The 57,671-nt window shown below is 50.1% G+C and carries 54 protein-coding genes and 1 tRNA gene (1 of these 55 only partly in view); 13 read left to right on the top strand and 42 right to left on the bottom strand.

Annotated features, from left to right (window positions below):
* Positions 1 to 169 precede the first annotated feature (169 nt).
* From ugpB to ACSTTO_RS02780, 4 genes are all read left to right on the top strand, one after another.
* Positions 170 to 1,480 (top strand): sn-glycerol-3-phosphate ABC transporter substrate-binding protein UgpB, encoded by a 1,311-nt coding sequence (gene ugpB, locus ACSTTO_RS02795; RefSeq protein WP_439271611.1) that lies wholly within the window; start codon positions 170 to 172, stop codon positions 1,478 to 1,480.
* A gap of 290 nt (positions 1,481 to 1,770) precedes the next feature.
* The gene (gene ugpA / locus ACSTTO_RS02790; RefSeq protein WP_439271610.1) at positions 1,771 to 2,652 is read left to right on the top strand and encodes a sn-glycerol-3-phosphate ABC transporter permease UgpA; all 882 of its coding nucleotides are present in this window, start codon (positions 1,771 to 1,773) and stop codon (positions 2,650 to 2,652) included.
* A gap of 9 nt (positions 2,653 to 2,661) precedes the next feature.
* Positions 2,662 to 3,510 (top strand): sn-glycerol-3-phosphate ABC transporter permease UgpE, encoded by an 849-nt coding sequence (ugpE, locus tag ACSTTO_RS02785; protein ID WP_439271609.1) that lies wholly within the window; start codon positions 2,662 to 2,664, stop codon positions 3,508 to 3,510.
* The gene (locus ACSTTO_RS02780) at positions 3,510 to 4,571 is read left to right on the top strand and encodes a sn-glycerol-3-phosphate import ATP-binding protein UgpC (protein ID WP_439271608.1); all 1,062 of its coding nucleotides are present in this window, start codon (positions 3,510 to 3,512) and stop codon (positions 4,569 to 4,571) included. Before ugpE ends, ACSTTO_RS02780 begins: the two co-directional genes overlap by 1 nt.
* Positions 4,572 to 4,859: 288 nt before the next feature.
* On the opposite strand, the gene ACSTTO_RS02775 is transcribed toward ACSTTO_RS02780, so the two are convergent.
* The 6 genes from ACSTTO_RS02775 to ACSTTO_RS02750 all read right to left on the bottom strand — a co-directional run bounded on the left by ACSTTO_RS02775 (position 4,860) and on the right by ACSTTO_RS02750 (position 11,059).
* On the bottom strand, positions 4,860 to 5,918 hold the full coding sequence (locus tag ACSTTO_RS02775) for a polysaccharide deacetylase family protein (RefSeq protein ID WP_439271607.1): 1,059 nt from the start codon (positions 5,916 to 5,918) through the stop codon (positions 4,860 to 4,862).
* Positions 5,919 to 6,078: 160 nt separating this feature from the next.
* Positions 6,079 to 6,540: a hypothetical protein gene (locus ACSTTO_RS02770; protein WP_439271606.1), complete on the bottom strand. Its 462-nt coding sequence runs from the start codon at positions 6,538 to 6,540 to the stop codon at positions 6,079 to 6,081.
* Positions 6,541 to 6,660: 120 nt separating this feature from the next.
* Entirely contained in the window at positions 6,661 to 7,896 is a 1,236-nt protein-coding gene (locus tag ACSTTO_RS02765) for a saccharopine dehydrogenase family protein (protein WP_439271605.1), read from the bottom strand.
* Between the two features lie 254 nt (positions 7,897 to 8,150).
* Complete coding sequence (gene nspC / locus ACSTTO_RS02760; protein WP_439271642.1) at positions 8,151 to 9,245, bottom strand: carboxynorspermidine decarboxylase; 1,095 nt, start codon at positions 9,243 to 9,245, stop codon at positions 8,151 to 8,153.
* Positions 9,246 to 9,584: 339 nt separating this feature from the next.
* Positions 9,585 to 10,466 carry a carbon-nitrogen hydrolase family protein gene (locus ACSTTO_RS02755; protein WP_439271604.1) on the bottom strand — a complete coding sequence of 294 codons (882 nt, stop codon included), beginning with the start codon at positions 10,464 to 10,466 and terminating at the stop codon, positions 9,585 to 9,587.
* Positions 10,466 to 11,059 (bottom strand): GNAT family N-acetyltransferase, encoded by a 594-nt coding sequence (locus ACSTTO_RS02750; RefSeq protein ID WP_439271603.1) that lies wholly within the window; start codon positions 11,057 to 11,059, stop codon positions 10,466 to 10,468. The genes ACSTTO_RS02755 and ACSTTO_RS02750 overlap by 1 nt, the downstream gene beginning before the upstream one ends.
* 163 nt (positions 11,060 to 11,222) lie before the next feature.
* On the opposite strand from ACSTTO_RS02750, the gene ACSTTO_RS02745 reads away from it, so the two are divergent.
* Complete coding sequence (locus tag ACSTTO_RS02745; protein WP_439271602.1) at positions 11,223 to 11,624, top strand: ketosteroid isomerase-related protein; 402 nt, start codon at positions 11,223 to 11,225, stop codon at positions 11,622 to 11,624.
* 59 nt (positions 11,625 to 11,683) lie between these two features.
* On the opposite strand, the gene ACSTTO_RS02740 is transcribed toward ACSTTO_RS02745, so the two are convergent.
* The 7 genes from ACSTTO_RS02740 to ACSTTO_RS02710 all read right to left on the bottom strand — a co-directional run bounded on the left by ACSTTO_RS02740 (position 11,684) and on the right by ACSTTO_RS02710 (position 18,501).
* Positions 11,684 to 12,442 carry an iron ABC transporter ATP-binding protein gene (locus ACSTTO_RS02740; protein WP_439271601.1) on the bottom strand — a complete coding sequence of 253 codons (759 nt, stop codon included), beginning with the start codon at positions 12,440 to 12,442 and terminating at the stop codon, positions 11,684 to 11,686.
* Positions 12,439 to 13,335 (bottom strand): iron chelate uptake ABC transporter family permease subunit, encoded by an 897-nt coding sequence (locus ACSTTO_RS02735; protein ID WP_439271641.1) that lies wholly within the window; start codon positions 13,333 to 13,335, stop codon positions 12,439 to 12,441. Before ACSTTO_RS02735 ends, ACSTTO_RS02740 begins: the two co-directional genes overlap by 4 nt.
* A gap of 109 nt (positions 13,336 to 13,444) precedes the next feature.
* The gene (locus ACSTTO_RS02730; protein WP_439271640.1) at positions 13,445 to 14,419 is read right to left on the bottom strand and encodes an ABC transporter permease; all 975 of its coding nucleotides are present in this window, start codon (positions 14,417 to 14,419) and stop codon (positions 13,445 to 13,447) included.
* Positions 14,420 to 14,638: 219 nt separating this feature from the next.
* Positions 14,639 to 15,550: a siderophore ABC transporter substrate-binding protein gene (locus tag ACSTTO_RS02725; RefSeq protein WP_439271600.1), complete on the bottom strand. Its 912-nt coding sequence runs from the start codon at positions 15,548 to 15,550 to the stop codon at positions 14,639 to 14,641.
* 109 nt (positions 15,551 to 15,659) lie between these two features.
* Entirely contained in the window at positions 15,660 to 16,436 is a 777-nt protein-coding gene (locus tag ACSTTO_RS02720; protein ID WP_439271599.1) for a siderophore-interacting protein, read from the bottom strand.
* Positions 16,437 to 16,502: 66 nt separating this feature from the next.
* Entirely contained in the window at positions 16,503 to 17,630 is a 1,128-nt protein-coding gene (locus ACSTTO_RS02715) for an HPP family protein (protein ID WP_439271598.1), read from the bottom strand.
* 133 nt (positions 17,631 to 17,763) lie between these two features.
* Entirely contained in the window at positions 17,764 to 18,501 is a 738-nt protein-coding gene (locus ACSTTO_RS02710; RefSeq protein WP_439271597.1) for a DeoR/GlpR family DNA-binding transcription regulator, read from the bottom strand.
* A gap of 250 nt (positions 18,502 to 18,751) precedes the next feature.
* Here ACSTTO_RS02710 and deoC point away from each other — a divergent pair, with 250 nt between their 5' ends.
* Positions 18,752 to 19,711: a deoxyribose-phosphate aldolase gene (gene deoC, locus ACSTTO_RS02705; RefSeq protein ID WP_439271596.1), complete on the top strand. Its 960-nt coding sequence runs from the start codon at positions 18,752 to 18,754 to the stop codon at positions 19,709 to 19,711.
* Positions 19,712 to 19,724: 13 nt separating this feature from the next.
* On the top strand, positions 19,725 to 22,121 hold the full coding sequence (locus ACSTTO_RS02700) for an aldehyde dehydrogenase family protein (protein WP_439271595.1): 2,397 nt from the start codon (positions 19,725 to 19,727) through the stop codon (positions 22,119 to 22,121).
* A 127-nt stretch (positions 22,122 to 22,248) separates the two neighbouring features.
* Here the strand turns inward: ACSTTO_RS02700 and ACSTTO_RS02695 are convergent, their stop codons facing one another.
* Positions 22,249 to 23,373: a branched-chain amino acid ABC transporter substrate-binding protein gene (locus ACSTTO_RS02695; RefSeq protein ID WP_439271594.1), complete on the bottom strand. Its 1,125-nt coding sequence runs from the start codon at positions 23,371 to 23,373 to the stop codon at positions 22,249 to 22,251.
* A gap of 586 nt (positions 23,374 to 23,959) precedes the next feature.
* Between ACSTTO_RS02695 and trpS the strand changes: the two genes are divergently transcribed.
* Positions 23,960 to 24,976 (top strand): tryptophan--tRNA ligase, encoded by a 1,017-nt coding sequence (gene trpS, locus ACSTTO_RS02690; RefSeq protein WP_439271593.1) that lies wholly within the window; start codon positions 23,960 to 23,962, stop codon positions 24,974 to 24,976.
* A 193-nt stretch (positions 24,977 to 25,169) separates the two neighbouring features.
* Here the strand turns inward: trpS and ACSTTO_RS02685 are convergent, their stop codons facing one another.
* From ACSTTO_RS02685 to ACSTTO_RS02625, 13 genes are all read right to left on the bottom strand, one after another.
* The gene (locus tag ACSTTO_RS02685; RefSeq protein ID WP_439271592.1) at positions 25,170 to 25,982 is read right to left on the bottom strand and encodes a helix-turn-helix domain-containing protein; all 813 of its coding nucleotides are present in this window, start codon (positions 25,980 to 25,982) and stop codon (positions 25,170 to 25,172) included.
* Between the two features lie 470 nt (positions 25,983 to 26,452).
* Positions 26,453 to 26,584 (bottom strand): cytochrome bd-I oxidase subunit CydX, encoded by a 132-nt coding sequence (gene cydX / locus ACSTTO_RS02680; protein ID WP_439271591.1) that lies wholly within the window; start codon positions 26,582 to 26,584, stop codon positions 26,453 to 26,455.
* 55 nt (positions 26,585 to 26,639) lie between these two features.
* Positions 26,640 to 27,785, bottom strand: a complete 1,146-nt coding sequence (gene cydB, locus ACSTTO_RS02675) for a cytochrome d ubiquinol oxidase subunit II (protein WP_439271590.1) — start codon at positions 27,783 to 27,785, stop codon at positions 26,640 to 26,642.
* On the bottom strand, positions 27,785 to 29,383 hold the full coding sequence (locus ACSTTO_RS02670) for a cytochrome ubiquinol oxidase subunit I (protein ID WP_439271639.1): 1,599 nt from the start codon (positions 29,381 to 29,383) through the stop codon (positions 27,785 to 27,787). Before ACSTTO_RS02670 ends, cydB begins: the two co-directional genes overlap by 1 nt.
* 599 nt (positions 29,384 to 29,982) lie before the next feature.
* Positions 29,983 to 31,683, bottom strand: a complete 1,701-nt coding sequence (gene cydC, locus ACSTTO_RS02665) for a thiol reductant ABC exporter subunit CydC (RefSeq protein WP_439271589.1) — start codon at positions 31,681 to 31,683, stop codon at positions 29,983 to 29,985.
* The gene (gene cydD / locus ACSTTO_RS02660; RefSeq protein WP_439271638.1) at positions 31,680 to 33,401 is read right to left on the bottom strand and encodes a thiol reductant ABC exporter subunit CydD; all 1,722 of its coding nucleotides are present in this window, start codon (positions 33,399 to 33,401) and stop codon (positions 31,680 to 31,682) included. The genes cydC and cydD overlap by 4 nt, the downstream gene beginning before the upstream one ends.
* Before the next feature lie 140 nt (positions 33,402 to 33,541).
* Positions 33,542 to 34,120 (bottom strand): GbsR/MarR family transcriptional regulator, encoded by a 579-nt coding sequence (locus ACSTTO_RS02655; protein ID WP_439271588.1) that lies wholly within the window; start codon positions 34,118 to 34,120, stop codon positions 33,542 to 33,544.
* A gap of 150 nt (positions 34,121 to 34,270) precedes the next feature.
* Positions 34,271 to 34,627, bottom strand: a complete 357-nt coding sequence (gene mnhG, locus ACSTTO_RS02650) for a monovalent cation/H(+) antiporter subunit G (protein WP_439271587.1) — start codon at positions 34,625 to 34,627, stop codon at positions 34,271 to 34,273.
* On the bottom strand, positions 34,624 to 34,905 hold the full coding sequence (locus ACSTTO_RS02645) for a K+/H+ antiporter subunit F (RefSeq protein ID WP_439271586.1): 282 nt from the start codon (positions 34,903 to 34,905) through the stop codon (positions 34,624 to 34,626). The genes mnhG and ACSTTO_RS02645 overlap by 4 nt, the downstream gene beginning before the upstream one ends.
* Positions 34,902 to 35,384, bottom strand: a complete 483-nt coding sequence (locus ACSTTO_RS02640) for a Na+/H+ antiporter subunit E (RefSeq protein ID WP_439271585.1) — start codon at positions 35,382 to 35,384, stop codon at positions 34,902 to 34,904. The genes ACSTTO_RS02645 and ACSTTO_RS02640 overlap by 4 nt, the downstream gene beginning before the upstream one ends.
* On the bottom strand, positions 35,381 to 37,015 hold the full coding sequence (locus ACSTTO_RS02635; protein WP_439271637.1) for a monovalent cation/H+ antiporter subunit D: 1,635 nt from the start codon (positions 37,013 to 37,015) through the stop codon (positions 35,381 to 35,383). The genes ACSTTO_RS02640 and ACSTTO_RS02635 overlap by 4 nt, the downstream gene beginning before the upstream one ends.
* 2 nt (positions 37,016 to 37,017) lie before the next feature.
* On the bottom strand, positions 37,018 to 37,353 hold the full coding sequence (locus ACSTTO_RS02630; RefSeq protein ID WP_439271584.1) for a Na+/H+ antiporter subunit C: 336 nt from the start codon (positions 37,351 to 37,353) through the stop codon (positions 37,018 to 37,020).
* Positions 37,353 to 40,298: a monovalent cation/H+ antiporter subunit A gene (locus ACSTTO_RS02625; RefSeq protein WP_439271583.1), complete on the bottom strand. Its 2,946-nt coding sequence runs from the start codon at positions 40,296 to 40,298 to the stop codon at positions 37,353 to 37,355. Before ACSTTO_RS02625 ends, ACSTTO_RS02630 begins: the two co-directional genes overlap by 1 nt.
* Before the next feature lie 534 nt (positions 40,299 to 40,832).
* Here ACSTTO_RS02625 and ACSTTO_RS02620 point away from each other — a divergent pair.
* Positions 40,833 to 42,158 carry an NAD(P)/FAD-dependent oxidoreductase gene (locus tag ACSTTO_RS02620; protein ID WP_439271582.1) on the top strand — a complete coding sequence of 442 codons (1,326 nt, stop codon included), beginning with the start codon at positions 40,833 to 40,835 and terminating at the stop codon, positions 42,156 to 42,158.
* 2 nt (positions 42,159 to 42,160) lie between these two features.
* On the opposite strand, the gene crcB is transcribed toward ACSTTO_RS02620, so the two are convergent.
* The 10 genes from crcB to ACSTTO_RS02570 all read right to left on the bottom strand — a co-directional run bounded on the left by crcB (position 42,161) and on the right by ACSTTO_RS02570 (position 48,574).
* Positions 42,161 to 42,535, bottom strand: a complete 375-nt coding sequence (gene crcB, locus ACSTTO_RS02615; protein WP_439271581.1) for a fluoride efflux transporter CrcB — start codon at positions 42,533 to 42,535, stop codon at positions 42,161 to 42,163.
* 18 nt (positions 42,536 to 42,553) lie between these two features.
* Positions 42,554 to 42,766 carry a DNA gyrase inhibitor YacG gene (yacG, locus tag ACSTTO_RS02610; protein WP_439271580.1) on the bottom strand — a complete coding sequence of 71 codons (213 nt, stop codon included), beginning with the start codon at positions 42,764 to 42,766 and terminating at the stop codon, positions 42,554 to 42,556.
* Positions 42,767 to 42,834: 68 nt separating this feature from the next.
* Complete coding sequence (locus ACSTTO_RS02605) at positions 42,835 to 43,467, bottom strand: Maf-like protein (protein ID WP_439271636.1); 633 nt, start codon at positions 43,465 to 43,467, stop codon at positions 42,835 to 42,837.
* A gap of 37 nt (positions 43,468 to 43,504) precedes the next feature.
* Positions 43,505 to 43,723 carry a translation initiation factor IF-1 gene (gene infA / locus ACSTTO_RS02600; RefSeq protein WP_002965531.1) on the bottom strand — a complete coding sequence of 73 codons (219 nt, stop codon included), beginning with the start codon at positions 43,721 to 43,723 and terminating at the stop codon, positions 43,505 to 43,507.
* A 125-nt stretch (positions 43,724 to 43,848) separates the two neighbouring features.
* Complete coding sequence (locus tag ACSTTO_RS02595; RefSeq protein ID WP_439271579.1) at positions 43,849 to 44,319, bottom strand: arsenate-mycothiol transferase ArsC; 471 nt, start codon at positions 44,317 to 44,319, stop codon at positions 43,849 to 43,851.
* A 4-nt stretch (positions 44,320 to 44,323) separates the two neighbouring features.
* Positions 44,324 to 44,806, bottom strand: a complete 483-nt coding sequence (locus ACSTTO_RS02590; RefSeq protein ID WP_439271578.1) for a UPF0262 family protein — start codon at positions 44,804 to 44,806, stop codon at positions 44,324 to 44,326.
* 55 nt (positions 44,807 to 44,861) lie between these two features.
* Positions 44,862 to 46,154, bottom strand: a complete 1,293-nt coding sequence (gene hisD / locus ACSTTO_RS02585; RefSeq protein ID WP_439271577.1) for a histidinol dehydrogenase — start codon at positions 46,152 to 46,154, stop codon at positions 44,862 to 44,864.
* A gap of 25 nt (positions 46,155 to 46,179) precedes the next feature.
* Positions 46,180 to 46,626 carry a DUF2948 family protein gene (locus tag ACSTTO_RS02580; protein ID WP_439271576.1) on the bottom strand — a complete coding sequence of 149 codons (447 nt, stop codon included), beginning with the start codon at positions 46,624 to 46,626 and terminating at the stop codon, positions 46,180 to 46,182.
* A 258-nt stretch (positions 46,627 to 46,884) separates the two neighbouring features.
* On the bottom strand, positions 46,885 to 48,174 hold the full coding sequence (gene murA / locus ACSTTO_RS02575; protein WP_439271575.1) for a UDP-N-acetylglucosamine 1-carboxyvinyltransferase: 1,290 nt from the start codon (positions 48,172 to 48,174) through the stop codon (positions 46,885 to 46,887).
* Positions 48,175 to 48,388: 214 nt separating this feature from the next.
* Positions 48,389 to 48,574: a hypothetical protein gene (locus ACSTTO_RS02570; RefSeq protein WP_439271574.1), complete on the bottom strand. Its 186-nt coding sequence runs from the start codon at positions 48,572 to 48,574 to the stop codon at positions 48,389 to 48,391.
* A 150-nt stretch (positions 48,575 to 48,724) separates the two neighbouring features.
* On the opposite strand from ACSTTO_RS02570, the gene ACSTTO_RS02565 reads away from it, so the two are divergent.
* A tRNA-Thr gene (locus ACSTTO_RS02565) sits at positions 48,725 to 48,799 on the top strand.
* A 598-nt stretch (positions 48,800 to 49,397) separates the two neighbouring features.
* Here ACSTTO_RS02565 and ACSTTO_RS02560 read toward each other — a convergent pair.
* The 5 genes from ACSTTO_RS02560 to ACSTTO_RS02540 all read right to left on the bottom strand — a co-directional run bounded on the left by ACSTTO_RS02560 (position 49,398) and on the right by ACSTTO_RS02540 (position 54,655).
* Positions 49,398 to 50,093, bottom strand: coding sequence for an outer membrane protein (locus ACSTTO_RS02560; protein WP_439271573.1), 696 nt, complete (start codon positions 50,091 to 50,093; stop codon positions 49,398 to 49,400).
* A gap of 260 nt (positions 50,094 to 50,353) precedes the next feature.
* Positions 50,354 to 51,373, bottom strand: coding sequence for an ABC transporter substrate-binding protein (locus ACSTTO_RS02555; protein ID WP_439271572.1), 1,020 nt, complete (start codon positions 51,371 to 51,373; stop codon positions 50,354 to 50,356).
* Positions 51,374 to 51,381: 8 nt separating this feature from the next.
* A complete protein-coding gene (locus ACSTTO_RS02550; RefSeq protein ID WP_439271571.1) occupies positions 51,382 to 52,131 on the bottom strand; it encodes an ABC transporter ATP-binding protein in 750 nt (249 codons plus the stop codon).
* Positions 52,128 to 52,934 carry an ABC transporter permease gene (locus tag ACSTTO_RS02545; protein WP_439271635.1) on the bottom strand — a complete coding sequence of 269 codons (807 nt, stop codon included), beginning with the start codon at positions 52,932 to 52,934 and terminating at the stop codon, positions 52,128 to 52,130. The genes ACSTTO_RS02550 and ACSTTO_RS02545 overlap by 4 nt, the downstream gene beginning before the upstream one ends.
* 350 nt (positions 52,935 to 53,284) lie before the next feature.
* The gene (locus ACSTTO_RS02540; protein ID WP_439271570.1) at positions 53,285 to 54,655 is read right to left on the bottom strand and encodes an aspartate aminotransferase family protein; all 1,371 of its coding nucleotides are present in this window, start codon (positions 54,653 to 54,655) and stop codon (positions 53,285 to 53,287) included.
* Positions 54,656 to 54,989: 334 nt separating this feature from the next.
* Here ACSTTO_RS02540 and ACSTTO_RS02535 point away from each other — a divergent pair, with 334 nt between their 5' ends.
* From ACSTTO_RS02535 to ACSTTO_RS02525, 3 genes are all read left to right on the top strand, one after another.
* Positions 54,990 to 55,667, top strand: a complete 678-nt coding sequence (locus tag ACSTTO_RS02535) for a GntR family transcriptional regulator (protein WP_439271569.1) — start codon at positions 54,990 to 54,992, stop codon at positions 55,665 to 55,667.
* 306 nt (positions 55,668 to 55,973) lie between these two features.
* Positions 55,974 to 57,437, top strand: coding sequence for an efflux transporter outer membrane subunit (locus ACSTTO_RS02530; protein WP_439271568.1), 1,464 nt, complete (start codon positions 55,974 to 55,976; stop codon positions 57,435 to 57,437).
* A 69-nt stretch (positions 57,438 to 57,506) separates the two neighbouring features.
* Positions 57,507 to 57,671, top strand: partial view of an efflux RND transporter periplasmic adaptor subunit gene (locus ACSTTO_RS02525; RefSeq protein WP_439271567.1) — the start only. It continues 1,065 nt past the right edge of the window; 165 of the gene's 1,230 nt are visible here — the first part of the coding sequence; its start codon is at positions 57,507 to 57,509; its stop codon lies off the right edge, out of view.

The following is a 57,671-nucleotide window of genomic DNA, read 5'->3' as shown; positions in this document are numbered from 1 at the left end:
TGAATTAAGCGTGAATAGGTTTCGTAATATTGCTTTTCTGTTTCGCATTAAATGGTATATGCGCTAAAACGAAAGAGCCTATAACAACCCCGGGTACCCCCGGAGAGGCAGACCGGCCAGGCCGCAACTGTTTTTCCGTCGCCCGTTCATTGATTTTCAGGGAGAAATCATGTCCAAACGTCTGATGATTGTTTCCGCAACGGCATTATCAATGTCTGTTGCATTCGCATCCAGTGCTTTTGCGGTAACCGAACTGCAATGGTGGCATGGTATGGCCGGTTCCAACAACGAGGTTGTGGAGCAGCTCTCAAAAGAATTTAATGAAAGCCAGAGCGAATTCAAAATCGTTCCGGTCTATAAGGGCACATATCCGGAAACGCTCAATGCCGGTATTGCCGCTTTCCGCTCCAAACAGGCACCGGCCATTCTGCAGGTTTTTGATGCCGGCAGCGGCGTGATGATGGGCGCTGAAGGCGCGGTAATGCCGGTTGCCGATGTGCTGGAAAAAGGCGGCTTCAAATTTGACAAGTCGAAATATCTCTCCGGCATCACCGCCTATTATTCAAAGCCGGATGGCACCATGCTGTCCTTCCCGTATAATTCCTCTTCCCCGATCTTGTATTACAACAAGGATCTTTTCAAAAAAGCCGGTCTTGACCCTGAAAAAGCGCCAAAAACATGGCCTGAAGTGTTTGAAACAGCTCGCAAGATCAAGGCAAGCGGCGCTGCCTCATGCGGCTTTACATCCACATGGCTGACATGGATTCAGACCGAGAATTTTGCAGCATGGAATAATGTGCCCTACGGCACCAATGAAAACGGCCTTGCCGGCCTTGATGTAAAACTGGAGATTGATGCCCCGCTGTTTGAGCAGCATTTCCAGGGGCTGGCTGATCTGGCCAAGGACGGTGCCTTCCGCTATGGCGGACGTACTTCTGAAGCCAAGCAGCTCTTCACATCCGGTGAATGCGCCATGCTCACCGAATCTTCCGGCGGCCTTGGTGATGTTGTAAAATCCGGCATCAATTACGGCATTGGTCAATTGCCTTATTATGAGGGTGAAGGCCGTCCGCAAAACACCATTCCCGGCGGTGCCAGCCTTTGGGTTTTTGCCGGCAAGAGCGATGAAGAATATAAAGGCATTGCCCAGTTCTTCAATTTCCTGTCACAAACAGATATTCAGGCACGCCTGCATCAGGTATCCGGCTATCTTCCTGTGACGCTCGAAGCCTATGAAGCCACCAAGAAATCCGGTTTCTATGAGAAGAACCCAGGCCGTGAAACCCCGATCCTGCAGATGATGGGCAAAGAACCAACCGCCAATTCCAAAGGTGTGCGCCTTGTTAACCTGCCGCAGGTGCGTGATATTCTCAATGAAGAATATGAAGCGATGCTGGCTGGCAAGCAGGATGCAAAAACCACCCTTAAAAATGCTGTTGAACGTGGCAATGCTGCCATTGCTGAAGCGATAAACCGCTAAAAATCATTCCCCGCGCATTCTCCCCTTTGAGGATGCGCGGGCTTTCATCCATTAAGCGTCTAAACCTATCTCCAAAGGCTTTTATTTGCAGATAGGCTTGGGCGTCCCGATACAGGTGAATCCGCAAAGTCGCAGGGTCAATGCCTTGCAGGCTTTATTATTCTGAACTTAGGCAGATTTTGCCGCGCAAACCGGCGGTATGCCGCATTATTTTTAAAACCCTGCCGTCCATTTCAGGCGCGGTTGCGGTGGCCGGCCAAAATCTGGCAAGGCAGTTTAAGGAGATTTTTGTGCAGCGTGTTGTTTTTCCCAACAAGGTGCTCCCCTATTTTCTGGTTGCGCCGCAGCTCATACTCACCTTCATATTCTTTTTCTGGCCGGCAAGTCAGGCAATTTATCAGTCGATGATGCGTGAGGATCCGTTTGGCCTGCGCAGCACATTTGTCGGTTTCAAGAATTTTCGTGATCTGTTTGCCGATCCGAATTATCTGCATTCCTTTCAGATCACAATTTTCTTCAGCATTGCAACGGCAGTTCTGTCGATGGCGGTTGCGCTGTTTCTGGCAACGGCTGCGGAAAAAGTCGTGCGCAGCAAAAATATCTACCGCACATTGCTGATCTGGCCTTATGCGGTTGCGCCAGCCATTGCCGGTATTTTGTGGCTGTTCATGTTCTCTCCTGCCATGGGCACGCTGGCCTATCTGCTGCGCAATGCCGGTTTTGACTGGGATCCCTTGCTGAAAGGTGATCAGGCTATGGCATTGGTGATCTTTGCAGCCTCATGGAAACAGATCAGCTATAATTTCCTGTTTTTTGTAGCCGGCTTGCAGGCAATCCCCAAGTCCCTGCTGGAAGCAGCGGCCATAGACGGCGCGCGTGGCGTAAAGCGCTTTTGGTCAATCACCTTCCCGCTCCTTGCGCCAACAACTTTTTTCCTGCTGGTTGTTAACACGGTCTATGCCTTTTTCGACACATTCGGCATCATCCATGCAGTAACCGGCGGCGGTCCTGCCAAAGCCACGGAAACACTGGTTTACAAGGTGTATAATGACGGCTTCGTCAATCTCAATCTTGGTTCATCTGCCGCGCAATCCGTGGTTTTGATGGTTATTGTTATCGCCCTTACAGCATTTCAGTTCCGCTTTGTTGAAAAGCGCGTCCATTATTCCTGAGGTCAGCCAATGATTGAGCGCAATCCTGTCACTATCGCGATCAGCCACCTGGCGCTGATTATCGGCATCATCATTGTTGCCTTCCCGATCTATTATACATTTGTGGCATCAACCATGACATCGGCGGAAATTCTCCGCCCTCCGATCCCGCTTTTGCCCGGTGATCATTTTATTGAGAACTACCGTGATGCCTTAAGTGGCGGTGTGGAACGCACAGTTGGTGTGAGCCTTGAGCGTCTGTTGTTCAACTCCACCGTGGTGGCTCTGGCAATTGCTATTGGCAAAATCATCATCTCTTTCACCTCAGCTTTTGCGATTGTGTTTTTCAACTTCCGCTTTCGTATGGTGTTTTTCTGGATGATCTTCATCACCCTGATGCTGCCGGTGGAGGTGCGTATTCTGCCAACCTATAAGGTGATTGTTGATCTCGGCCTTATTGATACCTATGCCGGTTTAACCCTGCCGCTGATGGCTTCGGCAACAGCAACATTCCTGTTTCGTCAGTTTTTCCTGACTATTCCGGGGGAGCTTGTGGAAGCCGCACGTATTGATAATGCAGGGCCATGGCGCTTTATGAAAGATATTCTGCTGCCATTATCCAAAACCAATATTGCAGCACTTTTTGTTATTCTGTTCATCTTCGGATGGACACAATATCTCTGGCCTCTGCTGGTCACCAATGATGCAAAGATGAATACAATTATCATCGCCTTGCGCAAAATGGTGGACTTTGCCGATGCCGCAACACCATGGCACTTTGTCATGGTGACAACGATCCTTGCGATCATCCCTCCGATCATCGTCGTGGTTCTGATGCAGCGATGGTTCGTCAAAGGTCTTGTTGAAACGGAAAAATAATGGCCCGTATCTCTCTTGAAAATATCAAAAAAATCTATGGCGGCACTGTAGAGACCATCAAGGGTGTCTCGCTGGAAATCGCTGATGGTGAACTGGTTGTTCTGGTTGGGCCTTCCGGCTGCGGCAAATCCACATTGCTGCGCATGATTGCCGGGCTGGAAAGCATTACATCGGGTAATGTTTCCATCGGTGACCGCGTGGTTAATGATCTGGAACCGGCTGAGCGCGATATTGCCATGGTGTTCCAGAACTATGCGCTTTATCCGCATATGACCGTGCGCCAAAATCTGGCCTATGGCCTGAAAAACCGCAACACCCCGAAGGCTGAAATTGAGCAACGCATTGCCAAGGCGGCCAAAGCATTGGAGATTGAACAATTTCTGGAGCGCAAACCGCGCCAGCTTTCAGGCGGTCAGCGCCAGCGCGTTGCCATGGGGCGCGCCATTGTGCGTGAGCCGGCTGCCTTTTTGTTTGACGAGCCACTCTCTAATCTCGATGCCAAATTGCGCGTACATATGCGTGTTGAGATCAAACGCCTGCAGCGCACGCTCGGTGTTACCAGTGTTTATGTAACCCATGACCAGATGGAAGCCATGACACTGGCTGACCGTCTGGTGGTGTTAAATGGTGGCCGGATTGAGCAGGTCGGTACTCCGATTGAGCTTTATGAAAAGCCCGCAACCACCTTTGTGGCAACCTTTATCGGCTCACCTTCCATGAATTTGCTTGCCTGCAGGGATGCTGCGGGCAACATTGTTCCGTGGCTGAAAGGCGCAGAAAAGATTCTGCCTGCACAAACTGCCACAATCGGTATCCGTCCTGAAGGATTTGTATTGGGCGAAGGTGGCAAGGACAGCCTTTTTGCCGCAGATGCCACGGTTGATGCGGTTGAGCTTGTTGGTGCGGAAAGCTATGTACATGCCCGCCTTGCAGACAACACAGCAATCATTTTCAGTGTTGCAGGCCGCAGCCCCGTTACAGCAGGCGAAGTGCTCAAAATCAGTGCTGACAAAACGGCACTGCATTGCTTTGATAAAGACGGCAAGCGGATTGAATTGTAAACGGAAAAATAATAATCTCGGCAATGGCCGGGATTATTGTCGCCGATGCCGGTTATTGATCCGGCTATCGGCGACACCATGATTATCATGCCCCCGTATGAACTCTCATGGTAACCTGTCAGGCATATACCCTGTCTGACAAGACATATGCCTTATCAGGGATATTCCAAGAGCTTGCCATATTGTGGCAGCTCTTATGCCTTAAGCTTAACCTTTTAATTGAAAATAATTAAATTTATAATTTTGATGATATTCATCATTAATATTAATGATTAAGTCTAGGCTAAATTATTTAATGTTTATAAATGGGATGCCGGAAATAAGTGCGCGCACATAGCGCGATTTCTGAAAATATCCATTAAGCGAAACCCGTGGAAAAGCCTGCGGATGGTTCAGATTTGCCGGTTCTGTCATGCTGGCCTGCGTTGTTACCGCAATTTCAAACCCCGCCTTACGTGCCGCATGCCAGCATTTTTCATTCACGGCTGTTTTCCAGCCATAGGGGTAGGCGAAGGACAATGGCACCTGGTCAAGCTTCTCTTTAAGCCAGTTGGCTGATGTGATGATTTCATCATTGATGCGCTGTTCATCTGCATGTGCCAGATTGATATGGCTGACCGAATGGGCACCAAAATGCACAAGATCACCATCCTGTTCCTTTAATTGACGCAATTGTGCCGCATCCATTGTCAGGCTCTGCGTCATTTGCAGCGGATCAATACCATGTTCTTTTGCCAGACAGGTAATTTTCCTGACTGCTTCATCCTCATTAAGGCTGTCAACAAAACGGGCAAAACGCATGAAAGCAGACATTTTGCCGGCTGTGCTTGCTATATGCAGTGCCTCCTGCCCGCAACCAAAATCAAAAACAAGCTTATCTGTCCGGCGCAATAAATGTTCAATCACTTCCCACCATAAAATATGGCTGCGCTCGGCAAAACCGGATGTGATATAAATCGTATAAGGAATATTATAACGCCTGAAGACCGGTGCTGCATATTGCGCATTATTGCAATAACCATCATCCAGCGTAAAACAGACATAGCGTTTGTTCTGCGGATTATGCTGCAATAAGTGCGGCAGTTCATGCACATGAACCGGTATCATCCCTGCAGACAATACCTGCTGAACCACTTCTTCCAAAAATTCCGGTGTCACGGAAAGAATGGCATTAGGTGAAAACCTGTGCAGGCTTGCATCCGGCCGGACATGATGCAGGGTAAAAATCAGCCCGTTTTTTGCTGCAAACGGCAATAATTTGTTAAGGCGCAACAGTGAAATCGCCTCCAGCCCCATACGGATAGCCGAATATTTCAGCCGGCGCTTTATTTCGTGCAAACCCCTCATTTATTTATCCGCTGCAGTTTCCATAGTTTTTTAAACACTCCAGCGGTTTTAAGAACTGAAGTCCCTCATCTTTTGCACATTACCGGCATGCAAAACCGCTTCATCGATCTCGTCGGCAAATATGTGCAATCTCTATAGGATGGAAGCCGTAAGGACAGTGTTAACGGCAGGCACCGTTTTGCATTTTATAGAAGCCGGCATTACGTGCAACACAGGCATTAGGAAATGTCCGGCTGCGGCCATGGCTGGTTGCACATACCGGTGCATATTCACGCGTGCAGGCTGTTTGCGGGCGGTTATGCCCCTCACCGCCTAATGACGGGCGGTCAGGACGATGATGCCATTGTGGCTGATGCGGGCGCAGAGCGCCGCATTCACCTTTATGCATAACACGATACCCCGCTGCTCCGGCCTGGCAACCATTGCCAAATGTGCGGATATTGCCATTGCGCTCACCACAAACGGGCGCATATTCCATTGTGCACATTTGTTGTCTGTCGGGGCGCATCGGCGGGCGTTGCTGCGCTCCCTCCTCAATACCAGCCGTACAGCCTGAAACAAGCATCAGGCCTGCAAGCGGCACCATCACGCGGTATAATTGTGCAAGTCCGGAAAATATCATGGCCTGTCTTTCTCAGATTATTGCAAATATCGGGCGATATTAAACAATATATCATCCGGCACAATAAAAAAGCTCAGGGGCTGCAGCCCCTGAGCCTGACCGGATAATAAAGACCTGTTGTCAGAAAATCTGACGCTCGCCCTGTTCATCGCGAATCCAGGTGGTAAGACCAAGCCTGCTCATGGTAGTCAGGAAAGGACGCGGATCCAGCTCTTCAACATTAACCATAGTTTTCACATCCCATTCACCGGATGCAATCAACATGGCCGCAGCCACCGGCGGCACACCGGCAGTATAGGAAATGCCCTGTGAGCCAACTTCATTATAGGCATCTTTGTGATCTGCCACATTATAGATGAAGACTTCACGCGCCTTGCCGTCTTTGCTGCCCTTGACCAGATCACCAATACAGGTTTTGCCGGTATAATCAGGTGCAAGCGATGCCGGATCCGGCAAAACGGCCTTGACCACTTTCAGCGGCACAACTTCCAGACCTTCAGCGGTTTTAACGGGTTGTTCAGACAACAGACCAAGATTATTCAACACGGTGAACACATTGATATAATGGTCGCTGAAACCCATCCAGAAGCGCACATCCGCGCCTTCCATATTGCGCGCCAGAGAATGCACTTCATCATGGCCGGTCATATAGGCTTTCTGCTTGCCGACAACAGGCAGGTCATATTCCTTGCCGATCTCGAACATTTTATTAACCTGCCACGCACCCTTTTGCCATGAATAGACACGGCCGGTAAATTCGCGGAAGTTAATTTCCGGATCAAAATTGGTGGAGAACCAACGCCCATGGGAGCCGGCATTGATATCAATAATATCAATATCAGTAATCTTGTCGAAATAATCATCCTTGGCAAGACGCGCATAGGCATTGACAACGCCGGGATCAAAACCGATGCCAAGAATAGCGGTTACGCCTTTTTCTGCGCAAATCTCACGGCGCTTCCACTCATAATTTGCATACCATGGCGGGGTCTCGCAGATCTTGTTTGGTTCTTCATGGATAGCAGTATCCATATAGGCCGCGCCGGTTTCAATACAGGCCTGCAATACGGACATATTGATAAAAGGCGAACCGACATTGATCACGATTTGAGAATTTGTTCTGGTAATCAGTGCCTTCGTGGCTTCAATATCCAGAGCATCCAGTGCATGGGCTTCCAACACGCCCTCAACCTTCATACTCTTTTTTTCACGAACACTGGCGATCATATCATCGCATTTGGATTTTGTTCGCGAAGCAATGTGAATATCACCCAGTACATCATTGTTCTGCGCACATTTATGCGCCACAACCTGCGCCACGCCTCCGGCACCAATAATCAGAACATTTTTTTTCATTTCACGCGATACGCTCCATAATAGCCTTTTCGGCATAATCTCAAAATTACGCTGATGAGAATTATGCACCTGTCAATGATGCGCCTGATACAGGTTATTTTGCATCAAATGCATCGGTTGCGGTTGGATCGTCTTCACAAACGACCTGTGTTGTTAAGCAGCCCATATGGGTAAAACAAAAGCAAAAGCCAATCCGGTATTGTTACCGTGCAGGCAGTTTCCGCTTTGACCTCAGGGCTGCTGTGCCGGTTGCCTTAAGAGAGAGCAGCGGCAAAATCATCAAAGCTGAATTCCTTAACAAGCTCTTCCCTGCCATCAAGCTGGCGCACAACAATGGATGGCATTTTAACGCCGTTAAACCAGTTTTTCTTAACCATTGTATAGCCCGCGGCATCCTGAATCGACAGGCGGTCGCCAATCTGCAATGGTTTGTCAAAGCGGAATTCGCCAAAAATATCACCTGCAAGGCAGGATTTGCCACAAATCATAATTTCATGGTCGCCCGTATTGGGCTCTATTTTGGCGCTTTGGCGATAAATCAGCAAATCCAGCATATGCGCTTCAATTGAACTGTCGACAATGGCGAGGTTTTTGCCATTAAACAGCGTATCCAGCACAGTTACTTCCAGCGTTGCCGATTTGGTAATTGCAGCCTCTCCCGGCTCCAGATAGACCTGCACACCATATTTTGCGGAAAAAGCTTTAAGACGGGCGCAAAACCGGTCAAGCGGATAATTTTCACCGGTAAAATGAATGCCGCCGCCAAGGCTGACCCATTGGACACGGGCGATCAGATGGCCGAAGCGCTCTTCAATAATGCCCAGCATTTCATCAAACCGGTCAAAATTATCATTCTCACAATTATTGTGAAACATGAAGCCGGAGATTTTATCCATCACCGTTTCAATCTTTGCGGCATCCCATTCCCCAAGGCGGCTGAATGGCCGTGCCGGATCGGCCAGCGAAAAATCGGAGGTGGAAACCTGCGGATTCACACGCAAGCCGCGGATATGGTTTTTGGAAACGTCTTCAAAACGGTTCAGCTGACTAATGGAATTGAAAATGATCTTGTCGCTGTTTTTCAGCACATCTTCAATCTCATCATCCGCATAGGCCACACTATAGGCATGTGTTTCGCCGGCAAATTTTTCCCTGCCAAGGCGCACTTCATAAAGCGAAGATGATGTTGTGCCATCCATATACCGGCTCATCAGATCAAACACAGACCATGTGGCAAAGCATTTCAGCGCCAGCAACGATTTTGCACCCGATTGCTCGCGCACATATTTAATCTTTTCCAGATTGGGCAGAAGTTTGCTTTTATCGATGAGGTAATATGGTGTCTTGATCGTCAATTCACTTATGTCCGCTCTGTTATGGATCTCAGCTCATTTGCGGGTTTATAAACAATTGCCATGCCGTCATTTTCCGCAATATTCATCCGGATCTGCCATGCGCCTGTTTTCAGCGCGCTGCCCGGATTTTGAAGATAAATCCTGCCGCGCGATAAGCCGCTTGCCCGCTGTGGTTCTTCTTTACTGTATAATATGCAAAACCGAAACCGGTTTTATAAATATACAGCATTGTAAAACGAAAAATTTGCCGGTTTTGTTAAATTTCAGGCCGCTTTGCACCCTATATAAAAGCACATTATGAAAATTTTAATACAGCATATGGCAGATGCTGCCTTAAACAGGTGCGGCTGTTTTAAACTGTTCCGGCCAATCACGATGGGTAAACACCTGCCCCTCCTGCCGCAGACGGCGCACCTGCGCCAGATCAATACTGCAATGCATCCAGCGGCTTGCCGTTACAATATCCTGTGCACTCTCGGCATAAACACCACTTGGCGGCATGCCATAATCTGACGGCACATAAAGGGCAGCACGGCCACAATTTTCATCCAAAGCCGGCGACCACGGCGCCTCACCCGCGGTTGGGGAAACCAGAACCGCAAACTGGTTTTCCAGAGCACGTGCCTGCGCACCGATGCGCACACGATAATAGCCTGCCAGCGTATCGGTGCAGCTTGGCGCCAATATCAGTTCCGCACCCTGATCGCCAAGACGGCGCGCCAGCATCGGAAATTCATTATCATAGCATATCAAAATACCAAAATGGCCAAACGGGGTGGCAAAACTGCGTATATCCTCCACCCCCCCGCTGATGCCCCATTGCTCGCGCTCAAAGCGGGTCATGATGATTTTATCCTGATGGCCAATCAGCCCGTCCGGCCCGAAAAGCCAGGCACGGTTGCGGTATTTCCCATCCCTGTCCAGCACCGGCGCACTGCCGGGCTGCAGCACAATTTGATGTTCACGGGCAATCGCCTCGCAAAGTGCCAGCCAGCGCGGCAAAAGCGGCTGAATAGCGGCAATTGACCCATGCAGGTCACTGCGCACCTCCTCCGGCAGCTGCCCTGATAAAACCAGCCCCGCATATTCCGGCAATAGCAGTACCTTTGCGCCCTGCCTGACGGCGGCTGAACAAAGATCGCGCAAATGCTGCTCATAATCATCCCATGTTCTGATCAGTTCAATCACATATTGGCAAGAGGCAAGATGCAGCATCAGTTCAGTTCCTTTATCCAGAAAGACATCGGCTTTGCGGTTTCCGCACTGTTACCCACATCCCGCCAGCTGTAAAAAGTGCGCAATTCAGGCTTATGAAAAAAGCCGCGCTTGTTCCAGAACTGATCAAGCGGCTGATAATTATGCGGCCGCGCCGGATGATCTTGCGGGCGCTCCACAGCACAAAAGCAACACATTTCAAATTGCCCGCTTTGGCGCGCATGGGCCTCGCGCTCCTCAAAAAAACGCACACCAATGCCAGCCCCGCGATAAGCCGGCAGCAGCACGGATTCCCCGAAATAAAAGATTTTATCCGGCTTATAGCCATGTTCAGCAAAAGGCGCCTTAAACGCCTCTGTTTCATCTTGCATCGGAATGCCGGTGGAAGCACCTATCACCTTATCGCCATCCAATGCCAGCACAAAAAAACTGCCGGGGGAATTGGCATAGGTTGCGATATAATTAGTTTCATAAGCCATATCCCCGTCATAGAGATAGGGAAAATCGCGAAAAACACGGATACGCAACCGCGCCAGATCATCAATAAAAGGCGCAATCCTGCTGCCTGAACAGGTTTCAATCCGAACACACATGCTGCATCCTCCATCTGTTATTTTTTAAACCATCAGCTGATAAAATACAGTACGGCAAACGGCAGAGATTTACGCAAAAGTGCCATTTTACTGCGCATTTTCGCCTTTTCTTTGCCTGCCTGAGCTCTATGAAAGGGTCATGCCAAATTCAGGAGTGATTATCATGGATGCTGCACAGATTATCCGTGCCTATTATGATGCTTTTAATGCGCAGGATATGGAGACTTTTATTGACCTTCTGCATGATGAGGTTGTGCATGATATTAATCAGGGCGCGCGGCATCAGGGCAAGGAGCACTTTCGTTCATTTATGGCGCATATGAACCGCTCTTATAAGGAAAATCTCACCGATATGGTGATTATGACCAATGCGGAAGGCACACGCGGCGCAGCCGAATTTGTGGTGCATGGGGAATATCTGGCAACCGATGAGGGCCTGCCGGAAGCCAGAGGGCAGAAATATGTGCTGCCTGCAGGCGCATTTTTTGAGCTGCGCGACGGCAAGGTTGCCCGTATCAGCAATTATTATAACCTTAATGACTGGATTGCCCAGGTCAGCAAATAAAAAAACGCGCCGCCTTTATAATCTCAAAAGGCGGCGCAGCTTTTACATAAAAGCGGCCTTTACATAAAATAAGTGGCAATGCGCTTGCCTTCCACATCCTGCACCTTGAAAACAGTACCATAGATTGATTCCAGTACCACAGGGCAGACAATCTCTTCCGGTGTACCCTGACAAAATAATCTGCCATTTTGCATTGCCACAATATGATCAGAATAGCAGGAGGCAAAGTTAATATCATGCAGCACAACGACAACAGTCTTGCCCAGATCATCCGCTGCTTTGCGCAACAGCTTCATCATCTCCACAGAATGCTTCATGTCGAGATTGTTCAGCGGTTCATCAAACAGTGTGTAATCCGTATCCTGACACAAGACCATTGCCACATAGGCGCGCTGACGCTGCCCGCCCGATAACTCATCCAGAAAGCGGTCAGCCAGATCTGTCAGGTTGAGATATTGCAAGGAGCGCGCCACATATTGCGCATCCTGCGCTGTTGGACGACCTTTGCTATAGGGATAACGGCCGAAAGTTACCAGATCACGCACCGTGAGGCGCGCGGTCATATGGTTGTCCTGCCGCAAAATGGCAAGCCTTTTAGCCAGCACATCGCCAGCCGTGCGTGCCACATCCATATTATCCACCAAAATATGACCGCGATCACAGGGAATAAGACGGCTAATCATCGACAGCAGGGTGGATTTTCCGGCGCCGTTAGGGCCGATAATCGAAGTAATGCCTCCGGATGGCAATGTCAGCGAGACATTATTGATAACCAGGGTTTCGCCATAGGTTTTACTGACGGCCTTGACCTCAATCATCGGGCAACTCCTCGCACCAGCAGCACTATAAAAAACACGCCGCCAAAAAATTCAATGACAATACCAAGGGCGGTGTTAAAGGCAAAAAGCCGCTCCAGCACAAGCTGTCCGCCAACAAGCGCAATAATTGCCAGCAAAACAGCTGCAGGAATTGTATAACGATGGCGGGTTACCGGCATGATCATATAGCTGAGATTAGCTACCAGAAGACCAAAAAATGTCACCGGCCCGACAAGTGCCGTGGAGACCGACACCAGCACCGCCACCATCATCAGGATCATCATTGTTGTGCGCTTGTAATTAATGCCAAAGCCAATTGCTACTTCCCGCCCCAGCGACAAAATATCAAAACGGTGGCCGATCCGCCATGCGGCCATTGATGTCAGCGCAACAATAATGCCTGAAAGGCCAAGTAGCTGGCTGTCTATCGTATTGAAAGAAGCAAATAGCCGATCCTGCAAAACGATAAAATCATTCGGGTCGATGATACGTTGTAAAAACCCGGCTCCGGAGCGGAAAAACACGCCGAAAATAATCCCCACCAGCATCAGCAGATGTAATGAACGCTCTTCACCGGCAAACAGCCAGCGATAGAGCAGACCGGAAAAGCCCATCATCAAGGCAATTTCAACAAGGAACATCAATTTCGGACTAGCCATTGATACCGCATGAGCACCGATGGTAAAAACCAGCACCGTTTGCAGCAGCGCATAAAGCGCATCAAACCCCATGATTGATGGTGTGAGAATGCGGTTACTGGTAATGGTCTGAAACAGGACTGTTGACAGGGCAATGGAATAGGCTACCAGCACCATTGCCGCCAGTTTGGCGCCGCGAAACGGTATAATAAAGCTCCAACTGCCTTTAGCGCCAATAGTCATAAAGGCAACCATTGCTATCAATGCCAGAGCAGCAAGTAACGTCAGTCGTTTCAATGCATTGCGGCGGTTAGCTGGGTTTTCTGCAGATAGAGCAGTCAGACTTTGCGCAGGATAGACAGTTTCATGCACCACGGGCGGATTTCCTCAAAACCAGATACAGGAAGAAAGCGCTGCCCAAAAGCCCGAAAATAGTGCCGACGGGAATTTCATAAGGCGCATTAATTGTGCGCCCGATCATATCACAAATCAGCACCAGCCCGGCACCGAGCAAAGCAATCCACGGCAGGGAGCGGCGCATATTATCGCCCTGCATCATGCTCACCAGATTGGGCACAATCAGCCCGAGAAACGGCACAATACCCACAGTTACCACCACACAAGCCGTGACCATGGCTACAATTGTCAGGCCGAATGTCATCACACGGCGGTAATTGAGCCCCAGATTTGTGGTAAAAGCTTCCCCCATACCAGCAACGGTAAAGCGATCAGCCGCAATATAAGCAGCAATTGTCAGTATAAAAGACAGCCATAACAGCTCATAGCGTCCGCGCAAAACGGCAGAAAAATCACCCGTTGTCCAGGCGCTCATAGATTGCAGCAGATCAAAGCGGTAGGCAAAAAATGTGGTAATCGCCGAAATAACCCCGCCAAGCATAATACCGACAAGCGGCACAATAACCGGTGAACGCAGTGGTATTTGCCGCAGGATCAGCATAAACAGCGCCGTACCAGCCAGTGCAAAACCCGTTGCCACCAGCATCTTGCCAAAAACCGGCATAGCCGGCGCCAAAATCATCACCGCAAGAATACCAAGTGAAGCGGAATCCACCGTGCCGGCCGTGGACGGTTCAACAAAACGGTTGCGCGCCAGAATCTGCATAATCGTTCCGGAAACCGCCATGCCTGCGCCTGCCAGCACAAGGGCGATGGTGCGCGGAATACGGGTTTCAACAAGCAGGAATTGCGCACGCCATGCGCTTTCATCGCCAAACAGGCTGTGCAGGGACACATCACTCACCCCGATAAACAAACTCATCAGAGCAAGGCTTGTCAACAAACATGTAGCAGCAATCAGTTTCACAAAAACAGCAACCATTCTGACCATTGCCACAGCTGGCAAATATTACAAGCAGCGCAACGGGGAAAAGACCGGACAACATAAAGAAAAAGCAGCAGTGACAATGCATTGCTGCCTTTTTAATTCTTCTGCAGGCAAGAGATATGCTTTACCCCATAAGAACCGGCGGGGTAAAGCTTAAACACGACATAAATACTCCGCTTAAATCCTGCAAAGCTCAGGCAAAACCGGCAACAGCTATTTTTTAAGGCCGGTAAGCAATTGATCAACAATATGTTCCATTGCCGTCAGACCACTGGCATTGAGATACCATGCTGATCCGTCCAGATAGATCACTTGTTTGTTTTTCCAGGCATTTGTCTGCCCGATAACAGCATTATCAAGAAATTTTCCGGCAGCAACACCTTCACGGCCAATAGCCGCATCACGGTCAATCACAAATAGCCAATCCGGATTTTTTTCAAGCACATATTCAAAAGAAATCGGCTGGCCGTGGCCGCCGGGCTTGATATCATCTGCAACCGGCCGGATGCCAAAATCATTATACAACACGCCAAAACGGGAATTCGGACCATAGGCGCTCATCTTGCCGCCGGTGGTGAGAACAAGCAGGCCTGTGCCCGCTTTTCCTGCCAGAATCTTCAGTTCATCCTTCTTGGCATTAATCCTGCTCAGGGCTGTTTCTGCCTGCTGCTCCTTGCCGAAGATTTTTGCCAGGCTGCGCACATTCTCTTCCGAGCTTTGCACAAAATTACCCGCATCAGCGGTCATATCAATGGTTGGCGCAATTTTGGCAAGCTCGGAATATTTGGCTGAAGACCGCCCGCCCACAATGATAAGATCCGGCTCTGCGGCATTGATCGCCTCATAATCCGGCTCAAACAGGGTGCCGGCCTTGATATAGGCCTCATCAGTATATTTTTGCAGATAATCCTGCATTTTAACAACCGGCACACCCGTTACCTTCACGCCAAGCGTATCCAGCGTATCAAGAGATGAAAGATCAAGCGTGATGATTTTCTGCGGCACATCCGGCAGTCTGGTCTCGCCCTGCGCATGTTTCACAGTTATTTCACCGGCAAGGGCTGCGCCTGCAAACAGGAGTGCACCGGCGGCAATACCTGCAAAAAGACCTGTCATCCGTCTCATTTTATTCCTCTTTATCATAAATTTGCGCGCGTCTGCAGAACAGCCTTATAGCGCCTTATTTGCTTTTAATGCTGTGTGTGTTTGTCGTATTACAGTGCAGCATTGATTATCAGTCATCCACATGATCATGGCCGCCGATGCGGCCTGGACGCCAATAACCTTCCGAGGCGATCTGTTCACGGGTCAGCCCGCGTGACAGTAAATTTTGACGCTGCTTGCGCACATTGCTGGTTTCGCCAATAAGAATGGCGTGGCCACAGCCATGTGGAAGATGATATCCGGCAACAGCACGAGCCATCAAATCACTAGGGCCTGCTTTCTGCTCACCGCGATGCAACCATGTAATCTGTGTAGCGGACAACCCTTCGCGAATAGTGCTGAGCGCAATCTGCGAGAAAGCGTCATCAATTTCAATCAGCACATGCATCTGTGCTTTTGCAGGCATCGTTTCGAGAATATGAAAAATCGCCGGAATGCAACATTCATCACCAGTGATCAAGTGCCAATCAGCGTCTTCACGGAACGAAGCACCACCACGTGGGCCCCGCACAGTAATTTTGTCACCCGCTTTTGCATTATAGGCAAAAGCCGGCCCCGGGGTCAGATGAGTGCCGGTACCATGCATAAAGAAATCCACATCCAATAGCCCTTTTTCCTTGTTAAAGCTGCGGATTGTGTAATCACGGCGGCCAAACTCACCATGACCGGTCGGTAACATCATAACAACAGCCTGGCCTGGTTTGTAAGTAAATTCCGCAATATCAGGCGCAGTAAAAGTCACACGGCGCATATTCACAGGGGTATCGGCAACCGCTACTACGGTGAATTCCCACTGGCGCAACTGCGGACGCCATGCTGGCTGCGCCTGAACCGGTATTGTCTGCATAGTCACTTCCTTATACTGTTGCTGTTTTATGCTATAGATAAGTGGACTATAAAAATCAACTTTATATTACCTGTTCCCTGACCTGCGCAAAACGGGGGTCAGACGCGCCAGCGCCGCCAGAAGATCAGTCTGCGAGATCAGCCCCAAAAGATGATGATCATCATCGACAATAATTACCGCATGGGAGCGCCCATTGGTTAAAACCGGCAACAGGCTCAGGGCACTGTCATGCGCACAGGCTGTGGGCGGGGCTGTCATCAAAGTGCTCACAGCGCCTTTACCTTTCAGCAATTCACGCAGACCCACAGTGCCAAGCAGGCGATTATTCTCATCCACCACCGGCAGCGAACGAATATTATGCCGCAATAATAATGAACGGGCATAATCATCATCGTCATCCGGCTTCACCGAAACCACATGGCGCGACATGATCGCAGCACAATCCGGCCCTTCATTTCCACTGGCATGGCTGCGCATCACAGCCTGCATTTCAATCTGCCTTATCAAAATTTCAAGATCAGCGCGGCTGATATCATAGCTTTCCTCCATTGCGGCAAGAGCGGCATCAATATCGGCGGCAACAGGCCCGCCACGCATCTGTGTTGGTATATCCTGTGTCTGGTGTTGATTGATAACCGGCGCATTATGCGGATAAGGGCGTTTTAACAACCAGTGAAAAACCATGCCAAACAACACCACCAACAGAGAATCCAGCGCCACCGGCATCAGCGGAAACAAAAAACCTGTATCCTGTATCGTCTTTCCGCCAATGACAGCGGTAAGCGCAATGGCACCCCCCGGCGGATGCATGGCACGACAAACCGACATCACCAGCACCGAAAGCGATACCGCAAGCCCTGCGGCAAGATAAGGCTCGGGCACCAAATGATAAATACAAACACCAACAAATGCGGATATAGTATTACCGCCGATAATTGCCCATGGCTGCGCCATCGGGCTGGAAGGCACGATAAACAGCAAAATGGCAGAAGCGCCGACCGGTGCAATCAGAAACACGGAATGTGTTGCATGATTATAAAGCCAGGCACTGATCAGTCCGGCGAAAATAACGCATAATAAAATGCCAAAACACGCAATCAGACGTGAGCGGAAAGTGGCACCGGCAAGCAAAGGCGCAAAAAGCCGGTCTGCCGCACGCCTTATTCCGCTGGCATGATTTTCAGGCTGGTTCATCTTACAAGACTTATAAAAACATAATTATAAATATCCGGCTCCGGACAGCTTTCAAAAGAATAATCAACATACCGGAACAGCCGTGATTATCAGCTGTTTGCAGCTATGAACAGGCCGGGTCCGCCAATTTTTCTTAAACAAGCTCTGTGCGGTCGCTGATAATATGTGAGAATTGTGACATTTGCGCAAAAGGTGCTGAGCGTACCTTGCCGAATTTGCTGCTGTCTACCACCAGATAGGAGGCAAGCGCACGGGCAATCGCCATTTGCTTGACCGGAATTTCATGAAAATGTGAGCAACTCACACCATGCTCATCATGCACGCCGCCTGCTGATATAAAGGCTTTGTTGATGATGATTTTTTTAAGTGTTTCAATGGCCTCATCGCCTGAGAAAGAAGCTGCAGAACGGTGAAACAGCCCGCCGAGCATAATCAGACGCACATCCTCACGTGCCGCCAGAATCTCAGCCACATTCAATGAATAACACACAACGGTGATTGATTTATTCTCCGGCACCAGCCGCGCCAGATGCGGGGTTGTGGTGCCGCAATCAATAAAGATCGTGTCATATTCTTCAATCAATGCCGCAGCCTGTGTGCAGGCATTTATTTTTGCGCCTGCATGGCAGTCTTTCTCAAGATCAAGGCTGTAATCACTGCTGGCATTATTTTCCTGAACGGGGAAAATATAACCACCAAGACAGTTCAGACCCTTTACAAGATTTTCCATCGGCTGCGCCATATCGCGGCGGATGGTCATTTCAGAAACACCAAGCTCTGTAGCCGCATCACGCAGACGTATCACGCCCTGTTTTTCCAGCAGGGCGGCGAGTTCAAGAAGACGTTCATCCCTGCGGCTGGTTCTGCTCAAATTTGTCCCCTTGCATAAATTGACAGGCCATATTTATAAAAAAACAACGCCCAGTGAAGCAATATTTTTTGCAGCCTTGACATAATACATTGTTTAGTGAAACGATCCAAACATAATGATCGGATAATAACAATATAATATCCTGTCATGTAAGACAGGCATATTCCTGCACTATCAACAAAACCGGCCTTCTGCTTCAATCGCAAAATCAGCCGGTATTATCATTGCACCCAAGCCATACGGATATATGATGAGCCCTTCTCATACACGTAACACCGGAACACCGCTGACAACCGAATGGTTTAAAAATATCAGCATCAACCGTTCCGCTTTGGAGCGCCGGGCGGCCACCATTCCTGCCCGCCGCTCTGTGAAAAAAGATTATCAGGCAGCCTGGCTTGTGCGTGCTGTTCAAACGATTGACCTGACAACGCTGGCCGGTGACGATACGGCAGGACGCGTACGCCGCCTGTGCGCCAAAGCCAAAAACCCGATCCGCGCCGATATTGTGCAAGGGCTTGGCCTGCAGGATACCAATATCACCACCGGCGCGGTCTGTGTTTATCCAACCATGGTTGCCCATGCGGTCAGGGCACTGGAAGGCACTGATATTCCGGTTGCATCCGTTGCCACCGGTTTTCCTGCCGGCCTTTCACCGCTGCCGCTGCGCCTTGCCGAGATCCGTTATGCGATTGAACAGGGGGCAAAAGAAATCGACATTGTCATTACCCGAGAACATGTGCTGACCCAGAATTGGCAGGCGCTTTATGATGAATTGACCGCTATGCGTGAGGCTTGCGGGGATGCCCATATGAAAGCCATTCTGGCAACCGGAGACCTGCAGACCCTGACCAATGTTTATAAAGCATCCATGATTGCCTGTCAGGCCGGGGCTGATTTCATCAAAACTTCGACAGGCAAAGAGGATGTCAATGCAACCCTGCCCGTGAGCCTGACCATGGTGCGGGCATTGCGCGATTATGGCGACTATACGGGTGTAAAAATCGGTTTAAAACCGGCAGGCGGGCTGCGCAGCGCCAGGGAAGCCCTGATCTGGCTATCCATGATGAAGGAAGAGCTTGGGCATAGTTGGCTGCAACCGGATCTGTTCCGCATTGGCGCATCCTCACTGCTCGGCGATATTGAACGCCAGCTTGAACATTATGTAACCGGCCGTTATGCCGACCTCTCCCGTCATGCAGCCGCATAAGGAACCTGACCACATGGCACAGATCAAGGATATTCTTGACACAATGGAATATGGCCCCTCCCCCGAAGCCGACACCGATGTTGTTCAATGGCTGGCAGATCATCCGGCACCATTTGGTCACTTCATCAATGGTCATTTTACTGATGCCGGCAATGCCCAGCTCATTGATGTTATCAATCCGGCAACTGAAGACCGTCTGGCAGCGATTGCCAAGGGCAGCGCACAGGATGTGGATGATGCTGTCAAGGCCGCCCGCGCTGCATTTGGCAAATGGTCAAAACGCCCCGGTCATGAGCGCGCCGGATATCTTTATGCCATTGCCCGCCATCTGCAAAAACGCGAGCGGTTTTTTGCGGTGCTGGAAAGTATGGATAACGGTAAACCGATCCGTGAAAGCCGCGATATTGATGTGCCGCTGGCGGTGCGCCATTTTTATCACCATGCCGGCTGGGCTGAGATGGCGGAAGATGAGTTCCGCGGCTTCTCACCGGTTGGCGTTTGTGCTCAGGTGATCCCGTGGAATTTTCCGCTTTTGATGCTGGCATGGAAAATTGCCCCCGCCCTTGCAGCCGGCAATACGGTTGTGCTGAAGCCTGCCGATCTTACCCCGCTCACAGCTATTGCCTTTGCGCAAATCTGCCATGAGGTCGGCCTGCCTGCCGGTGTGGTCAATATTGTGCATGGTGATGGTGAAACCGGTGCGCTGATCTGCGGCCATGAGGATGTAAACAAGGTTGCCTTTACCGGTTCCACCAGAGTTGGCCGCATAATTCGCGAACAGATTGCCGGATCCGGTAAAAAACTGTCGCTGGAACTTGGCGGCAAATCCCCCTTCATCATTTGCGAGGATGCGGATCTCGACAGCGCTGTGGAAGGTGTAGTTGATGCCATCTGGTTTAATCAGGGTGAGGTTTGCTGTGCCGGCTCCCGCCTTTTGGTGCAGGAGGGCATTGCGGAGCGTTTTTATGCCAAATTACGCAAACGCCTTGAAACCATCCGCATTGGGAATCCGCTCGATAAATCAACCGATATAGGCGCGATTATTTCACCGGCGCAGGTCAGGCGCATTGCTGACCTGATTGCAAAAGGCGAAAAGGAAGGCGGCACATTATGGCAAACTGAAAATGCTTTACCGGCAAAGGGTTACTTCATAAGGCCCGGCTTCTTCACCAATGTTGACCAGGCATCAACGGTCTGTCAGGTAGAGATTTTCGGCCCGATTGCCGCGGCAACAACATTCCGCACACCGGCAGAAGTCATTGCGCTTGCCAATAACACTGCCTATGGGCTGGCCGCCTCTGTCTGGTCGGAGAATATCAACACCGCGCTTGATATTGCCGCATGCGTCAAGGCCGGAGTGGTCTGGATCAACTGCACCAATATGCTTGATGCCGGCGCCGGTTTTGGCGGTTATCGCGAGAGCGGTATTGGCCGCGAAGGTGCGCGTGAAGGACTTTATGAATATCTGGTCAGCGATTGGGAAAAAACACTGCCGCCCGCCCCGCAAGATGAGAGTCCTTCCTTTTCCGCCTTGCCTGCCCGTGTTGAAAAAATTGCCCGCGGCTCCATTGATCGCACCATGAAAAATTATATTGGCGGCAAACAGGCGCGCCCTGATGGCGGGGCAAGCTATACGGTTTACGGCAAGGGTAATATCGTAATCGGCCAGGCCCCCTTGAGCAACCGCAAGGATGTACGCAATGCTGTTGAGGCCGCGGCAAAGGCAGGATCATGGGGCAGTATGAGCGCGCATAATCGTGCTCAGATTCTGTATTATCTTGGTGAAAATCTGGAACAGCGTCGCAATGAATTTGTTGAGCTGCTTATAAAAAGCACCGGCGTTGCCGCACCGCAGGCTGAAGAAGAATTTGACGCCGCAATCCGCCGTATTTTCTATTATGCCGCACAAGCCGACAAGTTTGATGGTGCCGTTCACGCCACCAAATCACGCCATATCACGCTGGCCATGAATGAGCCGTGGGGCGTGGCTGCCATTATCTGCCCCGATGAAATGCCGCTGCTGTCACTGGTTTCGCTGCTATTGCCGATGATTGCCATGGGCAACCGCGCTGTGGTTGTGCCATCCGGCCGCCACCCGCTGATCGCGGGTGCTTTCTATCAGGTGCTGGAGACATCAGATATTCCGGCCGGTGTGGTTAATCTTATCAGCGGCGAGCGCGATGTACTGGCCAAAACACTGGCAGAACATGATAGTGTGGCGGTTATCTGGTATTTAGGCTCACAAACGGGCAGCGCCATGGTTGAAAAAGCATCAAGCGGCAATCTTAAGGCCACATGGGTGAATAATGGCCGCAAACGCAACTGGCTTGATACGACACAGGCACAAGGCCGTGATTATCTGCGCCGCGCTGTGCAGGTGAAAAATATCTGGGTGCCTTACGGCGCATAAAATGATACGCGCAATAGGCCGCCATCTGTTGCCTGATGGCGGCCTATTCTGTTCAGGCAATCGGGATCAGGATATGATCCGCGCCAAAATAACCGGCTCCGGATAATCAATCCCTTTCCCCGGCAGCTTACATGCCCTGTTGCTGCTCATAGGTGAAACTGCCGTTTGGCAGTTTTTTCCACTCATACATCACATAACCCGGCAATTTGGCATCGCCCTTTTCATCAAAAGACAAATCACCCAAGGCTGTCTTGTATGGTCCTTTTTCCTTCAATGCTTTGGATACCTCCTGCGGATCATTGGAACCGGCCGCTTTTGCCGCTGCCGCCAGTGACTGCGCCGCAGCATAAGAATAAAGCGTATAGGCTTCCGGCTCAAAACCACTATCACGGAATTTTTTAACCAGATCCGCATTGGCAGGATCAACGCGCGGATCCGGACCAAATGTGTTGAGCGTGCCCACAACAGCATCACCTGCTATGGAGGCCAGTTCATTATTAACAATGGCATCGCCTGAAATGAAGGTGACTTTCAGGCCATGATCGGCAAGCTGACGAATGATCAGCCCGCCTTCTGTATGCACACCGCCCCAATAGAGAACCTCAATACCGGCTGCCTTTGCCTTGGTAATCAAAGCCGAAAAATCTTTCTCGCCGGTATTGACCCCCTCATACATCACCTCTTTCACACCAAGATCATTAAAGGTCTTTTTGGTGGCATCGGCCAGCCCCTGCCCATAAGGTGTCTTGTCATGAATGACAGCGATTTTTTTATCCTTGAAATATTTATTAATATAATTACCGGCGACAATGCCCTGCTGGTCATCACGCCCGCAGGTGCGGAATGTGTTCCAGAGGCCTTTTTCCGTATAGGCCGGATTGGTGGCGCCCGGGCTGATCATGAGAATACCATTTTCTGCATAAACATCCGAAGCGGGGATCGTGACACCGGAATTATAATGCCCGATAACAAACTGAACGCCATCTGCGGCAAATTTATTGGCAACGGAAATGCCCTGTTTAGGGTCAGAAACATCATCGCCGACAATGATTTTTATCTGCTCGCCATTCATACCGCCATTGGCGTTAATCTCAGCAATTGCAGCTTCAGCCCCTTTCAAAATCTGCTGGCCATATGTGGCATTGGGGCCGGTCATCGGAGCGCCCACTCCTATAAGAAGCTCTGCCTGTACTGATACTGTAAAGGCCAGAATGGCTGCAACAGCTGTGCCAGACAAAAATCCTATGCGCATATATGTTCCTCCCATTTGAGTATATTCTAAATCATGTAACGGGCATTACTCTTCTTTCCGGCTGTTCATAATTAAAAAGCCGTATAAAATTTAAATATGATAATATAAAACATTATACCTGATTAGTTTTATTTTATAACAGCGTATAATCCTCATATTATTTGGAATATATCTCCTTTTACAGTATATTCCTCATGATAAAACTCTTTGTCAACACAATAAAAACAGGATGCGATTTTAGTATTACACGTTATAATAACGACCTTATAAAAGCGGCTGAAATCACAATAAAGTGGGCTGCAGAATTCTTGCGCCAACACAATAAACCGTATAAAAAACGCTCATGACATATTGCCTTCAAAACTGCCTGACTATCTGGTGGCGCTCCTTCTAGGAGCGGCAAATGTCATTTTATAAACTGACCATTGCCGCCGTGATGCGGCAAATTGTGGTCAATTTTCCATTCTTTCCGGTTGCGGCGGCTTGTTGTGAGCGTGCCGCATGATCTCATCATTGTGCGCTCCCGATTTTAACTATGCGCTCATGTCTGAAGCCAGCTTCAGAACGCGCATAAAAGGAGCACTCCATGTCTGTCCTATTATCGCCCAAACCCGTCATCCTCACCGGAGACCGACCAACAGGCAACCTGCATATCGGCCATTATGCCGGTTCACTTAAAAACCGTGTTGCCCTGCAGCACAGCCATGAGCAATTTATATTGCTTGCCGATCTTCAGGCATTTACCGATAATGCCGATAATCCGGAAAAAGTACGCCGCAATGTGCTGGAAGTTGCGCTGGATTATCTTGCCGCAGGCATTGATCCTGAGGTGACAACCATTTGCGTGCAATCTGCATTGCCCGCATTGGCGGAACTGACTTTTCTTTATATGAATTTTGTTACGGTCTCGCGGCTGGAGCGCAACCCGACTATTAAATCCGAGATCCAGATGCGCGGTTTTGAGCGTGATGTTCCGGCAGGTTTTCTGTGCTATCCGGTATCACAGGCCGCAGATATTACCGCTTTCAAGGCCACGCTTGTACCGGTGGGCGAAGATCAGGCACCGCTGATTGAGCAGACCAATGAAATCATCCGGCGGATCAACCGCCAGACAAAATGCGGTTTATTACCCGAAGCACAGGCTCTTATTCCTGAAACCGGGCGGCTTCCGGGGCTTGATGGCAAGGCAAAAATGAGTAAATCGCTCGGCAATGCTCTGCCTCTGGCTGCCACAAGTGAACAAATCCGCGATGCCGTACGGCGTATGTACACAGATCCTGATCATCTGCGCGCCTGCGATCCGGGCAAGGTGGAAGGTAATGTGGTTTTCACCTATCTGGATGCATTTTGTGAGGACCGCGCCCTTGTTGACGATTTGAAAACCCGTTACCGGCGCGGCGGACTTGGCGATAAGGCGGTTAAAAAACAGCTTGAAGACGTGCTGGATGCACTGATCCGCCCTATGCGTGAACGCCGCGCCCGCTATGCGGCTGAGCCTGCCTATGTGCTGGATATGTTAAAACACGGCACCAATAAAGCACGTGAGCGCACACAGGCAACTCTTGATGAAATACGCGCGGCATTGGGTCTGTTTGCGTTTTAAAGGCATAAGCATAAGAGCAAAAAATAATGCGGGGGCGTATATTCCCCCGCATTATACCGGCAGCAATTATCCGGCAAACCCTTAAAGACACGACTAAAAGAATGACTGTCTTGCTTGGCGGCACATAACCACATAACCACATTGGCACACCGGCATATCGGGCAGGAATGGCGCCTGTATAGGCGGATTATAATCAGGATTTTACAGCAGCACTGTTGCGTTTGCGGCGCAGCTCGCCCGGTGTTGTCAGGCGGCTTTTTTTCAAAGCTGTTGTCAAATGGCTCTGACTGGAAAACCCTGCTCTTTCAGCCACCTCTGCCAGACAAATATCCGTTTCGGTGAGCATTTCTTCAGCCGCATTCAAGCGAAGCGCCAGCAAATATTGATGCGGTGTCACACCAAAACTTTCCCGAAAAGATGTGAGAAAATGACCGCCGGAAATACCAAGAACGCCGGCCATTCTGGCAACAGATAATTTGCGCATGTAATTTTCACGCAAATAGGCCTCAATACGCCGCGAAGCCTGATAAGAAAGCCCCCTGTTTTCCTGCCGCTCACGCCGCACATTCAAAAATGAATGATTTTGCACCAATTGCACCATCAGGACAGATAAAAGGGCTGCAATATACCCGCCGCTGACCGGCGCATTTTTAATCAGTTCGGCCCGCAACAGATTGGCAAGTAATAAAATTTTGGAATTTGGCAGTCGCGTCGGATGCGGAAACAGTGCCTCAAGGCTCAAACCTCTTGTAATATCGCGCAAATTTTCAAGCATAGATGCATCCAGCGCAATCTGGATAAATTCAGTTTCCGCCGGCCAGTGCAGTGTGTAATCAGTATTGTGCGGAATTATCAGCACAGAACCTGCAGGCGCATCAAAACTTTCTCCGAAATTGCCGGATAATGTCCAGTGCAGATCGCGCACAGCCGCCAGTGTTATAAGAACAATATAATGATCATGGCCGCAGCTATATTTCGTGCGATTACTGACAGCATAAGCAATCATATCTTTATAATATATAAAATGTTTTACATAATCGCCTATGCCAAAAACATCAGAACAAGGCTGCTGCGTAAATGAAGAGGCAATAAATGTATTTTTTGTGCCAAATCTATTATTTATTGCTAAATTATTCATTGTTACCCCAATTAAAATAATTTTTCTTTATTCATAAATATTTGCATGTTCGAACAATTATACGCCGCCATGCATTTTTGGCGTAAAGAACAACTACTACAGGTTGTAAAGATTGGCAATCAGAAAAAACGTAAAATTATAATTATTTTGCTTAATGAATCAATTTTTTGAAATAATATCTGATATTTATTAAATAAATTTCAGAAAAGCTACATTAACATTCATGGAAAAGCTATAGAAAAATACAACCTTTAGGTGTATATCATAAAACAACCCCGCCATCCTGAAAGACAGCGGGGCTGCAAGGCTAACAGGCCGGCACCTGTTGCAATTATAATTTACTTCCGCTCATCAGCAGGAAAGCCGGCTTTATGTTTTGCTGCGTCATCCATCAACTCATACCACATGGCGTTAAGTACGGCGAAAGCAGCAGCAAGCGGCAGGCCGAGAATCCAGGCAAAATACCACATATTCAAACCCTCACTATTGCGCATGACCGAAAAGAAAAAGCATTGTGGCAGATCATCAGTAATGCCCCTCTTCCAGATCTTTTTCAGTAACCTTGCCACGCAGCACATAATAAACCCAGCTCGTATAAAGCATAATGGTTGGCAGCATGATCGCCGTGCTGATCAGCATGATGAACAAAGTGAGATGGCTCGAAGAGCTATCCCAAACTGTCAGGCTTGCATTCGGATCAAGCGATGAAGGCAGAATGAACGGGAACATGGCTACCCCGACAGAGGTGATAATGCCAAAAATTGCCAGTTTGCCAAAGAGCAATGCTGTCAGCGGCTTTTTCAGCAGCAATCCCGCCACCACAAAAAAAGGCGATAACAACCCCAAAGCCGGCACTGCGAGCAAGGCCGGATAGCGGATATAATTGGCAAGCCATGCGCCTTGCTCAATAATAGCGGTTTTATACAGCGGGTTTGAAGGACCGTTCGGGTCAATCTCGCTGGTAATACGATAGCCAAGGCCGGATTTCCACAAATAGAGCCCGCCTGCCGCATAAAACGCAACGGTCAATAAAGCAAGGATTACACCATAGGATTTAGCGCGCTCAGCAACTATGCCATTTGTTTTAACACACAGCCATATACAGCCATGCATGGCGAGCATGAACACAGACATTACTCCGGCAAGCAGGGCAAACGGATTAAGCAATGCAAAAAACGAACCTTCATAAAAGATCATCATATCATCATTGATACGAAACGGCACGCCGAGCAGCACATTGCCTACCGCAACGCCAAAAATCAGTGACGGCACAAAACCGCCAATAAACAATGCCTTATCCCAGCCACTGCGCCACCGGTCACTTTCCCGTTTATTACGGTATTTAAACCCGACCGGCCGCAAGATCAGCGCGAAGAGAATAATAAACATGGCCAGATAAAAACCGGAGAATGACACGGCATAAAGCTGCGGCCATGCGGCAAAAATCGCCCCGCCGGCCAAAATCAGCCAAACCTGGTTGCCTTCCCATACCGGTTCAATCGTCTCCAGCACCATGCGCCGTTCAAGGTCATTGCGGGCAGCAAATGGCAGCATGGTCTCAACGCCAAGATCAAAGCCATCCATTGCCGCAAAACCGATAAGCAGCAGCCCCAGCAAAACCCACCAGATGATGCGCAGGGTTGAATAGTCAAGAAGATCGGACAAAATCATTATTTTGCCTCCCCTGTTACAGCAGGATTAAGAGTGACAGGTTTTGCAAATTGTGCGGAAACCGGTGCATGATCAGGCTGCGGCCCGTTGCGGATAGCCCGCAGCATAACCCCCATCTCAATCACAAACAGTACAGAATAAATCAGGATGAAACCTGACAGGGAAATCAGCACCATGACAGGGCTGAGATTGGAAACGGCAACCACCGTCGGCAACACGCCCTCAATACTCCATGGCTGACGGCCGAATTCAGCAACCAGCCAGCCCATTTCCGCAGCAAGCCACGGTAATGGCACAGAGATGACCGCAAGACGCAATAACCACCTGTATTTATCGAGCTTCCTGCGCGCTGAAAGAAAAAAGAATGTTCCCGTCAGCAAAAGGAAATACATGCTGAGCGCAACCATGAGACGGAAAGCCGTGAACAATGGCAATACACCCGGCACAGTGTCATTTGCAGCCGCTTCAATCTGCTCAGGCGTGGCCTGACGCGGATCATCAACATATTTTTTCAGCAATAAGCCATAACCAAGATGTTGCCCATATTGCTCAAAAGCCTGCATGGCTTCTGCCGGCGGTTCTTCCCCGCGCGGCGTTGCCTTGATAGCCTGCAGGGCATCATAGGCCTTGATACCATTGCGGATATAATCGCGCGCCTGCAATGTCAGCTCATTAATACCGGCGATTTCTGTTGTCAGGGAACGGGTGCCGATCAGCCCCATGACATAAGGAATATGAATGGCATAACGGGTGATACGGTTTTCCTGATCAGGAATACCAAATAACGTAAATGAAGCCGGCGCAGGCTCGGTATCCCACATGGCCTCAATAGCGGCCATTTTCATTTTCTGATGGTCAGATGTGAGATAGCCGCTTTCATCACCAAGCACCACAACCGACAAGGCACCGGCAAGGCCGAATGATGCGGCAACCGTCATCGAGCGTTTGGCAAGTTCCAGATGCCGGCCTTTGAGCATATACCATGCTGAAACACCGAGCACAAAAACCGAGGCCGTCACATAACCGGCAGAAACCGTATGCACAACCTTGGCCTGAGCCACCGGATTGAAGACAACAGCAAAAAAGTCTGTCACCTCCATGCGCATGGTTTGCGGATTAAAATGCGCACCAACAGGGTTTTGCATCCAGCCATTGGCAACCAGAATCCACAAAGCGGAAATATTGGAACCAATAGCCATAAGACAGGTAACAATAAGGTGCCCGATTTTTGACAGACGATCCCAGCCAAAAAAGAACAGCCCGATAAAGGTGGCCTCAAGAAAGAAAGCCATCAACCCTTCAAGCGCCAAGGGCGCACCAAAAATATCGCCGACATAATGGCTGTAATAGCTCCAGTTCATGCCAAACTGAAATTCCATCACCACGCCGGTTGCAACGCCGGTAACAAAATTGATGCCAAAAATCGTGCCCCAGAATTTGGTCATCTGCCGCCAGATCTTGCGGCCGGTCATGACATAAACCGTCTCCATAATCGCCAGCAAAATAGATAAGCCAAGCGTCAGGGGCACGAATAAAAAATGATACATTGCAGTGGCTGCAAATTGCAGACGGGACAGTGAAACAATATCCAGTTCCATCATCTTCCGCCGCGGGGCGCGGCGCTCCTGTTAGCGCATTTCCAAGCCAAAAGCGTGAAGCATTTGCCTGCAGATAATGCGTAAAAACAAAGAATGAGCACTTCAATTTTCACTAAAACCGAGGTGCCCTGAAGCATCCTGCAAGGCTCTCAGGGCGATTGCGCGGATACTCATTTTAAGAGGCAAAAACACACCAGCAAGGAGTATGTGGCGCAGTTTTTGCCACAAGATGCCGGTTATGAATAACCGGCATCTTGTGTGAAACCTCTTTGCATAAAGACCGCACAATTTAAAAAAAGCACAGCCATTCAGCATGTTTGGGCATGCCGATCCGTTCCGGCCTGCAGGCCGGTGCAAACGGTTTCACATTGAGAAAGTGCAACCGGCTCTCATACAAAATCCGGCTGCAACAGAGCGGCCTTTATGTTTATAAAAACCTTTCAGGCCACTCTCCTTTTTGAGCCCTTGGTTTATACAGGTCTCCGCGGGTAACCTGCACAAATAACCGGCTCAATCCGGTTTCATTTTCAGGGCATTATGCGCCCTGTGTGTTTGTCTCGCATATCTTCCAAAATATTTTTTATTTTGGAAGATATGCTCTAGACCTGTCTCAACATCTGCAGAATCCGCAAGAATTCCGCGCTATCCCTTTGCACCTGATGTGAAATATGACCATTGCGCAAAACAACAATACGATCGGCAATTTCAGCCTCACGGCGCAGATGGGTGGCAATAATCAACGTCTTGTCGGGCTGGCTGGCAATGGATTGTGCAAGCCTTTGCAAAATATCCTGCGCTGTTGCCTTATCCAGCCCTTCAGTCGGCTCATCCAGCAGCCAAAGCGGCGTATTGTGCAAAAACAGCCTCGCAAGGGCGAGACGGCGCGCCTGCCCGCCGGAAAGCCCGAGACCTCCCTCTCCAAGCATGGTCTGCAATCGCTGTGGCATGGCTTCCACTGTTTCGCGCAGTCCTGCCATCTCCAGCGCCTGCCACAAATCCCCGTCGCTGGCCTCTGGTTGTGCAAGACGCAGATTTTCTGCCACGCTATCCTGAAAAAGCTGGGTTTTCTGTGTCAAAAGCGTTGCCGCCTCATGGCGTATAATGCCTGTTGTTGCTTCAACCTCGCCGGCAAGCAAAGCCATTAAGGTTGATTTGCCCGCACCACTGGTGCCGATAATCGCCAGTTTTTCACCTTTTTTCACCTGCAGGCTGATATCACTCAATACAGGGCGCTGATGATCCTCATAGCGCATTGTCACCTGATGCAGATGCACCGCCTCATAAGGATCTGCGGGCTGTAGCGGCACATAAAATTGCGGCTGTGTCTGATAACGATCGCCAATACGCTGTGCCGCCATTAATATGCGCCCGAGCTCCATAGCCCCACGGCGCAAGCCCGCAAAAGGCTCCATGGCGCCCAGTGCCAATAATAGCGCAAAAGCTGCCACCGCAGGAGAAATAACCCCGGCCTGTGCCAGCACCACACCACAAAACAGCGCAAGACAAAGCAATAATACAGATGCGATGCCAAAACCGGCACCCACTAAAATCTCGATCCGGTTAAGTTTGTCATCAGCCTGTGAGAGATATTGATCCGCACGCGCTATTGCCGCGCATTGCGCATCAAGACGCCCTGCCATGACAAGATCCGTCTGCCCTGAGACCAGATCAACAGAGCGTGCACGCACAGCCTCAATAGCCTTGGCGCGTTTGCGCATTGGTTTGAATGCCCGCAGGGCAGCCACAACCGGCAAGCCGAAGCCTGCAATCAACAACACCAATATCCCCGCAAGCGCAAAGGCCGGGTCTATAAGATAAAATGCAAGACCTGCCACCAATAATACAAAAAATGCAGCACTTGCCGGTACCAGCACCCGCAGATAGAGCGCATCAAGCGCATCAATATCGGCAGTGAGGCGAAACAGGAGCCGCGAGGGACGACGCAGCAATTGCCTTGCCGCCTGCGGCGCTGCCCAGCTGCGGAATAATTTTTCACGCAAAGCCGCCAGCACAGCAAGGGTTGCATCATGGGTCACCAGCCGCTCGCAATAGCGCGAAGCCGTACGTAAAATTGCCAGAAGCCGAATCCCCGCTGCCGGAGCAAAAACATCAAAAGCAAGGGCTGTGGCCGCAGACAGGCCGGCAATCGCCGTTGCTGTCAAAAACCAGCCGGAAAGGCCAAGCAGCAAAATACCGCATAAGACTGTTATCGCGGCAAGCACCATCCCCGCCCATAACATGGTGCGTTTTTCTGTAAAAAACAGCTTTAATACCGGTTTGAGAACAGCAAGCCTGTTCATTGTGCCGCCCTCCGTTCTGCTTTCCGGCCGCTGCCGCCAATTGGTTGCCGCTCATCGGCACTGATCTGTAAACCCGCAATGGCAGAAGAGGCATTAACACGGATGATCCGGCTCATTTTTTTCGCCAGTTCCTCATCATGTGTGGCAACAATCAGCGTTTTGCCCTGCGCCAGAGCCAGCAGGCCTTCCGTGGTTTTTGCTGCGGTTTCCCTGTCAAGATGTGCGGTAGGCTCATCTGCAAGAATAATCAGCGCATCCTGTTTCAAAGCTGCGCGCGCCAGTGCCAGCCGCAGCCCCTCACCACCGGAAAGACCGGTGCCATTTTCACCCAGATCCGTGCTTGCCGCCGCAGAGGCAACATGATCCAGCGAAGCGCATTTCAACGCATCCTGCACGGCTGCAAGATCATAATCCTGCCTGCCCAAAGTGATATTGGCACGCACACTGCCTGAAAAAATATGCGGTTTCTGCCCGACCCAGGAAATTTGACGGCGCAGTGCATCAGCATTTTCCTGATCAAGATGTGTGCCATTGATAAAAATATCACCTTTTTGCGGGGCAACAAGGCCTGCTATCAGCGCCAGAAGTGTGGATTTGCCGGAACCGCTTGGCCCGAGCAGCGCCACATGCTGCCCTCCAGCAATAGCAAGGCTGAAATCCCGCAATACATTTTGCGACACTTGTTCAGCCTTTGCATAGCTGAAGTCCACATTTGCAAGTGCCACCGCATAATCTGCATCATCAGCTTGTGCGGTTTTTGCTGCAGTTGCTGTCAGCGCCATACCGCCCGTACTGATATTTTCCAGCGCATCAATAGCCGCCTCGCCTGCCGCACGATCATGCCAGACGGCAGAAAGCTCACGCAAAGGTTCAAAAAATGCCGGTGCCAATAACAGGATAAACAAGCCCTGACCAAGGCTCAATTCCCCGCCCCATGCGCCAAAATCAAGCTGGCCTAAAAGATGAAACCCGACATAAACCGCAACCATGGCCACGCCAAGCGCCGAGAACAATTCCAACACAGCCGATGACAAAAACGCAATCCGCAGCACAATCATGGTTTTATCGCGCAAGGCCTCAGCATTTTTGCGCAGACGCTGCGCTGTCAAATCGACCGCATGAAATGTACGGATCGTGGCAAGGCCGCGCAAACGGTCAAGCAGAAAGCCATTCATCTGCCCCATTTCCGCCAGTTGCGCTTCACTCGCCGCCTTGGCGCGATAGCCGATCAGCGCCATAAAAAAAGGGATAAGCGGGGCTGCCACCAGCAAAACAAGGGCTGCTGCCCATGAATACCACAAAACGGCCGCCAGAAACATAAGCGGCACAACCATTACCCGCAATTGCACCGGCTGATAGCGCGACCAGTAAACAACCGCCATTTCGGCCTGTTCACTAAGAATACTCGCCGCTTCGCCCGATGCTGCGCGCTCACGGTCAAGCGGCGAGCCTGCTGCAAGCGCCTGCACCGATTTTTGCCGCAGACCAGCCAAAGCGGCACGCGATACTTTAAAAGCAACCCGCTCGCCTGCCGCCTGCAGGACGGTGCGCAGCAAGCCAAACAAAAACACACCCGTAACGATGAGTAAAAGATTGCTGACAGCGCCGCTCATCGCCAGCTCGTCAATTGCAAAGGCCATAAGCCCGGCCTGAGGCAGCCAGATCAGCGCGGCCAGCAATTGCAGCAAGCTGCCCTTGCGCAGGCTGGCCGGCCGCATACGGCGCTTGCGGCGCGAGGGCGCAGACTTTGCAGCATCAGCAGCACCATTGCCGCCGGAGGCAGAGACTGAGCCTCCCGTCTTATCCGCCGGATTTTCCGGCTCAGCCGCATAAGCGGATCTGCCGGATACAATCTCACTCACTCCGATTGCCCCTCCTTCTTTGCGCGGCTGCGGCCGAGAGACACAATCTTGTCTTTTGCCTCAAGAAAACGGGTCACTTTTGAGCCCATGCTGAGCAACATTGTCAGTCTTTCTGTTTCCAGCGACTTCACATCATCATACCAGTTGGTCAGCTGCTCAATCAGCCCATGCATATCGCTCATACGCGCCTGGGCAAAAGCATCATTTTCAGAAGCCGGCTTCTCCATCAGGATTTCACGCAATACGCTTAAAGTGGGGTCGACCTCACGCTTTTTACGCTCTTCTGCCAATGTGCGCAGAATTTGCCACACATCACCCGGTGTGGCGTAAAAATCACGGCGATCGCCGGGAATATGTTTCAGAACAACGAGGTTCCAGCCCTGCAACTCTCTGATACCCATAGAGACATTGGAACGGGAAACGCCGAGCGCATCCACAATCTGATCAGCACAGAGCGGTTCTTTGGAAAGATAAAGCAGGGCATAGATCTGACCGACCGTGCGGTTTATACCCCAGCGGCTGCCCATCTCACCGAAGTGAAGCACAAATGATTGTACAATTGGTGATAATTCCAATTCAATTGCTCCCGTATTTTCTGAATTTTCAGAAATTACTGAAAATTCAGATATTATGAATATAGCTCCTCCGCAACCCGCAAAGCGGGCCGCTATTCGGATTTGGACAATAGGTCGCAACACAGATCGTTAAGTCCGGCACCCTTTACGTCACTGATAAAAATCGCCTGAAGCCGGCAACTGCCTGCTGTCATCCGTTTTATCGCGATGCATGGCTGCTCTCGTCAGAAGCATCAGTGTCACCGGCGTTGTCACAAACACAAAAGCGGTAATCAACAGTTCATGCAAAACCGGTCTTGATTGCAAGACCGTAAAAAAAATAATTGAGGCAATAAGAATGCCCCCTACCCCAAAAGTCGTGCCAAGTGTCGGAGCGTGAATGCGCTCATAAAACAGTTTGAAGCGCACAAGGCCGATTGCCCCGATCAGGGTGATTATAGCACCAGCCAGCATAAAGAAAGAAACAAGAAGAGCCGCCCAGAGCGGCAGGTTACCCGCATGGCTCATTCAATCACCTCCCCGCGCATCAAGAATTTGGCAAGCCCCACGCTGGAGACAAAACCAAGCAAAGCAATAACCAGGGCAGATTCAAAATAAATCACCGTACCGGTACGGATACCGAATGTTATAAACAACATCATCATTGTAGCATAAAGCGTATCCAGCCCCAGCACCCGGTCTTGCGCCCGCGGCCCTTTAACCAGCCTGTAGGCTGCGCAAAACAAGGCAATGCCCAAACATATCTGGCTCACAGCCAGTGCCCAGAAAAGGATCACGGCACTCATGTAAAAATCTCCAGAAGCAGGCGTTCATAATGTTGTTTCATCACCGCACAGAATTCATCCTCATCAGCCTTATCAAGGATATGGATCAGAAGATCACCGGTTACAGGGTTAAAATTAACCCATGCCGTACCCGGTGTTGATGTAACAATACAGGCAAGAATGCCAAGCGGCAAACGTCCGCGCAATTGCAGGTTGAGGGTCACAAAGCCGGCTTTGCGCTCTTTGGGGCGCAGCAGAATAATTTTAATCACCGCAATATTTGAACGGCAGATATCAGCAAAAACACGGCAGAATAATTCAAAAATTGCACGCACTGAGCCCAGCTTTACCGGCTCCGGTTCAAGCAGTGTAAATGCAAGGGCCGCACCAGTGGCAATCAAAAAGCCGAGAATAAGATGGCCGGGGGTAAATCCATTCAACAGCAGCCACATCAACCACAGGCTTGCCCCAAGAACAGGATGCGGAAACAATGCCCTCATTGTGCCGCTCCCTTGCCTGCCTGCGCCGTAAAACCGGCGGAGCGTTCAGCCTTAAGCACATGGTCGATATAGAGTTGCGGGTGATGCAGGGACTGTGCTGTTGCGTCCATATAGCGCATTACCGGCCCTGCCTGAATGGTCAGGGCAAGGCACAGCAGCAAAAGCGCGACAACAGGCGCCACCTCAATAATCAGCACTCTGGGCACATTGCCCTCCATAGATGCCCAGAAAGTGCGGATACCCGAGCGTGACATGGCAATCAATGCAGCAACGCCGGAGAGAATAATCAGCGCCACATAAATCCAGCTGCCCGCTGAAACCGGCACATCCGAACCTAGCCCCTGCGGGTTGAATAATGCGGATAACAGAGCAATTTTGGCAACAAATCCGGAAAATGGCGGCAAACCAATCAACAAAATGGCGCTGACAGCAAAACAAGCGCCAAGAATTGCCAATGTAGCCGGCAAAACCATGCCAATCTCCTCTTCCTCTTCTTCCTCCTCATCGCCATAGGCTTCAATTGTCACTGCAAGCACGTTTGCCGCCGCATCCTGCCCGCGCTCCACCAGCTCAATGAGCAGAAAAAACGCCGCAATCGTCAGGGTGGAGCTGACCATATAAAATAAGGCGCCGCCGGTAACTGCCGCATTGCCCATGCCGATCGCTGCCAGCAATGTTCCGGAAGAGACAATCACACTGTAGCCGGCAATCCGCCCGAAGGCCTGCGAGGCCAGCACGCCAATCAACCCGAATGTGATTGTGGCAAGCCCGATATAAAACAGCGCCATATCGCCAAAACCGGTTACCGCCGGTGACATATCACCAAAAAACAACAGGGATAAACGCAGCAAGACATAAATGCCGACTTTGGACATAATGGCAAATAATGCCGCAACCGGCGCGGCAGCGGCGGTATAGGTTGTAGGCAGCCAGAAATTAAGCGGCCATGCCCCTGCCTTGACCAGAAAAGCCACACCAACAACCGCACCGCCTGCCTGCAGAAACATCTGATCATCCAGGGGCACCTGCGTGATATGCTGCGCCATATCAGCCATATTCAACGTGCCGGTAACCCCATAAATCATGCTGACGCCAATCAAAAACAGCGAGGATGCCGCCAGATTAACAGCAATATAATGCAGCCCTGCCTTAACACGCGGCGCACCGGAGCCGTGCAATACCAGCCCGTAGGATGCCGCCAGCAAAACTTCAAAAAACACAAACAGGTTAAACAAATCACCGGTCAGGAAAGCGCCATTCAGCCCCATCAGCAACAGCTGGAACAACGGATGAAAATGCGGCCCCGCTTTGTGCCAGCGCGCCAGTGAAAAACACAATGCCGCCAATGCAAGAATGCTGGTAAGCAGCACCATCATGGCTGAAAAACGATCCAGAACCAGCACAATCGCATAAGGTGCAGGCCAATTGCCAAGCAAATAGGGTATCACCGCATTATCGGCGCTGTCCGCCTGCCCCACCAGCATCATCGCCACGATAAATAACAAGACTGTGGAAATCAGATTGACAGATGCCTTAAGAATGCGGCGCCGCTCATCATAAAACAGCAGCACAGCTGCCGTTACCAGAGGCAGCAAAACCGGCGCGATGATCAGATGACTTTGCCAATCCAGCATTATTGGCTCTCCCTGCCATCCACATGGTCTGTACCGGTCAGGCCGCGCGAGGCCAGCATCACCACCAAAAACAGCGCCGTCATGGCAAAACTGATAACAATCGCCGTAAGAACCAGTGCCTGAGGCAGCGGATCCGTATAAAGGGAGGGATCAATCTCATCACTGAGAATAGGCGCTGCATCCACACGCAGGCTGGCCATACTGAAGATAAACAGATTAACCGCATAAGAAATCAGCGACAGGCCGATAATAATCTGAAATGTGCGCGGGCGCTGCAGCAACCACAGGCCTGATGCAGTGAGAATACCGATGCCAACAGCCAGAATGAGCTCCATCAACCTTCTCCTTTATGCAGGGCATAGGCGGTCTGCTCATCCGGTTCTGCCTGTGTTTTTTCTGAACGGCGATAGCGTGTTGACTGGTGTGCCAGTGCAATCAGCATCAGCACTGTTGCGCCAACAACCAGTGTGAATACGCCAATATCAAACAGCAGTGCCGAGGCAACCGGCATTTTGCCGATCAACGGCAGCTGCACATAGTCAAAATAGGTGGTCAGAAACGGATAGCCTGCAAAAAACGCCCCCGCTCCCGTTGCCGCAGCACATAAAAGGCCAAATCCCATCCATTTAACCGGCAAAATGCGCAAATGGCTCTCAACCCAGCGGGTGCCAAAGGCCAGATATTGCAGAATAAAGCCGATTGCCATGGCAATACCGGCCGCAAAGCCGCCACCCGGCAGATCATGACCACGCAGCAACAAATGCATGGCAAAAACAATAATCACCCCGAACAAATATTGCATGATAACAGAGGGCACATTGAGATATTCTGACAAGGTCTCGCCCGCCTGCCGGTTTGGGCTTGCAGCATCATAGGCATTCTGAATCTTCTGCTGTTGCGGCGATTCCATTGTGTCAGATGCAGGGCGGAAGCGGCGTAACAATGAGTAGATTGTCAGGCCGACAATGCCGAGCACCGTGATTTCTCCCAAGGTGTCAAAACTGCGAAAATCCACCAGCAGCACATTCACCACATTTTTGCCGCCTGCCTGCGCATAGGAATTTTCCAAAAAATATTCAGCAAGGCTGGCCGGGCTGAGACGCGTCATCATCGCATAGGCAACAACAGCCATGGCTGTTCCGCCAGCCAGTGCAATGATAAAATCGCGGTAACGCCGCAAACGCGGCATAAAGGGCGTGCTCACATTTTCATCTTCCTGCCAGCGTTTTGGCAGCCAGCGCAAGCCCAGAAGCAAGAGCACCGTGGTGATGATCTCCACGAGAAGCTGGGTGAGCGCCAGATCAGGCGCAGACAGCCACACAAATGTAAAACAGGTTACAAGCCCCGCGCCGCCAAGCAGCATCAGCGAAGCCAGGCGATGATATTTGGCCTGATAAGCCGCACCAATTGCGCAAAGCGCGCCAATCACCCACACACCGGCAAATACCGGATCAACCGGCAGCACATCCAGCGGCCCCATCCATAAACCCGCCTGATAAACCGGCCAGGCGCCTGCAATCAGCGCCACCACAATCAACGCACGCAATTGCGGCTGCAACCGGCGGGTGCCAAGATAGTTTTCTGCACCGCGCGCCCATTTCCAGGATACAATCACCAAAACCTGTTCAAAAATACGCTGGCCATTGAGGTGACGCAGCAAGGGCGGCCCCTCTTCACAGCGGGCAAGATAATCTTTCATCAGCATATAGAGCAAAGTGCCGCTCATAAATGCGATAAGACTCATCAATAACGGCAGGTTGAAACCATGCCAGATTGACAGGCTGTATTGCGGCGTCTGCTCCCCCAGAACCGCCACCACGGCCGCATGCAGAAACGGGCCGACAATCAACCCCGGCACAATACCGGTCAAAAGACAGATAAGCACCAGAAATTCAATAGGAAACCGCATCCATTGCGGCGGTTCCTTTGGCTGGCGGGGCAGATCAACCGGTGCCGGACCAAAAAAAGCCGAATGAATGAAGCGGATTGAATAGGCAACGCTGAAAGCACTGGCAAGGGTTGCAATATAGGGTGTAACCGTATCCAGCCATGAGGAGAGATGTGTTTCCACCGTTTCGGCAAAGAACATTTCCTTGGATAAAAAGCCATTAAGCAGAGGCACTCCTGCCATTGCCGCACTGGCAACCATGGCAAGAGTGGCCGTAATCGGCATATAGCGAAACAAGCCGCTGAGTTTGCGCAAATCCCTTGTTCCGGTTTCATGATCAATAATGCCGGCCGCCATAAACAGGGAAGCCTTGAATGTGGCATGATTGATCATATGAAAAATTGCCGCCACGGCAGAAAGCGGGCTGCCAAGGCTGAGAAGCGCCGTAATAAGCCCCAGATGGCTGATGGTTGAATAGGCAAGCAGCCCCTTGAGATCCTGCTGGAACATGGCAAACCAGCCGCCGAGCAACAAGGTGGCAAGCCCTGCAAGGCCGAGCAGCCAGAACCATTCTTCCGTGCCGGCCAATGCCGGCCACAGGCGCACCATCAAAAAAACACCAAGCTTAACCATGGTTGCCGAATGTAGATAGGCAGAAACAGGCGTTGGCGCAGCCATGGCATTGGGCAGCCAGAAATGAAACGGAAATTGCGCGCTTTTGGTTAGCGTGCCAAGCAGGATCAGCACCAGTGCCACCGTATAAAGCGGGTGATTTTTGATCACATTGCCAGCGCCAAGCACATCATCCAGCTCATAGCTTCCCGCCATGTGCCCCAGCAGCAACACCCCCACCAGCAGGCCAAAACCGCCAAGACCGGTAATTGTCAGCGCCATACGCGCTCCATCACGGGCACTGACATTCTGATACCAGTAACCAATCAGCAAAAAAGAAAAAATACTGGTCAGTTCCCAGAACACGACCATCAGGATCATATTGCCGGAAAGAATAACGCCGAGCATTGCCCCCATAAAGGCAAGGAAAAAAGAAAAAAAGCGCGGCACCGGATCCTGCGCCGACATATAATAACGCGCATAGATCACCACCAAAAGGCCGATGCCGGTGACAAGAAGCGCAAACAACCAGGCAAGCCCGTCCATACGCAGCGTTACATTCAACCCGTAATCAGGCAACCATGCCAGTTGACTATGCAACACTCCGCCGGCACGAATATGGGGATAGAGGGCAATTGTTAAAAGAAGGGCTGCCAAAGCCGCAAGACCGGCAAACCAGACAGCAACCTGCCTGTCATTTGTGCGTAAAAGGCCTGTGAGCGCGCAACCAATAAATGGTAATATGATGAGCAAAAAAAGGACTTTTCCGTCCGCCACCATTCACGCCGGCCTTTCTTAAAATCAGTTGCAGCCCGCTTGCAACATGCATTTCACTGCAAGCTTATTTATTACTTTTAATATCTCTGCCCGAAACCGGCATATTTTGCATCACTGCCCGGATAAATATTCAGCGCCATTTTATTCCTGCGCTGAAAACATACTCTGTGCAGCCTTATTGCGAAAATCAAATTATGCCGTTAAATCCTATGCTTATTATGTGGTTCCACATCCGGTAATAGCAAGGGATTGTTTCATTATTCCGATATATTTTACACATATCAGCCGCCAATCTTATAAACTTGACAGGATTTTCCGCGAACACCGGCCTGTATGAAAATAAATTATCCCTCAAAACCGGACCATGGCAAAAAGCACAACCGCTAAAATGCAATTTTGCATTTTTCAGATCAGGCCACATTGTCGAATCGCTGACAATGACAGAAGCTGCCATAGTGCCGCTCTTTTGAGAGCAGATTTTTAACAACCGCAACAGCCGCTATCCGGCACATTTCTCCATTATAACAGGAAATAAAAATGGGTCCGCAGATCGATCATGTTCAGTCCTCCCCCGAACAGCCTGAAAAAACACAGGTTGCGGTGATCGGCGGGGGAATTATCGGCGTATCCACGGCATTATTTCTGGCGCAGCGTGGCATACCTGTTGTGCTTCTGGAAAAAGGCGTGATCGCCGGTGAACAATCAAGCCGCAACTGGGGCTGGTGCCGCCAGACCGGGCGCGACAGCCGGGAACTGCCGCTTATTGTTGAAAGTATGAAACTGTGGCAGGGGATGAATGCCCTGACCGGCAGGGAGACCGGTTTCCGCACCACCGGCATTGCCTATGCGGCAGAAAAAGAAGAGCAATTGGACAAATGGCGCGCCTTTGCCGGCATTGCCCGCGATCACGGCATTAATAGTGCGGTTATCAGCAAGGAACAGGCTGAGAAACTGGCTCCGGGCTTCCGGCATAATTTATACGGGGCGCTTTTTACCCCGTCTGACGGGCGTGCAGAACCGCAAAAGGCAGCGCCGGCAATGGCAGAAAAAGCCCGCGAACTGGGTGCGGTTATTCTGCAAAATTGTGCGGTGCGTCAGATTGAGACCACCAATGGCCGTGTCACCGGCGTGATTACGGAAAAAGGTGCTCTTGCCTGCGAGGCTGTGGTGATTGCGGCAGGCAGCTGGTCGCGGCTGATATGCTCTGGAATTGGCACCACGCTGCCACAGCTTAAAATGCGCTCCTCGGTGCTGCGTACCAGTGCGGTCGATGCAGGCATTGAACCGGCAATTGCCTTTTCAGATTTTGCGCTGCGCAAACGCATGGATGGCGGCTATACGGTTGCAAGCCTTGCCGGCGGCATTGCTGATATTGTGCCGGACAGTTTTCGCTTTTTGCCCCGTTTTATTCCCGCTTTGCGCACAGAGTGGAAAAATGTGCGCCTGCGCATCGGGCAACGCTTTATGGAAGAAGCCTTTGAGTGGAAGCTGCGCCCTGCCGATCAGGTCTCGGTATTTGAAAAAATCCGCATTCTTGATCCTGAACCTCACGAAGCGGCTAATCTTGCGGTTTTCAAGGCATTGCAACAGGCATTTCCTGCTTTTAAAAATGCCCGTATTGCCCAAAGCTGGGCAGGATTAATTGATACAACACCGGATATTATACCGGTCATTTCTCCGCTTGATCATCTCTCCGGTTGTATTATTGCAACCGGCTTTTCCGGCCATGGCTTTGGTATCGGCCCTGGTGCGGGGTGCCTGATTGCCGATATGGTAACAGGGCAAAAGCCGGTGGTGAACCCCGCTCCGTTCCATATTAACCGTTTTTATAACGGTTCCAAAATCCGCATTGAGATGTGGTAGGGTTAAACCATCCGCATCATAAACAGCCCTGCCGCCAGCGCCGCTGCGCCAAGCACAACCGATAATCCCGCATAGAGCGCGGCAATGCCATAATGGCCGCGCTCCAGAAGCAGGATGGTCTCAAGCGAAAAGGCTGAAAAAGTGGTAAAACCACCCATCAGTCCCGTGGTAAAAAACACTTTCCAACCGGAAGAGAAATCACCGCGTGTTGCAAAAAATCCGGCAATCACGCCCATAAGCAAAGAGCCGGTAATATTGACCAGAAAAGTGCTGAAAGGAAAAGCGGCTGTTGCCCCATAGCGCAACATTAAATGGCCGGTGGCATAACGGGCCATGCCGCCAAGCCCCGCACCAATAAAGACAAGAAGATAATGCATCGTCTTTGCTTTCGCTTATCAGCTCTCTTCCCCTTCACCCTCATTAACCGGCCGCCCCGGAATAATATAGGCATCAGAAAGCCAGCGGTTGAGATCAACATTGCGGCAACGCGGGGAGCAGAAGGGATAAGATTCACGCTGGGAAGGCTTGCCGCATTCAGGACAAGGGCGTGAGGGACGCAACGGCGTCACATTCCTGTAATTGCCGGCAGGTTGGTTCTCATCGCTCATTTGTGTCTATCCGTCAAAACTCTTGTCTCAAACCGGCTTGCCGCAAAAACACAGATTTGCAACACGCCTTATACCCTGCCTTGCTGCCATTGCTCATAAACCGGAAATTTTGCATTTTCCAGCAATGTAAGCACTTCATGCAATGGCAGCCCGACTATATTGCTGTAAGATCCGACCATTTTAACCACAAAGCCGCCTGCCAGCCCCTGCACCGCATAGCCGCCGGCTTTTCCGCGCCATTCGCCGGAGCGGATATAGGCATCCATTTGCATGCGGCTCAGCCGGTCAAACCGCACACGGCTTTCCGCCAGAACCTGCCGCATATGTCCCTTCGGGGTGATAAGGCAAACACCGGTAAACACCTTATGTGTGCGCCCTGAAAGCAAACGCAGACAGTCAAGCGCCGTTTCAGCATCTTCCGCCTTGGGCAATATCTGCCGCCCGACACAAACCACCGTATCAGCAGCCAGAATAAACGCCGTCTTGTAAGTGGCATCATGTTGCAGCTTTTCTTGCGCCCGCACAGCCTTTTGCCGTGACAGGCGCTTGGCCAGTGAGCGGGGGTGCTCTGCACGCAGCGGCGTTTCATCAATATCAGCCGGCTGCAACAATGCAGGTTCAACCCCGATCTGGGCAAGCAGTTCGACACGTCTTGGCGATGCTGAAGCCAGAACAAGCGGTTGTGACAGGGTTGTGCTCATCATCAATAATCAATGCAAAAAGCAATATGCCAAAATCTTATTTGAAACGATAAGTGATACGACCCTTGGTCAGGTCGTAAGGGGTCATTTCAACCAGAACCTTATCACCAGCCAGCACGCGGATGCGGTTTTTGCGCATACGGCCGGCCGTGTGGGCAATAATTTCATGTTCATTTTCAAGCTTTACCCGAAACATAGCATTGGGCAAAAGTTCCGTTACAACGCCGGGGAACTCAAGGACTTCTTCTTTAGCCATACGTAACCTGTCTGTTTGTTAGTGTCATCTGCATCATGCGGACGATCTGAATTTGCGCGGAACCTATATGATTAGAGTCCGTTTGTGAACAACTGAAATAAAGATGAGGCAAAAGCTGCACTGTTTTACAAGAAACGCCCGGTAATTTTGCCTTTTAACATATCCCGCAATTCGCGATATGCCGCAAGCCGCTGCTCCCGCGAGCCTGTCACCAATGTGGGATCCGGCATCGGCCAATATTCAACATTTGTTGCAAAACTGCGCATTTTTTCCAGCACAACATGATGCGCCTGCGGCGTCAGCGTAATGATCAGGTCAAAATAACCGTCATTGAGCTCCTCAAGCCCCACGGGCTGGCGCTCCTGCAGCGAGAGCCCCTCTTCTGCCAGCACTGCATCCACAAACATATCCCGCTCACCGCGTGTTACACCGGCAGAGGCAACATAGACCTTTCCCTGCAATATAGAACGCGCCAGCACCTCTGCCATTGGCGAGCGGATGGCATTCATGCCACAAACAAAAAGAATTGACGACGGGTTTTCCACCTGTGTCAAACCGGCAATAGATGCAGGAACATGCCCTGATTGTACCCCCATGTTTTTACCCGCGCCAATGCAGAACACAAACAAGCGTAAACAAACGCCGCGCTGTGTCAAAATCCATATCTATTTTGCCTTCAAGGCGGTTCATCAATGTTTGCGAGCCTTCATTATGCAGGCCGCGCCGCCCCATATCAATCGCCTCAATCCGGCTTGGACTTGCCGAACGGATGGCCGCATAATAGCTCTCGCAAATCAAAAAATAATCCTTAACAACCTTGCGCAACGGCGAGAGCGAGAGAATATGTGTTGCAACTTCTTCACCATTTTCTCTGGTAATATGCAGGATCAGGCGTTTTTCAATCAATGATAAACGCAACCGATAAGGTCCGTCTTTCGTATCGCCGACAGGAGAAAAAATATTTTCCTCAATCAGGTCAAAAATAGCGACCGCCCGCTCATGCTCAATATCAGGGGTGGACTGGCCGATTGTCTCATCCAGTTCCACATCCACCAGCCGTGCATTGTCGCTTTTTACCGTCATATCCTATCCGATACAGCCGCTTTGTAATCAGCGGCCTGTCCTCCCCTTCTCTCTCTTACAGGTTCAGCCGTCTGGAAACAGACAGGCCATGCGCCTGCAGCCCCTCGCTCTGTGCCAAGGTGATGGCCGAAGGCCCCAGAATGCGCAATTGTTCTGCGCCAAGTTTAAGCAGGGATGTGCGTTTGACAAAATCCATCACCGACAAGCCGGAAGAAAACCGCGCCGACCGGGCAGTCGGCAGCACATGATTTGGCCCGCCCACATAGTCACCAATCGCTTCCGGCGTATATTTACCGATAAAAATAGCACCAGCATTGCGGATTTTAGGCAGAAGGGCACCCGTATCAGCAACAGCAATTTCCAGATGTTCCGCAGCTATACGATTGATCAGCGGCACCGCACTGTCAAAATCCTCCACCAGCAGCACCGCACCAAAATTTTCCCAGCTGGCACGGGCAATTTCCCCGCGTGGCAAGGTTTGCAACTGGCGCTCCACGGCCGCTTCCACCTCTTTGGCAAAACCTGCATTGTCGGTCAGTAAAATAGACTGGGCAACAGCATCATGTTCGGCCTGCGCCAGAAGGTCGGCGGCGATCCAGTCGGGATCATTGTCGCTATCAGCAACCACCAGCACTTCGGAAGGACCGGCAATCATATCAATCCCCACAGCGCCAAACACCAGACGCTTGGCCGCAGCCACATAGGCATTGCCCGGCCCCACAATTTTGCAAACCGGGCGGATCGTTTCCGTGCCATAGGCAAGCGCCGCAACGGCCTGCGCACCACCCACCCGATAAATTTCCGACACTCCGGCCAGATGGGCCGCCACCAGCACCAGAGGATTCAACGCGCCATCGGGAGAAGGCACAACCATGACAATACGTTCAACACCTGCAACTTTGGCCGGAACAGCATTCATCAAAACCGAACTTGGATAGCTGGCAGTGCCGCCCGGCACATAAAGCCCCACCGATTCAACCGCTGTCCAGCGTGAGCCAAGCTCCACGCCGATTGAATCGGTATAATAATCATCCTTTGGCAATTGGCGTTTGTGATAAGACTCAATCCGGTCGCGTGCCACAGTTAATGCGTCAATCACAGCCGGGTCAGCCTGCCTGACAGCCTCTGCCACCTCTTCTCCGGTTACCGCAATGCCGGTTTTTTCCAGATCAATCCGGTCAAACCGCTTTGAAAATTCAATCAGAGCCTGATCACCGCGGCTGCGCACTTCCTGCACAATCTCGCGCACGGCACGGTCAACATCTTCTGAAACTTCACGCTTACCCGCAAGAAATGCCGCAAAACGGCTCTCAAAATCAGCGGCATTCTGTATGAGCGTCTGAACCACGCTATTTCCTCATTCTGTCTGCTGTTTAACCGCTCACCTTATGATCCGGTTTATGGCTGGTTTCCCATACCGGCCCCAAATCAGCAAGCCGCATTTCAATCACCTCAACCGCAAGGCGCACAGATTTTCCTGCCGCAAAAATCAGCTCAACTGTTCCTGACGGCGCATCCCCGGTTTCAAAATTAATTGCTAACAATGACAGAACATCATCTTGCCGGTTGCGGTCAATATTTAATAACCGGACATTATGCACATGATCAAAATGCAAAACACTGCGCCGGCGCTCATAATGTTCTCTTCCGCGGCTGCGATCCGGTTGCTGATCCCAGACAAAACGATTACAGGCCAGTATAAAACGCTTCTCCGCCGGACGGTAATCAAGATCACTGACTTTAAGCACCGCATCCTGCATATGGGCAGAAATGACCTGCAAATCATCTTCATCCATTGCCGCAAGCTTCAGCATCCGCACAGGCCTCCTGAACTATCTGTGTTTTTGATATAAACACTTAAATATTAAAAGCACCAGACTGTTTCATAAAGCATTTCAAAGCCAAAAGTGCGAAAAAGTTTTTCAGCACAAGCTCCAGCCCCGCAGGTCTTATAAACAATAATAAGAGCCGGCTTTGTAAGCTTGACAACACGCCTCAGGCAGAAAACAACCCCGACCTGCATGATACAAATCGGGGTACAGATCAGGGCTTTTTACTTCAACCGGATTAATCCAATATCAGCCGCTGATACGGGAGATTTCTGCTCCGCAATTGGAGAGCTTTTCTTCCAGACGCTCAAAACCGCGGTCAAGATGATATACACGATTGACCATGGTCTCGCCTTCTGCGGCAAGGCCGGCAATTACCAGAGTGGCCGATGCACGCAGATCTGTTGCCATAACCGGTGCTCCTTTCAGCTTTTCCACCCCTTCAACCGTGGCAGTTTGGCCGGACAAAGAAATCTTTGCCCCGAGACGGGCTAATTCCTGCACATGCATAAAACGATTTTCAAAAATTGTTTCTGTAATACGCGATGTTCCTTTAGCCTTGGTCATAAGCCCCATGAACTGCGCCTGCAAATCCGTTGGAAAACCAGGAAACGGATCCGTAGTAACATCAACAGGCTCAATGGCATGGCCGTTGCGAACCACACGAATTCCATTTTCCACATCAGTAATTTCAGTGCCGGTTCTGCGCACAATATCCAGTGCCGATTGCAAGAGATCCGAGCGGGTATTCTGCAAAATCACATCACCGCCGGTCATCGCCACAGCCATGGCATAGGTGCCTGTTTCAATACGATCCGGAATCACACGTACCTTCGCACCGCCAAGGCTGGTAACCCCCTGAATATGAATAACCGGTGTTCCCGCGCCTTCAATCTTTGCCCCCATTGCATTCAGGCAATCTGCAAGATTGACAATTTCCGGCTCACAGGCAGCATTACGCAAAATAGTATCGCCTCTGGCAAGGCATGCTGCCATCAATGCCACATGGGTGGCGCCGACAGAAACTTTCGGAAAGGTAAATTCCGCGCCGGTCAGGCCGGTTGCGGTTGTGGCACGGGCATAGCCGTTTTCGATTTCAATTTTCGCGCCAAGCGCCGTCAGGCTGTCAAGCATCAGATCCACCGGCCGCGTGCCAATAGAACAACCGCCGGGCAGCGAAACAATCGCCTCGCCGGCACGTGCCAGAAGCGGCCCGATCACCCAGAAACTGGCGCGCATTTTTGCAACCAGTTCATAGGGTGCTGTTGTGTCGGCAATTTTGCGCGTTGTAAAATGAACCGTGCGTTCATAAGACCCGTTTTGATGTTCACGCCGGCCATTCACCGAATAATCGGCACCATGATTGCCAAGAATCCGTGTCAGTAATTCCACATCAGCAAGATGCGGCATATTCTCCAGCGTCAGGGTCTCCTCAGTCAATAATGATGCAATCATCAAGGGCAGCGCCGCATTTTTCGCGCCGGAGATAGGAATACTACCGTTCAGTTTATTGCCGCCGGTGATTTTAATACGATCCATAATTCTTCACTTTCACGGCAATATCCTGAAACAAAATATCGAGCATATAATGTTCAGAATAGCCCCCTGGCAGAAACCCTTATCCGGCTCCTGCCACACTGTTTCATTTATTGGCAGACAGCTTTGCACATACAAGCTTTGCGCTATATCCCTTTGTTACAAAACAATTGCAAAAAGATACAATAGCCTGATTTAATCAAAAATATGTCTTTACTCAATCACGCCGCACGGATGTGCCAGCGGCGGGCAAGCCCTCGCCACGGTCATCTTCCGCACCGACACGTCTTGAACGAATCTGTGCCTTCCGGCGCATGAGATTCGCCCGCAATTGTTCAGAACGGCGCTTAGCACGCTGATCTGCTTCTGCTTTTCGGGATGAAGTTTCTGACTTTTCACTCATAATGCGCTCTTTTACACCAGCAAACCGCTTTGGAAAAGCGTAGATATACACAGGTTTTGCCTGTTTTTGAATTTTAAGCAAAAGAATTGCATTTGATGGCTTGCGGTTTATCGAATCTTATGCCAGAAGTCCGCCGCAACAGATAAGAATGCTGCGGTAGCTCAGTGGTAGAGCACTCCATTGGTAATGGAGAGGTCGCGAGTTCAATCCTCGCTCGCAGCACCAGTTTTCTCAATATAATCAGCCAGATATGAAGCACATCTTTTCGATGATTTTTGTTTTGACTAACAATAGGAACAAAACGAGAATAAATATGTGAATCAGTGCAAGAATATTCCATAAATATTCTAGGTCGTATCACAGCATCACCACCTGCCGCCACCATTTTCTGCTTATAAATGAAAACACGAAATCATTAGCCCGCATAGTTCACACACCAACCAGAAATGAACTGGCATGGAATGTAACGTTTGACACACCATCAAAAGACAACGGGAAATGAGTTACATTGAGCTAATGCACCTGTGGGCTCGTGAGATATTTTACCGCAAACGCGCACGTACGCATGCACGAAGGCGCCGCAGATAAAATAAAACTCTCTGATCATTTAATGCGTAAGATAAAAATATTTTTATAAAACTTACCGGAACCTATAAACTGATTAAAATCAGATTGAGCCGGATTTTCTGCCGGCACGTGCAAGTGCCGGCAGAAAATAAACAAGCGCCCCCGCTTGATCTTCTATACAGATAATCTTTACAGGCTTGTTTCTCAAATGCTTTCCGGCAGCCGCTTTTTATATCAGGAGACTGCCGGAGACTGATCAGAACTTATAGTTCAAACCGGCGCGTACCGTATGAAATTGTGACTTAACATCAACACGAAGATCATCACCAAGATCAATTTTCAGCTTGCCGAGATCTGTATAAAGATATTCCGTTTTAAACGTTACATTATCCGTAATTGCATATTCTGCACCGGCGCCTACAGTATAACCGGTTTTATTTTTTGAATAGGATACGCCTTCATCAAATGCATTGGCATAGGATTTGACTTTACCATAAGCGATACCACCGGTTGCATAAACCAGAAAACGATCTGTTGCCGCATAGCCAAGACGTGCCCGGGTGGTACCAAACCAGTTGATTTTAGTACCAAGTGTAAAAATTTCACCATCAGGATCGCTTAATGAAATTTCAGATTTCAGCCCGGAAGCCTGAATATCCGTTTCAATACCAATAACAGTTCGATCAAACTGCCAGTTATAACCCGCCTGTACACCGCCGATAAAACCGCTGGCATTATTTTTTATTGTCAGACTCTCCGACGGATCTTCATAATCATGAGCAGTCGCTTTAAAACGGCCGCCGGCATAACCGGCATTCACACCAATATAGCCGCCGGTCCATGAAAACGTGTCAGCAACAACAGGAGCCGGATCCTGATAAACCACAGCATCAGCGGCAAAAGCAGAAGATGCTGCAAAAACAACGGCAGAAGCCAAAAGAATGCGCTTCATAATATCCCTCATAAGTTTTGAAACCTGATGTCGGGACGGAATGAATTTCGCACCAGTTATCGGAACAAAAATTCAAAATTAATGCCCCCTCCCAAAATCTTATTGCAAATTAGCAATAGGTTTTTGAGAGGTCTATTCCCGTATTTAAGGGGGTTATTTAAAAAACTATAATAATAAAATTTATAACAAATACATGATTTTTATATATAAAATAAAAAGCCGGCAGATAATGCCGGCTTTCATATTTATTATTATAGTTATTACTTTATCAAAAAACTATTTGTAAAATAATCAGAAAAATCAGGTTGTTGCTGCAAAAGCCCACCTTCCCTGTCTCGCAGGATGCCCGATTGAAACAGGAAAGCACCTGCCCTATTCATGATATCTGCATTCATCATGCCAATCGTACCATTGGCGCTGCGTAAAAAATGCCCTTCGTTCAAAGCTTTAAGGGAGGCACGAATCAATGCCTCATCAGTGAGCACATCCTGATTGCCGCGGATGAGAATATCCGCAGCTTCATCCGGATGATTAACCGCATAGGCATAGCCGCGCTGTGTTGCCTGCAAAAAAGCTCTGGCTGTATCAGGATGATTTTTCAAATATTGGCCTGAGGATACCAGCAGGGTCGTATATTGCTCCGGCACGCCATAATCTGAGTAGCGGAAGGCTCTTTGCTTAATGCCATCGAGCTGATTTTTCACACCTTCCCAGGTCACAATCTCCAATGTGAAATCAACCGCACCATTGGCAAGCGCCTCATAGGCAGATGTGCCAAGTGTCACAATTTCAAACTCGCCCCTCCCCCCATCATGACGGATCAGGGTTTCTATCAGCCGGCGCTCCCAATCCGTGCCAAAACCGGCATAGGTCTTGCCATCCAGATCTTTGGGTGAACGGATATCCTCACGATTATCCATAAAAACCAGCCGTCCGGTTTCATGCTGCACAACCGCATAGGTTGCAACAAGATCATCCCCTGCCGCCCGCTTGGTAAACAATCCGATCGTGCTGACAATGCCAAAATCCGCCACTTCATTGGCAACCAGAACCCCCGCCGTAGTATCAGAATAAGGCAGAATATTAACCTCAAGCCCTGCGTCTTTATAAAAACCCAGATCGCGCGCAATAAACATGCCGATATGATTGGTATTAACCGTCCAGTCCAGTGCAACGGTCACCTTTTCCCGCTCCTGTGCGCCAGCCTGATAAAAAGATGACAACAAGGCAGCCATTGCCGCAAACAACGAAACTATATTGCAATTTTTAAAACTAATCATAATTTCCCTCATAAACTCAATAACTTGCTTAAAATTTCAGCCTCAAGGGCTGCAGCCCTTGCCAATCCATTGCCTTGCATATGCAGGCGCCTTGGCCTTGGCAGATCAATTTTAACCTCATGCACAACCCTGGCCGGACGTGCTGAGAGCACATAGACCCGGTCAGACAAATAAACCGCCTCGCGCACATCATGGGTAATCAGCATTGCCGTCCAGCAATGGCCTTGCCACATCTTTTCCAGCCATTGCTGCACAGAAGCACGGGTCAGCGCATCAAGCGCGCCAAATGGTTCATCCAGAAGCAACATTTTGCGCTGCTGGATCACTGTACGCAGCAATGCCGCGCGCTGGCGCATACCGCCCGATAATTGTGCGGGATAGGCTTGTTCAAAACCGGCAAGGCCGAACTCTTCAAATAACGGTTCTGCAAGTTTCCGCGCTTTTTTGCGGCTCATACCCTGCACTTCCAGCCCCAGCGTGGCATTATCAATCATCCGTCGCCACGGCATTAATGCATCACGCTGTGGCATAAAGGCAAAAACATCTCCCGCCTGCGCCAAAGCCGCCCCATCAAACAGAATTTCACCGGCAGACATGTTTTCAGCACCGGTTAAAAGATTGAAAATGGTGGTTTTTCCAGCCCCCGACGGTCCGACTACAGAAACAAACTCCCCCTGCTCCACATGCAAGGAAATATCCCGCAAAACTTGCAGCGAACCAAAGGATTTAGCCACAGATTGCAATTGAAGGCGGATCATTGTTTCACCTCCCGGCCGGTTTTCAGCCAGGGTGCGAGCCAATATTGCAACAACACAGTCAAGCCAAACAGGATCAAGGTCAGTATGGAGCTGATAAAGACGGCCGCCAGCACCAGATCCGGCCGGAAATTATTCTTGGCATTGAGAATATAAATCCCCAAACCTTTGAAAGCACCGGCATATTCAGCAAAAATTGCCCCAACAACCGCATAGGTGATTGAAATGCGCAGCCCCGCAAAAAAATACGGCAATGCAGACGGCACACGCGCCAGCCGGAAAATTGTCCAGCGCCCTGCTCCCATAGAGGCCAGCAAATGTTCAATTTCTTTATCTGTTGCTGCATAGCCCTGCACAAGCGCCACCAGCATCGGAAAAAATGTAACCAGAGATACAAGCAGAATCTTAGGCAGCAAACCAAAGCCAAACCACAGCACAATCAACGGCGCAATGGCAATCAAGGGCAATGTCTGGCTTATGATAAAAACCGGAAACAAGGCTTGTCGCAGCCAGGAATAACGGTCAATCAATACCGATAATAAACACGCCGTTAGCAATGAGCAGCAAAAACCGGCAAGCGTTGCGCGGATCGTTGGCAAGGTATTCTCCCATAAAGCCACACGATGCCGGATCATTTGCTGAATAATCCGGCTTGGCGCCGGTAAGACAGAAGGCGCGATGCCGGATAAGGCTACATAGGCCTCCCACAGCAAAAACAATGAGCCAACCGAGATGATTGCCGGCAATATCACGGGTAAATAAGAAAAAGACTTGCGCACAGATGATGAGCAATCTGTGTCAGCCATTTGATAAGCAGACATGATAAATTTCCGCAAACAAAAAGGAAAAGAGTTTGTCGTTTAAGTTTGCAGGTCAGCTATAAAATCAGCTGCAATAAAATTTCAGAATAGAGGGAAAAAATTGCGCCAGAAAACATGCTCCGCCTCGCTCCGCTAGAATTACCCAGATCAGCTTTAGAGTCCGCCGGTTTGCTACCGGCATCTCAGCCCCGGCACTACGGAGCCCCCCTGTGGATATGTAAGGTTAATCACATATTGCAGTATTTTAAAAGAGGATAAAATATTTTGGCCAGAAAAATAAAACAGCGCGGATGACCATGCACCCGCGCCGCTCTTATTCAGACGATGAAAGAAGCTTATTTTTTCACTTCCGCAGCCACTTCATCCAGTGCCTTGCCAAAAGCGCCAACCATCTCATCAACCTGTTTTTCATTGATAATCAATGGCGGGCAAAATGCCAGCGTATCCAGCATATTACGGCTGATCACGCCATTTTTGAGCAGCGCATTATTGGTCATCAAGCCAAGATTACCGGCCTTTTCCAATGGTTCCTTGGTTTGCTTGTCAGCAACCAGTTCCACCGCGGCGATCAGGCCTTTGCCGCGCACTTCGCCGACTAATGGATGATCGGCAAATTCGCGCAGACGTTTTTGCATATAGGCGCCAACCTCACGGGCATTGGCAACCAGATTACGCTCTTCAATAATTTTGATATTTTCATTGGCAACCGCTGCAGCCACAGGATGTGCACCGCCGGTATAGCCATGGCCGAATGTGCCAATACGGTTACTTTCATCTGCCAGCGGCTCAAACACCTTGTCATTCACCAAAAGTGCCGAAATCGGCAGATAGGATGAAGACAATTGCTTGGAGAGAACCATGATATCCGGCTGCATTTTGAAAGTTTCCGTACCAAACATATTGCCGGTGCGGCCGAATCCGCAAATCACCTCATCAGCAATCAGCAAAATATCATATTTCTTCAGAACAGCCTGAATTTTACCCCAGTAGCTTTCCGGCGGCACAACCACACCGCCAGCCCCCATGATCGGCTCACCGATAAAGGCGGCAATGGTTTCAGGCCCTTCAGCAAGAATCATGGCCTCCAGATCCGCCGCCATACGATCTGTAAACTGCTCTTCAGTCTCACCCGGCAATGCCTCACGCCAGTAATGCGGGCAGGATGTGTGCAGAATATTGGCAATCGGCAGATCAAAAGACAGCTGATTGGCAGGCAGGCCTGTCAGGCTTGCCGCGGCAATGGTTACGCCGTGATAGCCACGCTTGCGGCTGATAATTTTTTTACGCTGCGGCTGACCAAGTGCATTGGAACGATACCACAGCATCTTGATTGCCGTATCATTAGCCTCAGAACCGGAATTGGTAAAAAACGCCTTGCTCATCGGCACCGGCGCCATAGTGACCAGCTTTTCAGCAAGATCAATAACAGGGCCATGCGATTTGTGCCCGAAATTGTGGTAATAAGGCAATTTGCGCATTTGCTGCATGGCAGCATCCACAAGGCGCTGTTCCGAAAAGCCCACCCCCACGCTCCACAAACCGGCAAGCCCTTCTATATAGCGTTTACCGTTATTATCCTCGACATAAATACCATCACCTTTTTCAAGGATCATCGGCCCGATTTCCTGATGCCTGCGCGCATTCGTGTAAGAATGAAGGTGATATTGTATATCGCGCGCTTCAGGTGAATTCGGCTGCTTATCCATAGTTCCCTACCCAATTGCTTTCAGAACGGTCATCTATCCCTGAACCGGTAACCGCCCTTTTGACGTTTTGATACAGTTTCTCGGACAAAACCGGTTCTGTTTTGGGCTTGAAACTGTTTGAAAACTCTCCGCTGAAGCGATGATTCACAATAAAACGTCGCCTCCCATTTGATGCATCATGTTTTTTATATAATAGTTTGTCAAGCATATCCGAGGGGTTCTTTTTCCGGTTGCAGCAAATATGGTAATCAGCATAATCGCGCACAGAACCGGCGGTCTTGTCTGGCTACAAGGCGACTTTATACAGACGCACTCACTGTGGGGAATAAGTTGTATGAATGGCATTTCAGAACTTCAAACGCTGGAGCATCATAATCTTGGCGAGATTGTCTATCGCCAATTGTCGCAAGCGCTGATGCGCGGCCGGTTTGCACCAAATACAAGGCTGACAATCCGGGAGCTCGCCGCCTCTCTGGGCACAAGTGTCACACCGGTGCGTGATGCATTGCTGCGCCTGATACAGGATGAGGCACTGATTCAGAAAACACCACGTGATATCCGTGTGCCCGTGCTGGATCAAAAACGCTATGAAGAGATCCGCTCCATTCGGGTGCGGTTGGAAGGGCTTGCCGCCAGACAGGCTGCACAACAGGCGCGTAAAAAAGACATTACACGATTATGGAAGCTGGTTGAAGATAATGACAAGGCCATGAAAAACCGTCATTGGAGCGATGCGCTGGCCATGAACCATATTTTCCATTCCGCTTTGGTGGAGATTGCTGAAATGCCGGTGCTCAACTCCATCATTAACCGGCTGTGGTTGCAGATGGGGCCATTGATTGCCGATGCCTATCAGCATGGAGGTCGTGCCATGATTGAAGATCATTATAAGATTGTGCAGGCTATTGAAGCGCGTGACCCCGCCAAGGCTGAAGACGCTGTTGCCCATGATATTCTTACCGCCAGTGATCTGATTATCAGCCGGATCAAACTGTTTCATACCGAAAGCTGAGTTTTAGGCACATTTTACCGTTTTATAGAGCAGGTTTGCAGCCAGTTTCTGATAAAATACAAAAATCTGATCACACCTGCCAGATAGCCTGCCAATAAATGCCCCTGTAATTTATCTGCCTTTTGTTAGGAAAATGCATAGAAACGGTGTGTTTTTGCACACAAATGTCAATTTAATAATTACAATTTGTTAAGCTTTATCAAAATCCGTCTTTTCGTACTTTTTTTACCCTGTAAGCTGTGACAAGACTGCAAAGCTGCCGCACTGTTGCGATTAAAATTATATTTTAAGGGATATTGCCATTTTATGACCGTTCCGTTTCTGCGCTTTACAACACTGGCTTTGACATTGCCGGCTCTGGCAGCCTGTGTCGCGGTCGGGCCCGATTATAAAGCGCCGACAACCTTATTACCCGCCAAATGGAGCAGCCAGAAATCCCCCCCCGCAAAGCCTGCACAACTGGCACATTGGTGGAAAAGGCTGAATGATCCTGTACTGGATAATCTGATCAGTCAGGCAGTGCAGTCCAATAATGATGTTGCACTGGCAAAGGCCAAAATCCGTGAAGCGCGAGCTGCATATTTGCAGGCTGGTGGTTCCCTCTACCCTTCTCTTGACGGGGCTGCCGGGGTAAAACGCAGTAAAAATAGCAGCAGTGGTGAAAATACAGCCCTTAATCTGGGGCTTAATACCAGTTGGGAAATTGATCTTTTTGGCGCCAATTACCGCACGGTTGAAGCTGCCCGCTACGGGCTGGATGCAGAACAGGAAAATATGCATGCCGTTTTGCTGGCGCAAATTGGTGATATAGCCAGCAATTATGCTGAATTGCGTGGCTTGCAGGCACGTATTGCCCTTGCCGCACGCACAGCTGCCTCACAGCGCAAAACTGCAGCTCTTACCCGTGACCGTTTCAATTCCGGCACGGTATCTGAACTGGATCTTGCCAATGCTGAAGGCCAGGCCAGCACCACAGAAGCCCAGATACCAGAACTTAAGGCCAATTATGCCAAAAGCCTGCACCGGTTATCAGTTCTCACCGGTCAGGTGCCAGCAGCCCTCACCAATCTGCTGGATAAACCGCGCGCCATTCCTGCAGTTCCGGCGACTGTAAACACCGGTATACCTGCCAATCTGTTGCTTAACCGCCCTGATTTACGGGTTGCAGAGCGCCGCTATGCGCAAGCCACCGCCAATATCGGCCAGCGCGAGGCCGCACTTTATCCAAGCATCAGCCTTACCGGCAATATCAGCACAACCGGCACACATATTGGCGATCTGGGTAAAAGCTCCACAATCAGTTGGGGCATAGGTCCGAGCCTGACGGTGCCTTTTTTCAAAGGCGGGCAACTCAATGCTGCAGTGGACGGCGCCAGAGCCAGCCGCGATCAGGCTTTTATCAATTATCGCAAAGCTATCCTGACCGCTCTTGAAGAGGTGGAAAATGCCAGTGTTGCGCTTAATCAGCGTCGCATTCAATATGCCAAAACCGGCAAGGCGGTGCAATCTTTCAGGCGCGCAACCGAGCTTTCCCGCACGCTATATCAGGGCGGCAATACCAGTTTTCTTGATTATCTGACCGCAGAGAGATCGCTCTATTCCGCAGAGGGCAATCTTATCCAGCTACGTGTCAGCATGCTGCAGGATTATATAAATCTGCAAAAAGCATTGGGCGGCGGCTGGAACGGCACAATCAATTCAGACAAGCCTGAGATACAGGATGGCTATACAGGGCCCCATATAGTGGCACGCCATAACACAGCATCATAAGCATCCTTAAGCCCGTTTCTGCAGCGGTGTTCGGGTAAATTCTGCCCTGAAGGACTCAAAGAGGTTCCGATGATCGGTCAACTTGAAACAAAGCGCAAAAAATTTGGCAAAAAATGGGGCCTCTGGCTGCTCCTCGCAGCAGGTCTGGCCGCCATTCTTTATTATTTTGCAAGCAGTTATTTAAAAGCCGATACACCGCAGGTCATGACCTATAATGTAAGCAGGGGTGATATT

This window comes from Pseudochrobactrum albidum, from assembly GCF_051851455.1.
Lineage (GTDB): Bacteria > Pseudomonadota > Alphaproteobacteria > Rhizobiales > Rhizobiaceae > Pseudochrobactrum.
Note: the sequence above shows the minus strand (reverse complement) of the source record. Positions and strands in the feature narration are given on the sequence as shown.

Bases quoted from the DNA above. Each gene is read 5' to 3' on its own strand.
- ACSTTO_RS02740 (WP_439271601.1), bottom strand. From the start codon at position 12,442: ATGATTGAGGTCAAGGCCGTCAGTAAAACCTATGGCGAAACCCTGGTT.
- ACSTTO_RS02570 (WP_439271574.1), bottom strand. From the start codon at position 48,574: ATGAGTGAAAAGTCAGAAACTTCATCCCGAAAAGCAGAAGCAGATCAG.
- murA (WP_439271575.1), bottom strand. From the start codon at position 48,174: ATGGATCGTATTAAAATCACCGGCGGCAATAAACTGAACGGTAGTATT.
- deoC (WP_439271596.1), top strand. From the start codon at position 18,752: ATGAGCCCTTCTCATACACGTAACACCGGAACACCGCTGACAACCGAA.
- ACSTTO_RS02670 (WP_439271639.1), bottom strand. From the start codon at position 29,383: ATGGAACTGGATATTGTTTCACTGTCCCGTCTGCAATTTGCAGCCACT.
- ACSTTO_RS02685 (WP_439271592.1), bottom strand. From the start codon at position 25,982: ATGATTGCTTATGCTGTCAGTAATCGCACGAAATATAGCTGCGGCCAT.
- ACSTTO_RS02625 (WP_439271583.1), bottom strand. From the start codon at position 40,298: ATGGTGGCGGACGGAAAAGTCCTTTTTTTGCTCATCATATTACCATTT.
- ACSTTO_RS02630 (WP_439271584.1), bottom strand. From the start codon at position 37,353: ATGGAGCTCATTCTGGCTGTTGGCATCGGTATTCTCACTGCATCAGGC.
- ACSTTO_RS02595 (WP_439271579.1), bottom strand. From the start codon at position 44,319: ATGGGGGTACAATCAGGGCATGTTCCTGCATCTATTGCCGGTTTGACA.
- ACSTTO_RS02645 (WP_439271586.1), bottom strand. From the start codon at position 34,905: ATGAGTGCCGTGATCCTTTTCTGGGCACTGGCTGTGAGCCAGATATGT.
- ACSTTO_RS02715 (WP_439271598.1), bottom strand. From the start codon at position 17,630: ATGAACCAGCCTGAAAATCATGCCAGCGGAATAAGGCGTGCGGCAGAC.
- crcB (WP_439271581.1), bottom strand. From the start codon at position 42,535: ATGCATTATCTTCTTGTCTTTATTGGTGCGGGGCTTGGCGGCATGGCC.
- cydB (WP_439271590.1), bottom strand. From the start codon at position 27,785: ATGATTTTGTCCGATCTTCTTGACTATTCAACCCTGCGCATCATCTGG.
- cydX (WP_439271591.1), bottom strand. From the start codon at position 26,584: ATGTGGTATTTTGCCTGGATTCTCGGCCTGCCGCTTGCTGCTGCTTTC.
- cydD (WP_439271638.1), bottom strand. From the start codon at position 33,401: ATGCGGCCGGCCAGCCTGCGCAAGGGCAGCTTGCTGCAATTGCTGGCC.
- ACSTTO_RS02530 (WP_439271568.1), top strand. From the start codon at position 55,974: ATGACCGTTCCGTTTCTGCGCTTTACAACACTGGCTTTGACATTGCCG.
- ACSTTO_RS02605 (WP_439271636.1), bottom strand. From the start codon at position 43,467: ATGAGCACAACCCTGTCACAACCGCTTGTTCTGGCTTCAGCATCGCCA.
- ACSTTO_RS02775 (WP_439271607.1), bottom strand. From the start codon at position 5,918: ATGAGGGGTTTGCACGAAATAAAGCGCCGGCTGAAATATTCGGCTATC.
- ACSTTO_RS02780 (WP_439271608.1), top strand. From the start codon at position 3,510: ATGGCCCGTATCTCTCTTGAAAATATCAAAAAAATCTATGGCGGCACT.
- ACSTTO_RS02750 (WP_439271603.1), bottom strand. From the start codon at position 11,059: ATGTGTGTTCGGATTGAAACCTGTTCAGGCAGCAGGATTGCGCCTTTT.
- ACSTTO_RS02560 (WP_439271573.1), bottom strand. From the start codon at position 50,093: ATGAAGCGCATTCTTTTGGCTTCTGCCGTTGTTTTTGCAGCATCTTCT.
- ACSTTO_RS02555 (WP_439271572.1), bottom strand. From the start codon at position 51,373: ATGATTAGTTTTAAAAATTGCAATATAGTTTCGTTGTTTGCGGCAATG.
- ACSTTO_RS02695 (WP_439271594.1), bottom strand. From the start codon at position 23,373: ATGCGCATAGGATTTTTGTCTGGCACAGCTGTTGCAGCCATTCTGGCC.
- trpS (WP_439271593.1), top strand. From the start codon at position 23,960: ATGTCTGTCCTATTATCGCCCAAACCCGTCATCCTCACCGGAGACCGA.
- mnhG (WP_439271587.1), bottom strand. From the start codon at position 34,627: ATGAGCCATGCGGGTAACCTGCCGCTCTGGGCGGCTCTTCTTGTTTCT.
- ACSTTO_RS02730 (WP_439271640.1), bottom strand. From the start codon at position 14,419: ATGGTTGCTGTTTTTGTGAAACTGATTGCTGCTACATGTTTGTTGACA.
- ACSTTO_RS02700 (WP_439271595.1), top strand. From the start codon at position 19,725: ATGGCACAGATCAAGGATATTCTTGACACAATGGAATATGGCCCCTCC.
- ACSTTO_RS02550 (WP_439271571.1), bottom strand. From the start codon at position 52,131: ATGATCCGCCTTCAATTGCAATCTGTGGCTAAATCCTTTGGTTCGCTG.
- ACSTTO_RS02745 (WP_439271602.1), top strand. From the start codon at position 11,223: ATGGATGCTGCACAGATTATCCGTGCCTATTATGATGCTTTTAATGCG.
- ACSTTO_RS02590 (WP_439271578.1), bottom strand. From the start codon at position 44,806: ATGACGGTAAAAAGCGACAATGCACGGCTGGTGGATGTGGAACTGGAT.
- cydC (WP_439271589.1), bottom strand. From the start codon at position 31,683: ATGAACAGGCTTGCTGTTCTCAAACCGGTATTAAAGCTGTTTTTTACA.
- ACSTTO_RS02545 (WP_439271635.1), bottom strand. From the start codon at position 52,934: ATGGCTGACACAGATTGCTCATCATCTGTGCGCAAGTCTTTTTCTTAT.
- ACSTTO_RS02770 (WP_439271606.1), bottom strand. From the start codon at position 6,540: ATGATATTTTCCGGACTTGCACAATTATACCGCGTGATGGTGCCGCTT.
- ACSTTO_RS02720 (WP_439271599.1), bottom strand. From the start codon at position 16,436: ATGCAGACAATACCGGTTCAGGCGCAGCCAGCATGGCGTCCGCAGTTG.
- ACSTTO_RS02540 (WP_439271570.1), bottom strand. From the start codon at position 54,655: ATGGATAAGCAGCCGAATTCACCTGAAGCGCGCGATATACAATATCAC.
- infA (WP_002965531.1), bottom strand. From the start codon at position 43,723: ATGGCTAAAGAAGAAGTCCTTGAGTTCCCCGGCGTTGTAACGGAACTT.
- ACSTTO_RS02755 (WP_439271604.1), bottom strand. From the start codon at position 10,466: ATGCTGCATCTTGCCTCTTGCCAATATGTGATTGAACTGATCAGAACA.
- ACSTTO_RS02620 (WP_439271582.1), top strand. From the start codon at position 40,833: ATGGGTCCGCAGATCGATCATGTTCAGTCCTCCCCCGAACAGCCTGAA.
- ACSTTO_RS02725 (WP_439271600.1), bottom strand. From the start codon at position 15,550: ATGAGACGGATGACAGGTCTTTTTGCAGGTATTGCCGCCGGTGCACTC.
- ugpE (WP_439271609.1), top strand. From the start codon at position 2,662: ATGATTGAGCGCAATCCTGTCACTATCGCGATCAGCCACCTGGCGCTG.
- ACSTTO_RS02765 (WP_439271605.1), bottom strand. From the start codon at position 7,896: ATGAAAAAAAATGTTCTGATTATTGGTGCCGGAGGCGTGGCGCAGGTT.
- ugpB (WP_439271611.1), top strand. From the start codon at position 170: ATGTCCAAACGTCTGATGATTGTTTCCGCAACGGCATTATCAATGTCT.
- ACSTTO_RS02640 (WP_439271585.1), bottom strand. From the start codon at position 35,384: ATGAGGGCATTGTTTCCGCATCCTGTTCTTGGGGCAAGCCTGTGGTTG.
- ACSTTO_RS02735 (WP_439271641.1), bottom strand. From the start codon at position 13,335: ATGGTTGCCTTTATGACTATTGGCGCTAAAGGCAGTTGGAGCTTTATT.
- ACSTTO_RS02535 (WP_439271569.1), top strand. From the start codon at position 54,990: ATGAATGGCATTTCAGAACTTCAAACGCTGGAGCATCATAATCTTGGC.
- yacG (WP_439271580.1), bottom strand. From the start codon at position 42,766: ATGAGCGATGAGAACCAACCTGCCGGCAATTACAGGAATGTGACGCCG.